Origin of the sequence: Providencia sp. PROV189, assembly GCF_028480065.1 — a bacterium.
GTDB classification, from domain to species: domain Bacteria; phylum Pseudomonadota; class Gammaproteobacteria; order Enterobacterales; family Enterobacteriaceae; genus Providencia; species Providencia stuartii.
The window spans coordinates 1-57,671 of sequence record NZ_JAMPOG010000026.1 but is presented as its reverse complement, the minus strand read 5'-3'; the positions used below and the strand labels follow the sequence as shown (position 1 = coordinate 57,671).

General features: G+C 42.4%; 45 protein-coding genes (1 of these 45 running past the window's edge). 28 read left to right on the top strand and 17 right to left on the bottom strand.

The features are described 5' to 3' along the window. The 7 genes from PR833_RS15625 to PR833_RS15595 form a co-directional block, all read right to left on the bottom strand. A protein-coding gene (locus PR833_RS15625; protein ID WP_272526331.1) for a DNA repair ATPase crosses the window boundary here: on the bottom strand, positions 1–3,118 show its 5' portion. Its footprint begins 1,823 nt before the window's first position; the window shows 3,118 of its 4,941 coding nt (coding positions 1–3,118); its start codon is at positions 3,116–3,118; its stop codon lies off the left edge, out of view. Between the two features lie 165 nt (positions 3,119–3,283). Then, positions 3,284–5,482, bottom strand: a complete 2,199-nt coding sequence (locus PR833_RS15620) for a flotillin family protein (protein WP_004924051.1) — start codon at positions 5,480–5,482, stop codon at positions 3,284–3,286. Between the two features lie 56 nt (positions 5,483–5,538). Beyond that, positions 5,539–6,177, bottom strand: coding sequence for an OB-fold-containig protein (locus PR833_RS15615; protein WP_004924054.1), 639 nt, complete (start codon positions 6,175–6,177; stop codon positions 5,539–5,541). Positions 6,178–7,008: 831 nt separating this feature from the next. Then, a complete protein-coding gene (locus tag PR833_RS15610; RefSeq protein ID WP_004924062.1) occupies positions 7,009–7,611 on the bottom strand; it encodes a hypothetical protein in 603 nt (200 codons plus the stop codon). Between the two features lie 71 nt (positions 7,612–7,682). Then, positions 7,683–8,756 (bottom strand): HBL/NHE enterotoxin family protein, encoded by a 1,074-nt coding sequence (locus PR833_RS15605; RefSeq protein ID WP_014657156.1) that lies wholly within the window; start codon positions 8,754–8,756, stop codon positions 7,683–7,685. A 1,033-nt stretch (positions 8,757–9,789) separates the two neighbouring features. After that, a complete protein-coding gene (gene nagK / locus PR833_RS15600; RefSeq protein ID WP_004924069.1) occupies positions 9,790–10,701 on the bottom strand; it encodes an N-acetylglucosamine kinase in 912 nt (303 codons plus the stop codon). A gap of 238 nt (positions 10,702–10,939) precedes the next feature. Further along, entirely contained in the window at positions 10,940–12,121 is a 1,182-nt protein-coding gene (locus PR833_RS15595; protein WP_150376177.1) for an SGNH/GDSL hydrolase family protein, read from the bottom strand. A 239-nt stretch (positions 12,122–12,360) separates the two neighbouring features. Here PR833_RS15595 and PR833_RS15590 point away from each other — a divergent pair, with 239 nt between their 5' ends. The 3 genes from PR833_RS15590 to asd all read left to right on the top strand — a co-directional run bounded on the left by PR833_RS15590 (position 12,361) and on the right by asd (position 14,200). Continuing rightward, entirely contained in the window at positions 12,361–12,621 is a 261-nt protein-coding gene (locus PR833_RS15590) for a type B 50S ribosomal protein L31 (protein ID WP_014657159.1), read from the top strand. Positions 12,622–12,623: 2 nt separating this feature from the next. Continuing rightward, a complete protein-coding gene (gene ykgO, locus PR833_RS15585) occupies positions 12,624–12,764 on the top strand; it encodes a type B 50S ribosomal protein L36 (protein WP_014657160.1) in 141 nt (46 codons plus the stop codon). Between the two features lie 329 nt (positions 12,765–13,093). Next, positions 13,094–14,200 carry an aspartate-semialdehyde dehydrogenase gene (gene asd, locus PR833_RS15580; protein ID WP_272526330.1) on the top strand — a complete coding sequence of 369 codons (1,107 nt, stop codon included), beginning with the start codon at positions 13,094–13,096 and terminating at the stop codon, positions 14,198–14,200. A gap of 53 nt (positions 14,201–14,253) precedes the next feature. Here asd and PR833_RS15575 read toward each other — a convergent pair whose 3' ends face one another. Then, positions 14,254–16,074: an FUSC family protein gene (locus PR833_RS15575; RefSeq protein ID WP_272526329.1), complete on the bottom strand. Its 1,821-nt coding sequence runs from the start codon at positions 16,072–16,074 to the stop codon at positions 14,254–14,256. A gap of 117 nt (positions 16,075–16,191) precedes the next feature. On the opposite strand from PR833_RS15575, the gene PR833_RS15570 reads away from it, so the two are divergent. Continuing rightward, positions 16,192–16,653 carry a MarR family winged helix-turn-helix transcriptional regulator gene (locus PR833_RS15570; protein ID WP_004924091.1) on the top strand — a complete coding sequence of 154 codons (462 nt, stop codon included), beginning with the start codon at positions 16,192–16,194 and terminating at the stop codon, positions 16,651–16,653. 40 nt (positions 16,654–16,693) lie between these two features. On the opposite strand, the gene PR833_RS15565 is transcribed toward PR833_RS15570, so the two are convergent. The 5 genes from PR833_RS15565 to dnaA all read right to left on the bottom strand — a co-directional run bounded on the left by PR833_RS15565 (position 16,694) and on the right by dnaA (position 24,542). Beyond that, the gene (locus tag PR833_RS15565) at positions 16,694–18,283 is read right to left on the bottom strand and encodes a phosphoethanolamine transferase (RefSeq protein WP_272526328.1); all 1,590 of its coding nucleotides are present in this window, start codon (positions 18,281–18,283) and stop codon (positions 16,694–16,696) included. A 226-nt stretch (positions 18,284–18,509) separates the two neighbouring features. Beyond that, a complete protein-coding gene (gene gyrB / locus PR833_RS15560; RefSeq protein WP_004924097.1) occupies positions 18,510–20,924 on the bottom strand; it encodes a DNA topoisomerase (ATP-hydrolyzing) subunit B in 2,415 nt (804 codons plus the stop codon). Between the two features lie 18 nt (positions 20,925–20,942). Next, a complete protein-coding gene (recF, locus tag PR833_RS15555) occupies positions 20,943–22,037 on the bottom strand; it encodes a DNA replication/repair protein RecF (RefSeq protein WP_004924099.1) in 1,095 nt (364 codons plus the stop codon). Positions 22,038–22,044: 7 nt separating this feature from the next. Next, entirely contained in the window at positions 22,045–23,145 is a 1,101-nt protein-coding gene (gene dnaN / locus PR833_RS15550; protein ID WP_004924103.1) for a DNA polymerase III subunit beta, read from the bottom strand. Between the two features lie 5 nt (positions 23,146–23,150). Then, positions 23,151–24,542, bottom strand: coding sequence for a chromosomal replication initiator protein DnaA (dnaA, locus tag PR833_RS15545; RefSeq protein WP_004924106.1), 1,392 nt, complete (start codon positions 24,540–24,542; stop codon positions 23,151–23,153). A 696-nt stretch (positions 24,543–25,238) separates the two neighbouring features. Between dnaA and rpmH the strand changes: the two genes are divergently transcribed. From rpmH to mnmE, 5 genes are all read left to right on the top strand, one after another. Continuing rightward, positions 25,239–25,382 (top strand): 50S ribosomal protein L34, encoded by a 144-nt coding sequence (rpmH, locus tag PR833_RS15540; protein ID WP_004906236.1) that lies wholly within the window; start codon positions 25,239–25,241, stop codon positions 25,380–25,382. A gap of 21 nt (positions 25,383–25,403) precedes the next feature. Continuing rightward, on the top strand, positions 25,404–25,763 hold the full coding sequence (gene rnpA / locus PR833_RS15535) for a ribonuclease P protein component (RefSeq protein WP_004924110.1): 360 nt from the start codon (positions 25,404–25,406) through the stop codon (positions 25,761–25,763). Beyond that, entirely contained in the window at positions 25,727–25,987 is a 261-nt protein-coding gene (yidD, locus tag PR833_RS15530) for a membrane protein insertion efficiency factor YidD (RefSeq protein WP_014657163.1), read from the top strand. Before rnpA ends, yidD begins: the two co-directional genes overlap by 37 nt. A gap of 2 nt (positions 25,988–25,989) precedes the next feature. Further along, positions 25,990–27,639: a membrane protein insertase YidC gene (yidC, locus tag PR833_RS15525; RefSeq protein ID WP_121875279.1), complete on the top strand. Its 1,650-nt coding sequence runs from the start codon at positions 25,990–25,992 to the stop codon at positions 27,637–27,639. Positions 27,640–27,738: 99 nt separating this feature from the next. Then, complete coding sequence (gene mnmE / locus PR833_RS15520; protein ID WP_004924119.1) at positions 27,739–29,103, top strand: tRNA uridine-5-carboxymethylaminomethyl(34) synthesis GTPase MnmE; 1,365 nt, start codon at positions 27,739–27,741, stop codon at positions 29,101–29,103. 221 nt (positions 29,104–29,324) lie between these two features. Here the strand turns inward: mnmE and PR833_RS15515 are convergent, their stop codons facing one another. Beyond that, the gene (locus tag PR833_RS15515; RefSeq protein ID WP_060560777.1) at positions 29,325–29,648 is read right to left on the bottom strand and encodes a DarT ssDNA thymidine ADP-ribosyltransferase family protein; all 324 of its coding nucleotides are present in this window, start codon (positions 29,646–29,648) and stop codon (positions 29,325–29,327) included. A gap of 232 nt (positions 29,649–29,880) precedes the next feature. Here PR833_RS15515 and PR833_RS15510 point away from each other — a divergent pair, with 232 nt between their 5' ends. Continuing rightward, entirely contained in the window at positions 29,881–30,660 is a 780-nt protein-coding gene (locus tag PR833_RS15510) for a transferase (RefSeq protein WP_121875329.1), read from the top strand. A 102-nt stretch (positions 30,661–30,762) separates the two neighbouring features. On the opposite strand, the gene fdhD is transcribed toward PR833_RS15510, so the two are convergent. Then, a complete protein-coding gene (gene fdhD / locus PR833_RS15505) occupies positions 30,763–31,593 on the bottom strand; it encodes a formate dehydrogenase accessory sulfurtransferase FdhD (RefSeq protein ID WP_014657166.1) in 831 nt (276 codons plus the stop codon). Between the two features lie 181 nt (positions 31,594–31,774). Between fdhD and fdnG the strand changes: the two genes are divergently transcribed. The 14 genes from fdnG to PR833_RS15435 all read left to right on the top strand — a co-directional run bounded on the left by fdnG (position 31,775) and on the right by PR833_RS15435 (position 52,449). Next, positions 31,775–34,822 carry a formate dehydrogenase-N subunit alpha gene (gene fdnG, locus PR833_RS15500; protein WP_080728249.1) on the top strand — a complete coding sequence of 1,016 codons (3,048 nt, stop codon included), beginning with the start codon at positions 31,775–31,777 and terminating at the stop codon, positions 34,820–34,822. An 11-nt stretch (positions 34,823–34,833) separates the two neighbouring features. Beyond that, entirely contained in the window at positions 34,834–35,778 is a 945-nt protein-coding gene (gene fdxH / locus PR833_RS15495; protein WP_014657167.1) for a formate dehydrogenase subunit beta, read from the top strand. Continuing rightward, on the top strand, positions 35,775–36,425 hold the full coding sequence (gene fdoI, locus PR833_RS15490) for a formate dehydrogenase cytochrome b556 subunit (protein WP_053110690.1): 651 nt from the start codon (positions 35,775–35,777) through the stop codon (positions 36,423–36,425). The genes fdxH and fdoI overlap by 4 nt, the downstream gene beginning before the upstream one ends. Before the next feature lie 794 nt (positions 36,426–37,219). Continuing rightward, the gene (gene frc, locus PR833_RS15485; RefSeq protein ID WP_014657168.1) at positions 37,220–38,470 is read left to right on the top strand and encodes a formyl-CoA transferase; all 1,251 of its coding nucleotides are present in this window, start codon (positions 37,220–37,222) and stop codon (positions 38,468–38,470) included. Between the two features lie 71 nt (positions 38,471–38,541). Next, complete coding sequence (gene oxc / locus PR833_RS15480) at positions 38,542–40,245, top strand: oxalyl-CoA decarboxylase (protein WP_004924149.1); 1,704 nt, start codon at positions 38,542–38,544, stop codon at positions 40,243–40,245. A 108-nt stretch (positions 40,246–40,353) separates the two neighbouring features. Beyond that, complete coding sequence (gene yfdV, locus PR833_RS15475) at positions 40,354–41,298, top strand: transporter YfdV (RefSeq protein WP_014657170.1); 945 nt, start codon at positions 40,354–40,356, stop codon at positions 41,296–41,298. A gap of 63 nt (positions 41,299–41,361) precedes the next feature. Then, the gene (frc, locus tag PR833_RS15470; RefSeq protein ID WP_053110689.1) at positions 41,362–42,618 is read left to right on the top strand and encodes a formyl-CoA transferase; all 1,257 of its coding nucleotides are present in this window, start codon (positions 41,362–41,364) and stop codon (positions 42,616–42,618) included. Positions 42,619–42,887: 269 nt separating this feature from the next. Then, positions 42,888–44,621 (top strand): nitrilase-related carbon-nitrogen hydrolase, encoded by a 1,734-nt coding sequence (locus tag PR833_RS15465; RefSeq protein WP_053110688.1) that lies wholly within the window; start codon positions 42,888–42,890, stop codon positions 44,619–44,621. 73 nt (positions 44,622–44,694) lie between these two features. Continuing rightward, on the top strand, positions 44,695–45,414 hold the full coding sequence (locus PR833_RS15460; protein ID WP_040132612.1) for a potassium channel family protein: 720 nt from the start codon (positions 44,695–44,697) through the stop codon (positions 45,412–45,414). A gap of 38 nt (positions 45,415–45,452) precedes the next feature. Continuing rightward, a complete protein-coding gene (locus tag PR833_RS15455) occupies positions 45,453–46,169 on the top strand; it encodes a YoaK family protein (protein ID WP_014657173.1) in 717 nt (238 codons plus the stop codon). Between the two features lie 315 nt (positions 46,170–46,484). After that, the gene (fdhE, locus tag PR833_RS15450; RefSeq protein ID WP_014657174.1) at positions 46,485–47,420 is read left to right on the top strand and encodes a formate dehydrogenase accessory protein FdhE; all 936 of its coding nucleotides are present in this window, start codon (positions 46,485–46,487) and stop codon (positions 47,418–47,420) included. Positions 47,421–47,442: 22 nt separating this feature from the next. Continuing rightward, the gene (selA, locus tag PR833_RS15445) at positions 47,443–48,834 is read left to right on the top strand and encodes an L-seryl-tRNA(Sec) selenium transferase (protein ID WP_272526327.1); all 1,392 of its coding nucleotides are present in this window, start codon (positions 47,443–47,445) and stop codon (positions 48,832–48,834) included. Continuing rightward, positions 48,831–50,699: a selenocysteine-specific translation elongation factor gene (selB, locus tag PR833_RS15440; RefSeq protein ID WP_036942457.1), complete on the top strand. Its 1,869-nt coding sequence runs from the start codon at positions 48,831–48,833 to the stop codon at positions 50,697–50,699. The genes selA and selB overlap by 4 nt, the downstream gene beginning before the upstream one ends. A 91-nt stretch (positions 50,700–50,790) precedes the next feature. Further along, positions 50,791–52,449: an LTA synthase family protein gene (locus PR833_RS15435; protein ID WP_040132611.1), complete on the top strand. Its 1,659-nt coding sequence runs from the start codon at positions 50,791–50,793 to the stop codon at positions 52,447–52,449. 53 nt (positions 52,450–52,502) lie between these two features. On the opposite strand, the gene PR833_RS15430 is transcribed toward PR833_RS15435, so the two are convergent. Together PR833_RS15430 and PR833_RS15425 are read right to left on the bottom strand one after the other, a co-directional pair. Then, positions 52,503–52,931 carry a TOBE domain-containing protein gene (locus PR833_RS15430; protein WP_004924171.1) on the bottom strand — a complete coding sequence of 143 codons (429 nt, stop codon included), beginning with the start codon at positions 52,929–52,931 and terminating at the stop codon, positions 52,503–52,505. 109 nt (positions 52,932–53,040) lie between these two features. After that, a complete protein-coding gene (locus PR833_RS15425; protein WP_272526326.1) occupies positions 53,041–53,781 on the bottom strand; it encodes a GntR family transcriptional regulator in 741 nt (246 codons plus the stop codon). Positions 53,782–53,952: 171 nt separating this feature from the next. Here PR833_RS15425 and PR833_RS15420 point away from each other — a divergent pair, with 171 nt between their 5' ends. The 4 genes from PR833_RS15420 to PR833_RS15405 form a co-directional block, all read left to right on the top strand. Next, positions 53,953–54,963, top strand: coding sequence for an ADP-ribosylglycohydrolase family protein (locus PR833_RS15420; protein WP_014657179.1), 1,011 nt, complete (start codon positions 53,953–53,955; stop codon positions 54,961–54,963). 10 nt (positions 54,964–54,973) lie between these two features. Continuing rightward, positions 54,974–56,383 carry a purine-cytosine permease family protein gene (locus PR833_RS15415; protein ID WP_004924182.1) on the top strand — a complete coding sequence of 470 codons (1,410 nt, stop codon included), beginning with the start codon at positions 54,974–54,976 and terminating at the stop codon, positions 56,381–56,383. A 2-nt stretch (positions 56,384–56,385) separates the two neighbouring features. Then, entirely contained in the window at positions 56,386–57,321 is a 936-nt protein-coding gene (locus tag PR833_RS15410) for a PfkB family carbohydrate kinase (protein ID WP_272526325.1), read from the top strand. Positions 57,322–57,453: 132 nt separating this feature from the next. Beyond that, positions 57,454–57,671: NAD-dependent epimerase/dehydratase family protein (locus tag PR833_RS15405; protein ID WP_196712844.1), on the top strand; the 218-nt coding region annotated here is incomplete at its 3' end.

Here is a 57,671-nt window from a genome sequence, read left to right as displayed (position 1 = left end):
TCATTGCGGTTCTGGCGCGCTCTGGCCATAAAGCCGGATATTCATTATTTTGTACTTGTTCCCAGAAAATCGCAGCAATTGCTCGCGATGTTGGGTTATAACGCAGTAAATCAGCACTCTCTCCGACAGGCAGGAGTTTTTTCAAAATAGCGATGGCATCGTGATCGTGAATACCTTTCTCATAGCCCTCTTTATAACGCGGGGCTGCAAAGTCGCGTACGATTTTCTCTAATTTCTCAGGCACCGATAACGCGGACTTAAGCATATTATAATCAAGGCCATCTTGGCGCTTACTTGCAGCGTAGATAATTGAATATGCAAGGTATTCAGCCCGATAAACATCGTCTGACTCGGATTCAAGTGCCGCTGACCAATAAGGTTGTAACTCAGCTAATTGAGGGTTATCAATAGGCTCTTGGAAATCGGTACCCGTCAGATATAACCAAAGTTGGTTATCTTTCGGCAAGATGGTTAAATCAAGCTCTTGGGTGTTAACACTAAAGCGATGGCGAGGCCCTAATTTAATTATATTACCGCCATCTTCGTAAATATCTGTTTTATCGCGTAGTGTGCGAATAGATTGGTCGCGCGCTGCTTTTAATCTGGCATCAATATCATCCGCTTTGACGTTATCATTGATTTCTCTTAGTTTTTCAATGATTTCACGCGTTTTTGTTGCCAATGGATCAGACGCAAAAAAGGCGTTTAATTCATCTTGAGACTGTAAACGTGCAGTGCGGCGTTGCAAACTATCTAACAGGCGGTCGGCTGCTGTTTGTAAGTTTTGTGAACGGCGTTGGCGTTCATCTAATAAGGCTTGCTTGTGCGACTCAAAGGTTTCTAGCAGCTCTTCGCGTTTGGCGAGAATATCTTCTAGGAACTCATCATGGCTGCTGAATTGGCTTTCTAACTCTTCTAATTGGACTAATAGCCTAGATAGCTGGTCATCGCAGCGTTCAGGATCCGTGGAGAGTGATAGGGCATTTGTAATGCCTTGGCTAAATAGGCGGAATTGTGCGCCAAATTGAGCCACAGTCTCGACAGCACTTTGTGATTTACGTTTTTGTTGTAAACGAGCGCGTGACTGGTTTAATTGGGCATAAATTTGTGAAATTGCATCAATGATGTTGGTTTGTTGAGTCACATCATCAAATTTTAGCGAAGCCATTAGATTCGATAGCATATCCAAGTCGGCAGACATTTTTTCCATGCCATTCATTGGAATATCGAGCTGCGCACTATTTTGAGCACTCTCCATTTGCTCTTCAAACTGAGAAAGTTGCGTTTTAAATGGTTGTAGTGCTTTATCGCTCGCTAGGAAAGTTGCGGTAGTTTGAGAAACATACTGCTGTGCTTGCGTAATTTCTTCTTCCATCTGCGCGAGTTTCGTTAAATCCATATAGCGGAATTCGCGTAAGGAGATCAGGTGACCACGTTGGGCACTGAGTGCATTTAACCCATCAACAAACTGCTGAATATCATTCCAGCTTTCAGGTAATGTTAAAGACATCAGTGTCTTTTGCCGATTAACCGCTTCATTCATCGATTTTGCTGATTGCTGGCGGATACTCTCGACTTTTTCATACTCATCTAAGACCAATTCACTGGTTTGTGTGATCTCTTTGAGTAATTTACCGATACCTAAACATTGCTCGTCATTAAACCAATAATAAATATCAAGTAGGTTTTTCGGTTGTTGGCTCAGTTGTTCATAGCGGGCAACGGAAACCTGATTACCTTCAATTTCTTTAGCAATATGCAGAATTTCTGAGATGCCACGTACAAGATCAGCGTTACCAATGCGACCAAAAAAGCCCCCTCGCGCAGGCTGTTGATCGGCAAATTCTTCTGAATAGAAAGGGGTTTGCCAAACTTGCATCGGGTGAACTCGAGTGGCTTCGTCACCTTCACCTTCAAAGAGAACCATTTTCCCATCTTCAAGCATGGCATAACCATGCCCGATCAGCGGAATCGCCAGTTTTCGCTCAATCAAATTATAATTAAAGAGGGCGATACGACCTTGGTTTGGCGAATAGAAGACATACAGGACATCCTCACCGTTTGGGGAACGGCGCAAGCGACGAAAACGCATGCCATCCATAGGTTGATCAAAGGTTTTATACTCACCATTTTGTAAGTAATATCCACCTGGGAAAATAATGCCGTGGTCTTCGGGAAGCTGTACACATGCCTGACCAATCGCATCAATGCGTTGAGCTGTTTGAGTCAGTGTATTGTAGACGAGATAGCGCCAGTTCTCTTCGCGATAGGGTAATATTTTCAGTAAGATCAGGCTGCCTGTTTGGGCATATTCAATTTGGGCATCATCTAGGGATTGGTTTTTATCTAACACCGCTTCGCGATAAATGCCGAGGCCATCTTCTGTGTTATTTTCGCATTTTATGGTGAGGTCGCCACCAATAGTTTCAACGAAAACAGTATCTAAAATATTGATATGCGGAAAACGACCATTAACCGTGTTTTCACGGGTTGTTTTCACCCATTCAAAGTCATAGGCAGGGGGAAGGGCGATGTCGCGTTCACCGCGGTTGTCGATATAATCGATTTTGCTTTTATCACTGGAGATAGACCAGCGGAAAACCCGCACATCGGTGATACGTTCACCAATTTGAAAGCTAGCTAATAGCTTACCATCACGTTCAACTAACTGTAGTAATTGGGTGTTTTTGTAATAGGTGTAAAGCTCAGTAAAATCTTGGATAAAGCGCGTATCACTGAGGAAGGTGCCGTCATAGGAGACCGCTTCAACATCAAACTCACCTTGGTTATCAATCAGTCGATACAGAGAAAACACATCTTCAATTTGTGTTTCTCTTTTGAGGCCAAGGAAAACGTTATAGCCAAATAGAAGCCATTCACCAACTCGGACAATATCCCTTGCTTGGCAATTATTTTCTGTGCGAATACGAATACGGCCAATAATATCCATTTGGCTTTGACCGAACTCTTGTAAACGACTGTCATTGAGTTGCGCTGCTTTTTGATGAAGCTGTTGCCCTTGTTCTGTAAGGCGTTTGCGTAATATTTCATATGCGCCGCCTTGCGCAACAGCACTATCCAGTATGTTTTGCTCGTGACTCGTATCCTGAATTGACATGCGTCGTTGGTTTCCTTGGCTATAACAAAAGACAAAAGTTGAAGGCATACCCGATATGTATGCCTTTGAACTAGGATGCTCGTTTACCGTTAAATGATTATTCGCTACGGTATGAGTGCCATACCGAGCCAGTAATATAATTTAAACACGTTAGAGCATACCCCATTAGAGCTGATCATCCGTTGGTGCTTCAGGTTTTGCCGAGACGGTTTTAACCTGCGGGTTTGCACCTTTTGCAGCCATAAAGCTGTTAATCAAATCTTGAACCTCAGGGTTTTTCAGTAAAGCTGCAATATCGATTTTCTTATCGTCTTTACGGTTGATCAGCTTTTCGACACTCTCTTTAGCAAAGCTGCTTTTATCCATAAAGCCATCAACGGCTTTACCTAAGCTAAGCGCTTTAGAGAAGGTATTAAAGAAGCTACCGTCACCGCCCACAATTTCGATATTGGTTTTGGTTAATGCAGCAGCCAATACATCGGCTTGCTCACGAGCAATCTCTTTATTTGCGTCAATTGATGCCATAGCTTGCTCAAACTCTTTCTCAAGACGCATACGGAACTCTTCATGAGCACGGGCAGTATCGCTGAGGTGATCCATGGATTTGAATTTATCGGTCAAGCCATCCGCTTCTGCTTTCAGACGTTGACGGATCACTTCGGCTTGTGCTGCACCTAATTGACCTTCCCCTCGAGCTTGGGCAGCCAGTTTCTCTTCAAGCACTTTCGCATCCGCCAAGCCCAGTTTTTCTTTCGCATTGGCTTGTTGCTCTTCACCGCGTGCTTGAGCGGCCAGTTTTTCTTCGAGGACTTTCGCTTCAGCAAAGCCTTGTTGTTGTTCAGCAAGTGCTTTTGCTTCCAACACTTGTGCTTCAGTTAAGCCTTTTTCTTTTAACCCACGCGCTTCTGCTAGGAGTTTCTCAGCGGTGATATTCGCTAGGACTAATCCCTCTTTTTCTTCCGCTTCGGCTGTGGCTTGACGTACTCGTGCTTCTGCGAGGCCGAGTGCAGCATGTTCAGCTTCAATCCCTTCTGCTAAGCGTTTTTTGGCTTCTGCTTGTTTTGCTGAAGCTTCAAGTTCCGCTTGTGCCATGGTGCTGATTTCTTCGGCTCTGTGTTTTGCACTCGCTTCATCGGCTTCGGCTTTCTTCACTTGGCGAACTAAAGACTCTTCCGCTTCTGCTTGAGCGTTGATAACGGTCACTTGTCTTAAGCGATCGGCTTCTGATACTTCACGTACCTCTTTGATACGCTCTTCTTCTTGGGCAACGCTTTTTTCAACGATAACGCGTTCACGGATCACGTTAGAAATATTTTTGCGTTCTTCTTCCAACGCTTTTTCTTTTTCAATACGTTGTAGTTCAACCTCACGTTCGCGGGCTACGATTTCGAGGTCACGAGCACGATTAACGCGTTCCTGTTCAATAGCAACTGCGCGGGTCCGGTTCTGCTGAGCAACTTCAACTTCACGCATGCGATTTTCTTCACGAATTTCAATTTCTTGCTGAGTTTGAATACGTGCTTGCTCTGCTTTTAAGCGCTCTTCTTCTTGTACGCGTAATGTTTCGGCTTGCTCACGAGCACGAATATTTTCAATCTCACGTTTTTGGCGAGCTTCTGCATCCGCTTGTTGGCGTTCAAGGGCTAGGCTTGCTTCACGGGTTTCCACATTTTTCTTTTGAATAGCCAGTTCTTGGTCGCGCTCTTTCTGGTTAGTTTCAATATTATGGATAGCGGTGATTTCAGTGATTTTACGGATACCTTCGGAGTCGAAGATATTATTTGGATCAAGAGCGGCTTTTGGCGTTTGTTCAAGGTAGTCAATGGCCACATCTTCAAGTGCATAACCATTGAGATCTTTACCGATAACATCCACGATACGATCACGGAAGTTCTGCCTATCTTCAAATAGCTTAGAGAGTTCAAACTGCTTACCAACCGTTTTGAGTGCTTCTGAAAACTTAGCGCTAAATAAGGTACTGACGGCTTGATGATCGGATGCGCGGTCGACCCCAATGGCTTTAGCCACTTTGAGTACGTCTTCAGTGGTCTCATTAACACGTAAATAGAAAGCGACAGTAATATCTGCACGTAAGTTGTCTTGGCAAATCAGGCCATCTTTACCGCGGCGGTCAACTTCCAAAGTTAAGAGAGAAATTCTCATAAACTCTTTTTTGTAGATGACGGGATAAACTAAAGCACCAGTAAAGTGAACTTTTGGTTGCGACGACATGTCGTTAACAATCAATGCAGTTCCTTGTGGGACCTTGATATAGAAGGCTTTAAATAGCCCAAAAAAGCCAAGTATGACTATGATGATGCCCCCAATAATGGTTAAAAAGGGCATTAGGTCAGCCAATTCCATATTTTCTCTCCATGGGTTTCGATAATGTCGTCGTTAAAGGTTCAAAATAGTGTTTATTACTGGCGAAATTCATCTTCCGTCACCACATTGTAGCTGTGTGACACGGGGTCATAACTAATGATAACAACGCGGTCACCTCGCTTAATATTTTCAGTAGCAGCGGCACGAATTTGCAGAATTAACCCTGCACCACCATCTTCTAGTATGGCTTCGCCTTTATGTTCGGTGACTTCTCCTGAACGTACGGTGGCGAGTTTACCCATTAATCGCTGGGCTGTTTTTGGCGTATTAGATTTAGCCAATTTCTCACGTAATGGTTTTAAACATAGGGCGGTTAAGTGGATTGAAATAAAGGATATAACGAAGAATACAGTGAAGCCGACAAGGTAGCGTAGTAGTGTAATATCAATAAAACGAATAAACCAATGAACACTAAAGTAACTTAATAACCAGCCAAATAGTGTAAATAAGGTCAGAATAATCGTGACTGGAATACCTGCAAGCCCGAGTTTTGTGAGCCAGCCAGCAAACCCTGTAGCATCAAAGCCGCCACCATCAACGGATGTATCAACATTAAATAAATCAATATCTAATAATCCAAAAGCGGCGCATAACCAATAAAACATAACAATAATAAGTAGGCCGCTAAAAATAATGACGGGGAAGGTCAGACAGTTTTGTAGAAACAAACTCATAAATGTTCTCTCTATAATATTTAGAGTTTCAATTTTGTTATTACCATTACCGTTAACTTAATCATATCAATTTCAATGATTTTCAGTATCGGACTAGTCTTTATTATCTGGCTGATTTTCATGAGTTATTTATGAAATTTTTCTAAGTATCATCAATGACTGATAAAAACGGGCTAGATAGGAGTTATTTTGCCATTAATTGTTAATAAAAGATAATGAATCATAACAGCAATATGTAAGATTATGTTATAACTTATTGAAACCGTAGAATTAAAAAACTCTGAAAAATGCATCAATATAAAAATATTATTTTTTAAATTATCTTTTTCTAGTGATAAACAATAAAATGGTTATTAATAAAAGAAAAAAGTGAGATTAAAGGCGTGCTATAGATTCAAAAACACAGTAAAGCAGCCCATTTCCATGGTCAGCTAGATATTCGTCAATTCACACCAGGCATTGCAATTTTTACCTACAATTTGTGACCTTTAACTTAACTAGCATTATGAAAATAGTTTACAGATACGTACGCGTCATTACGCCATAACTGAGTTAGGTTTGCTTGATATATTTGACATGTTCTATCGGAGTCTATTCGATAAAATAGCAATAAGTGGCTGAATGATGAAAAATTCCTCGTTCAGCCAAAATATCACTAACATCGGCATAGCTCAGAGATATTGAATCATAGCTACGTATACACAAAGGGTGATAGAGGGAGCAAAATACTTCCATTTAAAATCATTCAGTGACATGGTTATTTTCCTAAATAATGAGCAATAACGTCACACCAATGCACTTTTTGCAATAAGCGCCTTTAATCCCTATATCCTAAAGTGACAATCTTAATTCCTTTACTTTTACAAATGAGGCTTCGGTTTGCACCTTAACAACTAACATCGAATTATATTGTTCATAGTTGTATGGTTGTATACTTATGCTAAAGAGATTATTTAGCGCTTTGCAATCCGATAATATTACAAGTAGATATACTTGAAAGTTCATTTCAATATTAAAAAAACCAATTACGTCATTTTTAAATTCATTTAATGCGTTAATTTCCGGATCACCATAGAAAATTTGAGATGTTGACATGACGTCTTCTATAGTACTAACACAGTCTTGCAGGACACTTATTTGTAACGATATATCATTAATGACATTAGATGAATCAAGTTGCATTTTAGAGAATGCTTCACGACAACTAGATATGTCATTCATATTTATAAAATTGGATATTGATTTAAGTTCATTAATCCAATTTTGGATTTGAGCTGATGAAGCCTCAATAACTTTCTCGCATACAAGCATTGAATTATTAATTGCTATGATTATTTTCTGAGCATAAAAGGGCAAGTTCCATTGCGAATTATTATACTTGCTTAATATACCAAGATAATTAAACATTAGGCTTTTATAATTTAAAATGTTCATACCTTCACCTTATGATTGAGTTAATTTTACTTCATGTTATTAACTTCCTATGCTATTTTTAGTGCTGATTTTTAATTAACATTAATTAAATCATAAGTTAACTTTTTAGGGTTGATGACATATTCAACACCACTCATTTGCGATTTAATTGTATCAGTATCTTTTAATACGATTTTAACTTGGTTATTAGCACTAGATAAGAATAATTCTCTAACATTATCCGTATTGATAATTCCCATATTTAGGTCACTAATAAGGTTATCTATATCATTAGAGAGAAACTGCCATGCATTTGACATTTCAAGTGAAGCTTGAGCTGCTTGTGATATACAAGTTGCCAGTTGCGCATTTCCCGTTGAACATGCTTGAGCGACTCTAACCTCATTTTTCAAATTAGCATCTTCAATTAATAACTTCTCTTTCAATCTAAGGTCACCCTGAAGTTTAAGTACCGCACCTATAACACCAGCAAGACCTGTTGCTATTGCCACCGCCCCTCCAATCACCATGCTTACTGCCGCCCCTCCGGTAACGAGGGAACCCACAGCCCCCACAATAATAGAAAAGAACCCTCCAGCAATACCTAAAGCACTAATCGTTATACCGGCTTGATCAGCAGCTATTTGTGTTTGTATATTGAGTATATTATTTCTATTTTGAGACAGCGCACCGTTATCACCTAGTATCGCGGTGTTTAATCTATCAACAACATCATAGAAACTCGCTACACTATTATCTAGCTTATGGCTAAATTGTGATAAGAGTGTGCTAGTTACATTCGCCTCACTTGCATATTTGTTTGATTGATCTCTAATCGCACCTAAAATATTTAGCCAATCAGAAATACTTTTTCCCGCCGGAACTTGGGATGCTATTGAATTATGAATTGTATAGTAAGCACTAATGCTGGAAATATTCCTAATTATCATTGGTTGTATCGTATCAAGATAATATTTTGCATTTTCTTTTGCTGTGCCTAATGCAGAATTGACATCTTGCTGTAAGCTAATTAATGACGGATTATTAGTGAAATTCACTAATGGCTGTTGCATAACGGAACGACAACTACTTTGTACAATCAAATCAAAACTGGATTGTTTTTTGTTTGCACTATTTATAGCTAAAGGAGATTGATTAAAATCCATGATATACCTCATTAATGTAATGCGATGCTTTATTTCATACGATTTAATTAATCATATGAAATAGAGAGATTGTTTAGTAATATCGGAGTTATCTTTTGCCATGATAATCACAGCCACTACATCAATTGATATTTTAAAAATATCTGATAAGTGATATTATGCGTTTAGAGTTTAAAAGACTGGCTTATCTGATAACCGATAAGGTCTGCTAAGGCGACTAACAAATTTAATGACTCCTAGCAATATGTGAACATATAGTTCATGATTTAATTTAATCATGAATCATAATTATTTTTTTGTGATGAAGTTGGCAAAAAATCAATTATAATGTCTTTATTATTATTTTGTCGTATTTATAGTTCAAAACTAGTAAGCGATGGTAAAGTGATTTAATCAATCAACTAATAAAAAATAGGCATGTCGCTAGCCCTATTTCATTGTCTAATAGTTAGACAGCTTACCCTTATATGTTGATGATAGCTCACCAGCTTCGTTAATATGATGGACTGTTTTCACTTAGTTAAATTGCGAATGCTTATGATGTTATTCGATTATTTAAGATAATTTCTGACTGGTTAAAAGGGAGGCTATATTATAATTAACCATATGTTTAATTTATTTTTGAACCTTAAGTTAAATGAGTTTAATCATTAATTGAAGATTTTCTTATTGACACTGTTAAATAAAAATATCAATAAAAACAATATGTAGCATTAATAAGTTGAGCTTTGATAAAAAATAAACACACCGTTTTTAACAGTGACAATAATCATTTGATAAAGAATAGGCTATTGCCATTAATTGGCGTTCAATAAATCTATCTGTCTATTGATAGACTGGGGGTGTTTGTCGAGGGGATGCTAAAAATAGTCATGCCAGATGTGAATTGGCGAATCTCTTTTTGGCCATTAATATGGGGCGTTTTACGGTGTTTTGGTTCCCGATCTCACTATTTAAAAACTGAAACAACGAAAAGAGACACGGTGTATTTAGCGCTGCTTCAGTTTTTTAGTATGAAAAAATTTAAATAGAATTAATCAAGTAAGTTTAAACACGCAGCACCTCTTGCACCACCGGAGTCACCATATCGTGCTTTTTCAATGGCAGGGAGATTCGCGATACCATACAAATACTGAGGCAAAACATCAGGCAGAAGTTGGTAAATACCATCAAATTGCGATAATCCGCCACCAATCACCACTAAATCAGGGTCTAGTATGGTCAATACTTGACCTAAAAACATCCCTAATAAATCGATATAGCGTTCAACATGCTGTTTTGCATTGCGGTCGCCTTGGTAGTAAAGCTGGATAATTTCAATCGCTGATTTTTGTTCACCTGTAAATGAGGTATAGATGCGTTCAAAACCTGGGCCGGACAAATAGGTTTCAAAGCAAGCAGGTTTACCACAACCGCACATGACTTCCGGAACTTGGTTTCCAAGTAAACGAGCGCCCTGTAAGGTCACATTCATATGACCAATTTCGCCAGCAATGCCATTTTTACCGGGAAGGACTTTACCGTGGGTGACAAAGCCGCCACCAACGCCAGTGCCTAATATCAGACCAAGTACCGTTGGGTAATTTTTAAACTCAGGCGCCCAAGCTTCTGAAAGCGCAAAACAGTTAGCATCGTTCTCTACTTTGACTGGGCGTTGTAAGGTATCGGCTAAGTCATAGACCAAAGGCTGATATTTAGCGGCGGGTACATTTGTAGTAAATACCGTTCCTTTCTCGTGGTTGACAATACCGGGTATGCCAACTCCCACCTTTCCTTGACCGTTAAATTGAGTATCAGCTTCTTCAGTAAGATGACGAAAAGCATTAAGGAGAGCTTGATAATCATCTTTTGGTGTTGGTACGCGTTTTTGCCAAATGGGGTTGAGTGATTCATCAAACACAGCAAGTTCAATTTTTGTACCGCCCATATCAAAGCCGTAATACATAGGTATCTCCTTAATGGTGACAATTATCTAATACGCTTAGTATCACTTTGATAAGTCATAAATGGTAGCGTTTGAGGCTGATTATATAAAAGTTTTTAGTCAGATAATGCGGCTTTGCTGCTAGACATTGTTTTTGTTCATGTTAAAGAAAGCGCAGATTTTGCCGTGGCAGTGTAGGGAGGGCAATAAGAGGCTAGTTGTATGGACAAACGAGCCTCCTGTTGTTTTTTTAGACGGTTTAAGGTTCGCTGATTAATATTGATTTGTTCTGTGGATTAAAGTTTTTATAAATAAAATGATGCAATTCCATCGCAATAATATGATGGATTTCTTGGGTTGGATGTACCTCGTCAACAAATACATAGTGAGGGTCGATTTCTAAGGGAGCGTTCCCGAAGATGTACCCATGTGAAAAAGCCTTGTTTACCTCATAAGATCCCGGCTTTCTGGCATTTATGTTATTGACGACATTCATAATGTTATCCATGGTGTTATTGACGTCAAAGAACATGATCCGACAAGGTTGCTGTAAATTCATAAGCTCAACGAGTTGTCTAAGTTTATGATTATGTTCAATAGAAATACGTTGCATTTCCTGCCGGTATTTGGGGTTTTTCTCTGCGACCTTTTTGGCGTAAGGGGTTTGAGAAAGGTCGGGTATCCCCATGACTAAAATTTTCCTAGCGCCTTTTTGCACCATCTTCTCAATTGATTTTTTTTGACTCAAAACGACGAAATTCACGTCTGTTTTATGATAAGTGAGATAATCATTGGCACCGATAAAAACAATGACTAAATCTTTTTCGGTAAAATTTAACCCTTTTATCTGTTTTTCCATATTAGAGAGAAACCTAAATTTAGGGGATGACGTTGAATAAGATGCACAAGGTGCCCCACCTTCCGCCCTATTAATAAGCGTCACTTTCGGGTCGTGAGATATCCCTTTATGGAATGCCACGCTTTGCATGATGCTTGGCATTGTCAGAAATTCGGTCCATACGCTGCCATTAGTAAACTTACCTTTATAGTATTGAGAGGAGCGGGGGATAAGCCCTTTTGACTTGTGATACATCCTCTTTTCTGAGTCAGACAAGCTATCACCAATCACAATGACTCTGTCAAAATAATCAATAATGGGTTTTTTTGGGTCATTTCCCATTGATAAAAGGTTATCTAGGCTTGAAGTATGCACGTTGTGGTGTGGCGGAAAGGCCTCTTGGTACTCCATAGCCAATTGGAACATTTTGCCGGGGATCCTGCTTTCTATTTTCTTTTCACCACTGAGTGTGGCATGTACTTTGGGGGCAGAAGATTTTATCTTATTTTGTATACTCTTAATCGAACCTAGTAGCGTGTCAGTGAAAGAAGGTTTTATCTGTTTAGCGACAGTATGCTGAGAAGTAATTGATTCTACGTTCATTGATTTACTCTATTAGTTGTTTTGATGATTAATAAAACTATCAACTAATAGTTGGTCTAAATATCAAATAAAGATTATAGCTCCCTATAAAATCAGTGCGTTTTATAGCAAAAACATTCATTTCCACAATAAAAACAAATATTTAATAATTTTTTAGTGTTCCTTTTCAATAAAAGGATTGCATCGCTATTTAAAAGTGTATATTGTTATATTATAACATAACAATTAGAGGCGTTATGATGAAATCTGGGATCCATCCTCAATATCGAACCGTCGTGTTTCACGACACCAGTGCTGATGCTTATTTTAAAGTTGGTTCAACGATTAAAACGGAAAAAACAATAGAGTTTGAAGGTGAACGCTTTCCATATGTCACTTTGGATGTCTCTTCACAGTCACACCCGTTTTATACCGGTAAACAAAAAATGATTTCACAAGAAGGGAAAACCGCGCAGTTCCAGAAACGTTTTGCTCGCTTCCTATCAAAAGAGGAGAAATAAACGTGAAAGTCTTGAGTTCATTAAAAACCGCTAAACAGCGCCACCCTGATTGCCAAGTCGTTCGTCGGCGTGGTCGTGTTTATGTGATTTGCAAAACGAATCCACGTTTTAAGGCGGTACAGGGTTGTAGAAAGAAACGTTAAGCTTATCTAGGAACTGTTAGTGATTGATTTTCTTGACTTCAGTTTTCCTGCGCCATCGCGGCAGTCCTGTGTCGCGATGGTTTTTTTTCATTAGCCCCTCTACGTTTAGCCTTTTGCGCGTAGGGTATAAGCGCCAAGATAGGGGGATCATTAGGCACATTTCTAATCTTCTTACTATTAGTGAATAAATTCACTTGCACACTGGTTCATATTTTGTCAGCTTTAATGTACCCAATAAATTTTTTGTTTCTGCTGAGAGCAAAACCTGTTTTCGGATGGAGCAGAGCATTTATTCGGGGGGAGAATTTTAAACAGACAGGGTGAACATAATGAAAAATGTAGGATTTATCGGCTGGCGAGGTATGGTCGGTTCAGTTTTGATGCAGAGAATGGTAGAAGATGGTGATTTTAATGCAATTCATCCTGTATTTTTTACCACCTCGCAACATGGCGCTGAAGCGCCAACTTATGGTGGGCATCGCGGAACGCTGCAAGATGCGAATGACATCGATGCATTAAAAGCGCTAGATATCATTATTAGTTGCCAAGGCGGTGATTATACGAATGATATTTACCCTAAATTACGAGCATCAGGCTGGGAAGGCTATTGGATTGATGCGGCATCAGCCTTACGTATGAAAGATGATGCGATCATCATTCTCGACCCCGTCAACCAACAACATATCCAAGATGGACTGAATAAAGGCATTAAGACCTTCGTTGGTGGTAACTGTACGGTCAGTTTGATGCTAATGTCGCTAGGCGGCTTGTTTACCAATAACCTCGTTGAATGGGCTTCTGTCGCAACATATCAGGCAGCTTCAGGGGCTGGCGCGCGCAATATGCGTGAACTATTAATGCAAATGGGTGCATTACATAATCAAGTGGCTAAAGAGCTACAAGATCCTGCATCGGCCATTTTAGATATTGAGAAAAAAGTGACCGACTTTACTCGTAGCGGCACCATGCCAACCGATGCGTTCGGGGTACCTTTGGCAGGCAGTCTGATCCCATGGATTGATAAAGCGCTAGAAAATGGCCAAAGCCGTGAAGAGTGGAAGGGCCAAGCGGAAACTAACAAAATTTTGGCAACAGGTAGTAATATTATCCCTGTTGATGGTTTATGTGTACGTATTGGTGCATTACGTTGCCATAGCCAAGCATTCACATTAAAACTGAAAAAAGATATCCCGCTCAATGAAGTTGAACAGTTGCTGGCTTCTCACAATGAATGGGTGAAAGTCGTCCCGAATGATCGTGAAATCACCATGCGTGAGCTGACACCTGCTGCGGTGACTGGCACATTGAGTACCCCTGTGGGCCGCCTGCGTAAACTGAATATGGGGCCAGAATATCTGTCTGCCTTCACCGTCGGTGACCAACTGTTGTGGGGTGCTGCCGAGCCACTACGTCGTATGCTAAACATCCTACTATAAGCCATATAGACATATTAATCTGCACCTCACATCCAACGTGGAGGTGCAGTTTTTTATCTTCTTTTCTGCTCCGCCAGTCTGTTCAAATAGTCCTGTAATAGCATTAGCCTCTTTGGATTATCGTGGTTATTACTTAATCGCTGAATGATTCGCTCTAGCTTGTTTGCATCGATTTTGTCGTGTTGTAAGCGAAAAACTAATGCATTTAGGGCGCGTTTTTTTGAGGGTTGATGCATAAATTGTTTATGCAGTATAACTAAAATCAACCAGATACCTTGCCTTACCTCGAAGAAATCAAGTGTAGCAGAGAAAGACTGCTCGCTTTTTTTGGCAAGTATTAACCCATTTAATAAACGATGCATTAGGCGCGTTGTTGATGGTTTATGGCCTTGAATAAGCTGTGCAACCCCTTGCTTAAATTGTTGATCAGCCAGTTGAAGCAGATGTTGGTAACGTTTTTGGGGGGTAGTCGGATAAATCCACATAAAGGCAATCATAGCCACAAGAGGTCCACAGACAATCGCAATCGCATTCCCCACACTGGTTGTAAAAGAAATTGAAAATGGGTAGCTAGGTTGCAGTAAGATCAGTGAAACCATTATGTAATCAAAAGCAATAAATATTAATCGGCTATGAGCAAAAATAATGATGCCGCTAATGATGACAGGGATAATTAACAAGGTCATTTGCCATGATGAGCTTGCAAAAGGCCACAGGCACCAACTGCAAATTAAGGCGGCAATAGCCCCCAAAAATTGCCCCGTGAAAACATTTTTCATGAACTTATCGGGGTAATCAAATGAAGCAAATATGGTTAGCATCACTGAAAGGCCTAAAGTGAGATAAGCCAGTGTCTGCCATTGTGTTAATAGCCAAAGCACCCCAACCACACCAATGGTGATAAATGACCGCGAAAATGCATGCCATGCCGAAATCTTGTCTTGATGTAATTTGAGCTTATCGACTCGGCTTTCACGCTTTATCGAGGTGCCTTTAATTGCGTAATAGAGCGTGACCAAAAGATTTTTTAAGGGGCCATTTGGGCAAAGTGATAATAAGTGTTTCCACTCTCTTTCTGACGGCTCTTGGTCTGGAAAGGGGAATGCGGCAATCGATTTAAATTGCGTTAAATGCAGTAATATTTGGCTTTGGGCAATTAATCGTTGCCGTGCTTGAGTCACCTGTTTTCGATGGTAGCGCCAACCAATACGGTTTGCTTCTAACTGCTCATCATAGCTTGCGATTTGCTGCCAGAGATGATGAATATCATCTGGTTTAATCGCTTCTTTCTTATGTAAGGCTCGATGTAAAATAGTATAAAACTGTTGATTTATCTGGTTTTTTAAAACAGTTATAGGTGCTTGGTCTCGCTTTGGCGTGAATAGATAATTAAAAATCACAGCAGAGAGAACGCCGACCAAGATAGTCCATAGCCTATCCCAAGCCACCAAAAAGATATTGTTTGAGTCATGTACGCTAAGCATGCTTACCATCACGGCAGAATAACCTGCGAGTAACGTACCATAAGCCACAAATCCTTTTTGGAGTTGCCCAATACCGCTACACGCCCCTAGCCATATGGCAAGCCCAAAGATAAACAGTAGCGGGTGGATAAAATGCAGGTAGATGAGTAGTACCCCAGCGAGTACGCCACTGACAGTACCGGCAAAACGCCACCAACTCTTTTCGAGTAAGTTTTCACGCCAAGGCTGAGCAGATGCCCACACAGTCATCGCTGCCCATTGTGGATGGACAAGCTGAAAATATTGAGCAACAAACAGCGCAATAATTGAGGCGCAAGCAGTGATTGTGGCAAAGCGTAAGCGATCTGAATTAAAACCTAAACGCTGCAACAAAGCATTATTTTGTGACATAAAGTATTGAATATGGGTAATATCTGCGTGTGAATAGTAAGATTAGTTGATATTATCAACTAAATGGATAACAGATTATTAACTAATTAGTTGATAAAATCAACTAATGGGGTATTTATGCGGACAGACCAAGCGCGTGTTTTTGGGATAATTAGCCGTGCAGCCCATCGCTATATGAAATGGATGGGGGAGCCTTATGGGATCAATGCGATTGAGTGTTTGATGTTACTTCATATTCAGCAATATGATGAATCGACGCTTGAGCAAATCTCGCGTGCAATGGTGATTGATAAGTCGGTGACAACGCGCGGGATCAGTAAATTCCTTGAGCAAGGATGGGTCGAAAAGAAGAGTAGCTTAATTGACAAGCGTGCTTACCATATCTCGCTAACGGCGGTTGGGGAGCAAATTGTTGAGGAGCTGAATGATAAATTAAATAAGTGGAATGATTACTTGGCGGCAGATTTAACGGAACAAGACGCTGAGCAACTATTTGGTTTTCTTGACAGCCTGGCAAAGAATGCCGTTGATATTTCTATTAAAGATTTCCCTGAACGGTTTACGGATAACCAAGAGTGATGCACTCGCTCCAATGATTTTAGAGCGAGCCATTGCCTGATTATTGTGGTGATGTCTGTTCTGAGGGGAGCGTATTGAGCTCCAATAAGTTCCGATTACCATCAATCATGGTGATCGTTTTCTGTGGCTGATAGCACTCGCGTAGTGGAGATAAACAGGCTTTAGGGGAGCGCTGTTGTATTCCTAACCAATCACTCATTAGCCAATAATTATTCGCGGTAGAATAGGGCTGATTGAGGGCGGTTTCGTTCAATACAGGTTTGGACGCACTCTGGCTGTACCATATAAACAGGGGAATTTCATAGGCCTCTTTGCGTGGGCTATTGACACCATGGTGGTAGTGAATGTTACGGTCACTGTCTAATCGCTGTAAGGCATGATCAGAAAAATACATAACGGTTGCAGCCTTACCATCTAATTTTTGCAAGATCTTATCGATAAATTTATCGGTATAGGCAATCGAACTATCATAACAGTTATCATCCTCTTGCTTGCTAAATTCTTGGTATTGGTCTTCAGGGAAGCGATTACAGGATGGTTCATGACTACCATAGGTATGTAATACAATCAGTTTTTTCTTTTCCCCATTCTGCGGATCATCGCTAATGGCTTGGTCGAAATAGTCTAAAATCTCTTCATCGTAACCGACAAACTCATTCCATTTCTTGTGTTTTGCCATGCTAGCAATGGTGGAGATAACGCTGGTTTTTTTATTGGTTTTACCTTGATTGCTGATCCAATAGGTATCAAAGCCCGCATGGTTAGCTAAGGCAATAATGTTATCAGCATAGTGCTGCTTATCCTGCATCTGTGAAAAGCTAATGTTTGAGAGAGACACTGGCACCGATAGGATGGTGACTGGTGCAGGCGAATAGGCCTGATTAAACAGCAGCATTTGTGGTTTACGGCGGTTTAAATTGGGTGTTGTATCGTATTGATAACCATAAAGGCTTAAGTGGTCTCGGCGTACCGATTCGCCAATGATCAAGACATAAACATCGGTAGCAGTTTCTTTTTTATCGTATTGATATTGAACAGTATAACTGGATATCTTCCGAATGCCTCTATTTTCATATAAATTTCTGATCAGTGCAGACGCGTTATAAAAAGGGGTGTGAGAGAGATATTGTTCCCCTAAAAGTAGATAGCTATCTTGTTTCGCGAATAACGCGGAATAATAGGTTGGGATCAACACAAGATAACCACAAAATAACCCCAAGCTTGCCCAAGTGACTTTGCGATTGAGGTATTTAGCACCTTGACGAATACTCAAAAAATAAACAGCGAAAACAATAATATAAAATAGAACATAGTATTTGTTGTAGGAGAGCATGCCTACAGTTTCACTGCTATTGGTGTTGATAAATGTTTCGGCAATCGACGAGGAAAAGCGGATATCGTGTTTTTGATAAAAGAAAAATGAAACGGAGAGGTTGAGCGCCCATAAAAAGGTAACAAATACCGTGATGATTTTCCCAGCCAGCGTGCGGTAGATCCCCGCACAAAGCAACATAACTAATGTGCCCGTTACGGTGATCGCGAGCTTGGAAAGTAAACTAATATCACCACCCAATAGTGCGGGTATAGCGGAAATCAGCAAAAAGTAAATTAAAGTGATAAATAAACGCATAGTGATAATGATTGGTTATATCTAATTTAAAGATTTAATTGGGTATTATTTTTAATTAAGTTAATTAGGTATGTATTAAGCGTTTATAACATAAAAAAAGAGAGTTTAATCAATATACAAGGGGTAAAAAACTGTAAACTAGCGTTATGTTAAGTCATGGATAAAAGAAAACCCTATGTTTTCACACAGGGTTTTCAAGCTGATAACGGTTTTTTCTCGCCGCAAATTAGATATCAATATTTGCCGCTTTCAGAGCATTCTCTTCGATAAAGGCACGACGAGGTTCAACGGCATCACCCATCAAAGTGGTGAACAGCAAGTCGGTTGCGATAGCATCTTTTACGGTGACGCGCATCATACGACGTGTATCAGGGTTCATAGTGGTTTCCCAAAGTTGCTCAGGGTTCATCTCACCAAGACCTTTATAACGTTGTACCGATAGGCCACGACGTGACTCACGGCTTAACCACGCCAGCGCTTCCTCGAAGTTTTTGATATTCTGGCGGCGTTCACCACGTTCGATATAAGCACCTTCTTCAATTAGGTCGGCAATCATGTCACCTAAATGGGTGATGCGGCGGTATTCGCTACCGTGAACAAAATCAAAGTCGAGATTGTAGTCAGTATCGACGCCATGAGTACGGATACGAATGGTTGGTTCAAATAGCTGACGTTCGCGATTTTCCTTGATGGTATAGCTGTAAGTACTACCAAGCTGCTCATTGTCTTCTAAGCGTTGAACTAAGCCTTTAGTCCACTCTTCGACTTGTTCACTGCTTTTCAGTGCTTCTTCCGTCAAGGTAGAGTGATACACCAAGCTATTCAGTAATGCTTGTGGATAGAGCCGCTCAAGACGACGAATGATCTTGTGTGCAGCATTGTATTCAACAACCAGTTTTTCTAGCTCTTCGCCTTTCATCGCCGGTGCATCAGCACTTAGATGTAGCGCGGCTCCATCAAGTGCAATAGAAATGAGATACTCATCCATCGCATCATCATCTTTGATGTATTGCTCTTGCTTACCTTTTTTCACTTTGTACAGTGGAGGCTGAGCGATATAAACATGACCACGCTCAACAATTTCAGGCATTTGGCGATAGAAGAAGGTCAATAACAGCGTACGGATATGCGAACCATCGACGTCAGCATCCGTCATGATAATAATGCTGTGATAACGCAGTTTATCTGGGTTATATTCATCACGCCCAATACCGCAGCCTAAAGCGGTGATCAACGTAGCGACCTCTTGTGAGGAGAGCATCTTATCGAAACGCGCTTTCTCAACGTTAAGAATTTTACCTTTTAGAGGCAAAATAGCTTGGTTCTTGCGGTTACGGCCTTGTTTTGCAGAGCCGCCCGCGGAGTCCCCTTCCACAAGGTAGAGTTCAGAAAGTGCTGGGTCGCGCTCTTGGCAGTCTGCCAGTTTGCCCGGCAAACCCGCCAGATCTAAGGCGCCTTTACGGCGAGTCATTTCACGTGCTTTACGTGCTGCCTCACGCGCACGCGCTGCATCAATAATTTTACCAACAACAATTTTTGCGTCAGTTGGGTTCTCTAATAGATACTCAACAAACCGTTCATTCATCATGGTTTCAACGGCTGTTTTCACCTCAGAAGAAACGAGTTTTTCTTTTGTTTGTGATGAAAACTTAGGATCAGGCACCTTAACAGAGATAACTGCAATCAAGCCTTCACGGGCATCGTCACCGGTTGCACTGACTTTAGCTTTTTTCTGATAGCCTTCTTTATCCATGTAGTTGTTGAGTGTACGTGTCATTGAGGCACGGAAGCCTGCAAGGTGAGTACCCCCATCACGCTGTGGAATATTATTGGTGTAGCAATAAACGTTTTCTTGGAAGCCATCGTTCCACTGCATGGCGATTTCAACACCAATACCATCTTTCTCAGTTGAGAAGTAGAATACAGATGGGTGAATTGGGGTTTTATTGCGGCTTAAATACTCAACGAACGCTTTAATTCCACCTTCATAGTGGAAATGGTCTTCTTTGCCATCACGTTTATCAATCAGTCTGATTGAGACACCAGAGTTTAAGAATGACAGTTCGCGCAGACGCTTAGCTAAAACGTCGTATTCAAATTCAGTGACGCCTTTGAAGGTGTCTAAGCTTGGCCAAAAACGGACGCGAGTTCCGGTTTGATCGGTTTCACCAACAACAGTTAGTGGGCCTTGTGGCTCACCGTGGCAATAAGTTTGTTCATGAACTTTACCATCACGGCGGATAGTGAGCTCTAATTTTTCGGATAAGGCGTTAACAACAGAAACCCCAACTCCGTGTAGACCGCCGGAGACTTTATAGGAGTTATCGTCAAATTTCCCGCCCGCATGCAGTACCGTCATGATAACTTCTGCTGCTGATACCCCTTCTTCCTCATGGATACCTGTTGGAATACCACGACCATCATCTTGAACAGAGACTGAGTTATCAGCATGGATTGTGATCACGATGTCGTCACAAAAACCGGCGAGGGCTTCGTCGATAGCGTTGTCGACAACCTCGAAGACCATGTGATGAAGACCTGTACCATCGTCGGTATCACCGATATACATGCCTGGGCGCTTACGCACGGCATCCAGCCCTTTTAATACCTTGATACTTGAGGAGTCATATGTATTCGACATCAACGTTTCCCGCTATATTTATTCCTGTGGTTTAACTTCTATTTTGCCATGTTCTACGCTAAACATCTTGCTATTTACATCAATCATGTCTTTAACTTGCTCAGGTGTTATTGCACTAACAAACACTTGAGCTTGCGTAGCCTTAAGCCGAGCAGCCAATAATTGACGGCGTCCCGAATCAAGTTCTGAGGCAAAATCATCCAGTAGATACAGGCATCTTTGCCCGCTCTGTTGGGTGAAAAACTCACCCTGCGCTAACCTTAATGCGCACATTAAAAGTTTCAATTGACCGCGTGAAAGCATATCTTCCACAGGGGTTCCATTCGCCCTGATCCGCAAATCAGCTTTATGTGGCCCAGAGGCGGTATAGGTTAACATTTTATCACGCTCAAATTGGCGTTCTAATAGCTCTGAATAATCGATTTCTTTATCCCAACCGCGTTGAAAAGAGACCGATAATACAAATTCAGGCAAAAATTGTTGGCAGGTTTGCTCAATATTTTCCGCAATACCTGCAATATATTCACTACGCCATTGGCTGATTTGCTCTGCAAGCGGAGCTAATTGCTGATCCCAATGGCGTATTTGTTCATAGCGACTGACCTGCCGTAATGCAGCATTGCGTTGCTTTAATAACCGTTTTAAGTCTGACCAAACGGAAAAAAACAACGGTTCGTTATGAAAACAGCCCCAGTCGATAAATGCACGTCGATACTTAGGGCCACCGTTTAGTAAGGTAAACCCTTCTGGGGTAATTAATTGCATTGGCAGTAATTTTGCCAGTTCTGCAATTTTATGACCGTCTGTGCCATCAATTCTGACTTTACTGTCACCCTCACGGTTTTTACTCAACCCTAACGACAATGCTTTGCGCGATGCATCCAGATGGCCTAATTTCCCATGTAGGATAAATTGAGCCTGTTCGTGGCGGATCACGCGGTTCGCTTGGATACTACGAAAAGCACGACCATGTCCCAAGGTGTATATCGCTTCAAGCACACTGGTTTTGCCGCTCCCATTGGGGCCAATTAAAAAATTGAACCCATTAGCTAAAGCGAGATCGGCATCTTCAATGTTACGAAAATCGCGGATCAATAAACGCGAAAGGATCATAAAACGATTACAAACGCATTGGCATAACAACGTAAACAGCCGCGCTACTTGCGGAGTCTTCAATTTGAACACTCGACACAGCATCGGTTAAAAACAGAGTGACGTTTTCACTCTTCAGGGCATTGAGCACATCAAGGATATAGCTAACGTTAAAGCCTATTTCCATTTCAGTACCCTGATAATTCACATCAACAATCTCTTCCGCTTCTTCTTGCTCTGGGTTGTTTGCCGTAATGCGTAACTGATTTTCACTGAAATATAAGCGAACGCCACGGAATTTTTCATTCGATAAGATGGCCGCGCGTGAAAATGCTTGCTTGAGCAGATCACAACGAGCTTCTAATGTCTTATCCGGGTTTTTCGGCAGAACACGACGATAATCAGGGAACCTGCCATCAACCAGTTTTGAGGTGAAAATAAAATCCCCCACATGGGCACGAATATTATTACTGCCTATCTGCAATTGGACAGGGGTATCACCGCCATCCAAGAGGCGCATTAACTCAATGACCCCTTTGCGTGGCACGATGACCGAATGTGAAGGTAAATCTTGCCCGATATCCATCGCACATACAGCAAGGCGGTGCCCATCGGTTGAAACGGTTCTTAATAACTGGCCTTCGGTTTCAAATAGCATGCCGTTGAGGTAATAACGGACATCTTGATGAGCCATTGAAAACTGAGTGGCTTCGATTAAGCGTTTGAGGATTGACTGTGGAAGCGAAAACTCCACCTCACTTTGCCAATCATCTAAATTCGGGAAATCTGTGGCTGGTAATGTCGATAGTGAAAAACGGCTACGCCCTGAGCGAACAAGCAGCCTGTCATCATCGAGTTCTACACGAATTTCAGAACCTTCAGGAAGCCCACGCCAGATATCAAAAAACTTGCGTGCTGGAACGGTGGTTGCTCCAACGTCATGCTCCTGCGTTAAAGGAACATGGGCCATCATCTCCATTTCTAAGTCGGTTCCGGTTAATAGCAAAGCGCCTTCTTTAACTTGTAAAAGAAGATTACCTAAAATAGGTAGCGTTGGACGCCCACCTAATGGACCACTAACCTGTTGCAACGGTTTTAATAACTGCTCGCGTTCAATAGTAAATTTCATAGCAATTAAGATGATAATGTTCTGATTAAGTTAGAAAAATCCTCTTTGATGTCATGGCTTTCTTCCCGCAATTGTTCAATTTTACGGCAAGCATGCAATACCGTTGTATGATCACGGCCACCAAAGGCATCCCCGATTTCAGGCAAACTATGATTGGTCAGTTCCTTCGCCAACGCCATCGCCATCTGGCGCGGACGGGCGACAGAGCGAGAACGACGTTTAGAAAGTAAATCCGCAACTTTTATTTTGTAATATTCAGCCACAGTTTTCTGAATGTTATCGATAGTTACCAGTTTTTCTTGTAGTGCTAGCAAATCTCGCAGCGCTTCACGCACAAAGTCAATGGTGATAGCGCGGCCAGTAAAGTTTGCATTGGCAATAACACGGTTTAACGCACCTTCCAGTTCACGCACATTGGAGCGTAGGCGTTTAGCGATAAAAAAAGCCACCTCGCCCGGAAGCTGGATCTCATTTTCATCGGCTTTCTTCATCAAAATCGCTACACGGGTTTCTAATTCAGGTGGTTCAATGGCCACCGTTAAACCCCAACCAAAACGCGATTTTAAACGATCTTCAACTCCATTGATCTCTTTAGGGTAGCGATCGGAAGTCAAAATAATTTGTTGGTTGCCTTCCAACAGCGCATTGAAGGTATGGAAAAACTCTTCTTGAGAACGCTCTTTATTCGCAAAAAATTGGATATCATCAATCAGCAGTGCATCAACAGAGCGGTAATAGCGTTTAAACTCTTCAATCGCATTGTTTTGTAAAGCTTTGACCATATCTTGGACAAAACGTTCAGAATGCATATATACGACACGCGCATTGGCTTTGTGCTGCATGATGCTGTTGCCTACAGCATGTAATAAGTGTGTTTTACCTAAGCCCGTTCCCCCATAAAGGAATAATGGGTTGTATGCTCCCCCTGGATTTTCGGCAACTTGCCTCGCAGCAGCACGAGCGAGTTGGTTTGATTTACCTTCAACAAAGTTATCAAAGGTGTGTTTGGGGTTAACATTGGAGCGATAGGCAACATCAGGTTGCGCTTTGGTTGAGTTATCCCAACTTGGCTTCACTGGCGCCGACGGAACGGCGATAGCTGGCGCTTCATGGGTATGGCGAGCCTGAGTATTGGTAGGAGAAACGGTGATGGGTTTGCTCCCCACCTCAAAACGCAGAGCTGGCGCATCAGTACCACAAAAGTCATTCAATAACTCGTTGATGTTATTGATGTACTTATCTCTAACCCAATCAAGGACAAAACGATTCGGGGCATAAAGTGCCAGTGTATTATCGTTTAATTCAGCTTGAAGAGGGCGTATCCACATACTGAATTCTGTGGCAGGTAGTTCATCCTGCAATCGGGCAAGACATTGCTGCCAAAGCGAAAGTGACACGGTGGACCCCCCTAAACAAGATCAATGAAACAAAAGAAGTACGGATTAAACAAAGAATTTTTTACTGGCCGCTTTTTTATGCAAGCGCCAGAGAAGTCAAAGTGATTCATTTTTACTCATCGTATTTTTCCGATCCTCAGATCAGAAACGTGACCAGAGATCATACCGTAAAATTGGCAAGAGATCTTCATTCTTTTACACAGTTTTTATGCTTTTTATCCACAGGTAATTGTGGTAAGACATCGCGATTAGAGGAGAACCCTCTTGTTTGATCTCGATCATTTGCTATTTTTCCACAAAGCTGGGGATAACTTTAGACGATTTATGGAAAATTTTCTCTAAGGATCAAAAAATATTTTTAGATCGGCCGATGATCCTTGCGCTTTGAGGCGGAGTCCGTATAATCTTCCACCCTGTGTACTGCATTGGAGTGATTTTCACGATAGACCATTTCGAGGTAAGTTATGAAAATGGCGCTTCATTCGCTGTTGCAGCATATGTCAGCAAACCTGTCAGCCAGGCTATAAATAAAGTGGTTTGATTGCGTCATTTCATTGACGTGACCCCCTATGTTTTATTACAATCCTGCCTCTTTCTATATTGTTGCGATAGAGGCACAGGTGTAAATCAGTTTCCACTGGTTGCCAACGCGTTTACTGAATCAGTAATAAATTTTAAAGTTAGGTAGAAATCGTTATGAAACGCACTTTTCAACCGTCCGTACTGAAACGCAACCGTTCACACGGTTTCCGTGCTCGTATGGCCACTAAAAATGGTCGTCAGGTTCTGGCTCGCCGTCGTGCTAAAGGCCGCGCTCGTCTGACCGTTTCATCTAAGTAATAAAGCTAGCCCTCTATTCAAGTGGTTACGCTCGCTTTTACCCGGGAGTTACGTTTGTTAACTCCCAGGCACTTCGATAATGTCTTTAAGCAGCCGCAGAGGGCGAGTTCCCCAGAGATAACAATCCTTGGTCGCCTAAACGAGCTGGGGCATCCCCGCATCGGTCTCACCATCGCCAAAAAAAATGTTAAACGAGCTCATGAGCGAAATCGTATTAAGCGATTAGCCCGTGAATATTTTCGTTTGCATCAACATGAGTTGCCTCCCATGGATTTTGTGGTATTGGTAAGAAAAGGGGTTGCTAATCTCGATAATCAACAAATAACGGAAACATTGGGTAAATTATGGCGTCGACACTGTCGCTTGGCTCAAAACTCCTGATTGGGTTGATTAGGGGATACCAATTGGCAATTAGCCCACTGTTAGGGCCTCGTTGCCGTTTCAATCCAACTTGTTCAAATTATGGAATTGAGGCATTGCGCAGGTTTGGAATGTTAAAAGGTAGTTGGTTAACGGCGAAACGCGTATTAAAATGCCACCCTTTACACGCTGGTGGAGACGATCCTGTTCCGCCTAAAAAAAACGATGATAATAGAGAATTATAACGATGGATTCGCAACGCAATCTTCTACTCATCGCTTTGCTATTTGTTTCGTTCTTAGTATGGCAGGCCTGGGAAAGCGATAAAGCTGCTCAGGATCTAAAAACTGTCCAAACGACACAACAAACAGATATGCCAAGCAGTGATTCCCAAGCTGTTACAAGCAGTGGGCAAGGTAAGCTAATCACAGTGAAAACGGATGTGTTAGATTTACGCATCAATACTCGTGGTGGTGATATCGATGAGGCTGACTTGTTAGCCTATCCTGCAACCCTTCATTCGGAAAGTCCCTTCCGTTTACTGGAAACTACACCCGATTTTATCTATCAGGCACAAAGTGGTCTGATTGGCCAACATGGCCCAGATAACCCAGATAATAGCAATGGTCAACGCCCTGTTTATAGTGTGGAATCATCAAGTTTCATTCTTGCGGATGGCCAAGATCAGCTACGTGTTCCGATGACATTCACCGACAAAAACGGTGTGGTTTATCAAAAAACCTATGTGTTGAAACGCGGCCACTACAATGTTGATGTTGAATACAATATTCAGAACCCAACAGCGCAAGCTTTGAACCTTGCCTTCTTTGGTCAGTTAAAACAAACTATTCAACTACCAAAAGAACGTGATACAGGTAGCAGCAACTTCGCATTACATACATACCGTGGTGCAGCCTATTCTTCAGATGAATCTAACTATAAAAAATATAGCTTTAGTGATATCGAAGATAAAAAACTCAATGTCACCACTAAAGGTGGTTGGGTGGCGATGTTGCAACAATACTTTGCAACCGCGTGGGTTCCTGCAAGTAATGAAAATAGCACGTTCTACACCATCGACCTTGGTCAAAAAGAGGCGATTATCGGTTATAAGAGCCAACCATTAACGATTGCTGCTAATGGTGCTGGTACTTATTCATCGACGCTATGGGTAGGCCCTGAAATCCAGTCAGAAATGGCTGAAGTGGCACCTCATTTAGACTTAACGGTTGATTATGGTTGGTTATGGTTTATCTCTCAGCCACTGTTCAAGCTGTTGAAATTTATTCACGGTTTTGTCGGTAACTGGGGTATTGCTATCATCATCATTACCTTTATCGTCCGTGGTATTATGTACCCGCTGACTAAAGCACAGTACACCTCAATGGCGAAAATGCGTTTATTGCAACCAAAACTGGCGGCAATGCGTGAGCGTATTGGTGATGACAAACAGCGTATGAGCCAAGAAATGATGGCGTTGTACAAAGCAGAGAAAGTCAACCCACTAGGTGGTTGTTTACCGCTGCTTATCCAGATGCCAATCTTCCTTGCTCTTTATTACATGTTGATGGGTTCTGTTGAACTACGTCATGCACCATTCTTTGGTTGGATTCAGGACTTGTCAGCACAAGACCCATACTACATCCTGCCAGTGTTGATGGGTGTGACTATGTTTGTTATTCAGAAGATGTCGCCAACAGCCGTGACCGATCCTATGCAGCAGAAGATTATGACCTATATGCCGGTCGTCTTTACTATCTTCTTCCTGTGGTTCCCTTCTGGTCTGGTACTGTACTACATCGTGAGTAACTTGGTGACCATTATCCAGCAGCAGATCATCTACCGCGGTCTGGAAAAACGTGGTCTACATAGCCGCGATAAAAAAGAGAAGAAATAATAGAGGTCTTGGGTAAGCAAGAAGCTTATTTCAGGATATAGTATTAAGGCGGCCATTCATGACCGCCTTAATTTTTTATAGGAATGACAGAGAGACATCATGCAAACCAACGATACGATTGTTGCACAGGCAACACCTCCCGGTCGTGGTGGGGTCGGTATTTTACGTGTATCAGGCCCAAAAGCGGCTGTAGTTGCTCAAACTGTGTTGGGTAAGCTACCAAAACCGCGTTATGCGGATTACCTACCTTTTCGTGACGTCGATGACACCGTACTGGACCAAGGTATTGCCATTTTTTTCCCCGGCCCTAACTCATTTACAGGGGAAGATGTTCTAGAACTGCAAGGCCATGGTGGTCCTGTCATTCTTGATTTATTACTTAGACGTATTTTGACGATTGATGGGGTGCGTATTGCTAACCCAGGTGAGTTCTCTGAACGCGCATTTTTGAATGACAAATTAGATTTAGCACAAGCTGAGGCGATTGCAGATCTGATTGATGCAAGTTCAGAGCAAGCCGCCCGTTCGGCAATGAACTCGTTACAAGGGGCATTTTCAGCACAAATCCATCAAATGGTCGAAGCATTGACGACATTGCGTATTTATGTCGAAGCTGCCATCGATTTCCCTGATGAAGAAATTGATTTTCTTTCTGACGGTAAAATTGAAGCCAAATTGGATGACGTGATAGCGGATTTAGAGCGAGTGCGCTCAGAAGCTCGCCAAGGCAGCTTGTTGCGTGAAGGGATGAAAGTGGTGATTGCGGGTCGTCCTAATGCAGGGAAATCGAGTTTATTGAATGCGTTAGCAGGTCGTGAAGCAGCGATTGTGACTGATATTGCAGGAACCACACGTGATGTTTTGCGTGAGCATATTCATATTGATGGTATGCCATTGCACGTGATTGATACAGCGGGCTTACGTGAAGCGAGTGATGAAGTTGAACGTATTGGTATTGAGCGAGCATGGAAAGAGATTGAACAGGCAGACCGAGTTTTGTTTATGCTTGATAGCACCACCACGGATGCGACAGAGCCTCAAGAAATTTGGCCTGAATTTATGGCACGCCTGCCAGAAACATTGCCTGTTACTGTGATCCGCAATAAAGCGGATAAAACAGGTGAAAAAATTGAGTTTGTTGAAGATGTTCGTTACCCATTAATTCGCCTATCTGCACGTGAAGAGAAAGGGATTGATTTGTTGCGCGATCACCTAAAAGAGACGATGGGTTTTAATAGTAATACCGAAGGTGGTTTTTTGGCTCGTCGCCGTCATCTACAAGCCCTTGATGCAGCGGCAATGCACTTAGCGCAAGGTCATGAGCAATTGGTCGTTGCTCGCTCCGGTGAGCTACTTGCAGAGGAGTTGCGCCTTGCACAGCAAGAGCTGAGCGAGATCACCGGTGAATTTACATCAGATGACCTGTTAGGCCGTATTTTCTCCAGTTTCTGTATCGGCAAGTAAAAATTTGCTTAGCTAAAAGTTGTGGCAGCTTGCTATCTTATCAGCAAGCTGCAGTCAATCTATCGCCGTTAGATCTGTTAACTGGTTATAAAACTGAGACTTCACAGGATATGCATGACGATCGGTGAATACAAAAGGTATCTTTACGGCGGCTAATGAGGTCTGTATTGTCAATAGTCACCCAATTCGGTGACAGATGTTTACTATTTCCTGCATATAAACTATTGGCAAAAAGCCAAAGGGTGCCTTAGGATAATTTTCCAGTTTTCTTTTTGAGCCAACTCTCTTTTAATCGTAATGAGTACAAATTTTTCATTAGGAAAATTTTTTTGCACTCTGCCATCAAAGGGATTGCGTGAAAACCAATGAAACGGAACATAGCTATCTAATTGATGTTTTTTTCTACCTTCGATGATCTCTTTGTCTGCAATATCATGAAATTTCTTAATGTCTACTCTTGGCTTTAAGCCCTCAATCAATATATTTCTTATATTTTTCAAACTAGTAAGATGATATATTAGCTTTTTTGTTTTGATATCATTCATATAGTATTCCTTTGATTATTATAAAAATAATATAATTAGAGTGTTAGTTTAATTATTTCATCTAATTATCAAGAGAATATCGCAATATATGGCAAAGAGCAGTGATAGTGCTAACATCATTAAGAAATACTTATTATTTAGATGATGTCTGCTTAACGTTAATTTTGTCTTAATCCTTCTTGTGATTTTTCTTTTTATAATGTCGAGCTAATTTTAGTCATAGGTTATATTCATGAGCATTAAGCTTCCTACCAATATACACATCTACAATTTTGTACAGCGACCTGACCTTATCGATGAATCCGATGAACTGCTGGATAAATTATGGCCAGAGTTTATGAGCCAAACTGCTGTTTGTGATGAATATTGGCAAGTATTGTATGAAGAGCCGAATGCACAATTTCAGTTTTTAGCTGTCGCGAATGTGGATGGAAAAGGGAAGGTCGTCGGTGTCATTAAAGCGATCTCCTTTCTATGGCCTGATGAAAATCTGACAAAACTGCCTGATTTTGGTTGGGATGATATTTTCAATTTTGCGGTTGAGAATAAACAAGGTGAAGATCGCTATATTTCTGCATTATCAGTGACGATTGAGCCTGAATATCGTGGTTATCAAATTCCAGCACTACTGATTAATGCGTTGAAAAAAGCGGCTGTAGCGTATGGGGCGAAGGCGGTTGTTGTTCCTGTACGGCCCACTTTAAAGCATCGTTATCCTCTACAATCATTTGACGATTATTGTGCATGGAAAAATGCACAAGGGGAGCCTTTTGACCCTTGGATACGCACACATTGGCGATTAGGGGGTAAAATTTTACAGCCTGTATATCGTTCTATGGTGATTGCTGGCACCATTAAACAATGGGAGTCATGGACAGGCATGCGTTTTATGCAGTCTGGCCAATATATTGTACCGCAGGCGTTAGTTCCCGTTAATATCGATACACAAGCTCAATGGGGCGAATATATCGAGCCTAACCTTTGGATGTTGCACTCTCTGGGAAATGAATAAAGGGAGTGCTATGTAAATGTTTACGCATGCCATACTATTTTTAATGTTAGGACGTTGATATTTTTCTTTTTTAATTGTTTATTTGAAATATCAGTCGGTGGCTTAATCTGTAATTCGATTACTGTGGGTAAATACTGTGGCTTTTCCTTGGCGGCAGAAACCGACTAACGTTAAATTTGCTTTTTGCGCGACTTCAATGGCTAATGAGGTCGCAGCAGAAACAGCAAACAAAATCTCAGCGCCACAGCTTGCCGCCTTTTGCACCATCTCATAACTCGCTCGACTAGAAACCAATACGGCACCTTGTTGCCAATCATGACGGTGTTTCATACCTAAAAGTTTATCCAATGCGACATGGCGGCCAACATCTTCACAACCGCCAACCAATTGGCCCTCTGGTGAAATCCACGCGGCAGCATGAGTACATCCAGTGAGTGCTCCGATTTCTTGCACTTTTTTTAGCTCAGATAATGCGTTATCTAAGTGACTTAGTGAGAAAGTTTGGGTGAATGGCAGTGGGGAAATAGGTTTAAAAATTTCGTCGAGTTGTTCCGTGCCGCAAATACCACAGCCTGTCCGGCCGGCGAGGTTGCGCCTGCGCTCTTTCAACCCCATGAAACGGCGGCTGGATAACTCAACATGCACTTCAATACCACGATGGCAGCCTTGAACAATATCAATTCCACGAATTTCTTGCCTTGACTGTATGATCCCTTCCGATAATGAGAACCCAACAGCAAAATCTTCTAAATCTTTTGGGGTCGCCATCATAACGACATGAGATATCCCATTATAAACCAAAGCAACAGGTAATTCTTCGGCTACCCAATCAGTTACAGACTGATCGAGGTTGCCTTTTTGTTGCACACTTGTGTGATTTGCGCCAATCATTTTGATGGATTTTGACAATTTCGTGTTATTTGTTTCATGCATTAGATGAATTCCTAGCATTAATGATACATAATATTGATTATGGGTAAAAAGAATTTACACCATTTATCAGGCAATGAACCTGAATACGATACGGAAGACGTTGAATAAGAACAGTTTACCTGAATAATGCGATTTAAAACATTCACCGGGTAACAAGAGCAATGTAAATGAGGAGATCCCCATGCAAGTCAGCAGAAGACAGTTCTTTAAGATCTGTGCTGGCGGTATGGCGGGTACGACGGCAGCAGCATTGGGTTTTGCACCCTCAACTGCGTTAGCGTCCACACGTCAGTATAAATTACTGCGTGCGAAAGAAACCCGAAATACCTGCACGTACTGCTCTGTCGGTTGTGGGCTATTGATGTATAGCTTAGGCGATGGAGCGAAAAATGCGAAAGAGAGCATTTTTCATATCGAAGGTGACCCGGACCATCCGGTAAACCGCGGCGCACTCTGCCCGAAAGGTGCAGGACTTATCGACTTTATTCATAGTGAAAGTCGACTCAAATACCCTGAAGTACGCGAACCAGGTACGAATGAGTGGAAACGTATCACTTGGAACGAAGCGTTTGACCGCATCGCCAAGTTGATGAAAGAAGACCGTGATGCCAATTTTATTAAACAGAACAAAGATGGTGTAACGGTTAACCGTTGGCTGACAACAGGTATGCTCTGTGCATCAGCCGCCAGTAACGAAACAGGTTTTGTCACCCAAAAATTTAGTCGCGCCCTCGGCATGCTTGCCGTGGATAACCAAGCGCGTGTCTGACACGGACCAACGGTAGCAAGTCTTGCTCCAACATTTGGTCGCGGTGCGATGACCAACCACTGGGTTGATATTAAAAACGCTAACCTTGTTGTTGTTATGGGTGGTAATGCGGCAGAAGCGCATCCAGTCGGTTTCCGCTGGGCGATGGAAGCCAAAATCCATAATAAAGCCAAACTGATTGTTATTGATCCACGCTTTACCCGTACAGCGGCAGTGGCGGATTTCTACACGCCTATACGTTCTGGTACCGATATTGCGTTCTTGTCAGGTGTGATCAAATACCTACTGGATAATAAAAAAATCCAGCAAGAATATGTGGAAGCCTACACTAACGCCAGCCTGATCATCCGTGAAGATTACGGTTTTGATGATGGTTTGTTCACAGGCTATGATCCCGAAAAACGTCAGTATGATAAAACGACGTGGAACTACGAGATGGATGAGAATGGTTTCGCACGACGCGACCCAACGCTCACTCACCCTCGCTGTGTCTTGAACTTACTAAAAGAGCACGTTAGCCGTTATACACCAGAAGTGGTGAATAACATCTGCGGTACCCCAATCGAAGATTTCCTGAAAGTTTGCGAGTACATTGCAGAAACGAGCGCGAAAGATAAGACGGCCTCATTCCTATACGCACTTGGCTGGACACAACATACTATCGGTGCGCAAAACATCCGTACGATGGCGATGATCCAGTTACTGCTAGGTAATATGGGTATGCTAGGTGGCGGTGTTAACGCATTGCGTGGTCACTCGAATATCCAAGGTCTGACCGACTTAGGTTTATTATCTCAAAGCTTACCGGGTTATCTGACTTTACCGTCAGAAAAACAAACTACCCTCGAAAGCTATTTGGCTGCGAATACACCCAAAATGACCCTACCAGGTCAGGTTAACTATTGGGGCAATTACCCGAAATTCTTCGTCAGTATGATGAAGACATTCTATGGTGATAAAGCGCAGAAAGAGAATGATTGGGGCTTTGACTGGTTGCCTAAATGGGATCAGGGCTACGACGTATTGCGTTATTTCGAGATGATGGATAAAGGTGAAGTCAATGGCTATATCTGCCAAGGCTTTAACCCATTAGCCTCATTCCCGAACAAAAACAAAATTATCAAATCGCTATCTAAGCTGAAATTCTTGGTCACCATCGATCCGCTGAACACAGAAACGTCAAACTTCTGGCAAAATCACGGTGAAATGAATGACGTTGACCCGTCTGCAATTCAGACAACGGTCTTCCGTCTGCCATCTTGCTGTTTTGCTGAAGAAAATGGTTCGATTGTTAACTCAGCGCGTTGGCTACAGTGGCACTGGAAAGGTGCAGATGCACCCGGTGAAGCGATTAGCGATGGCGAAATTCTGTCGGGTATCTACCACCGTATACGCCAACTCTATGAAACAGAAGGTGGTGAGTCGCCAGAGCCAGTCTTGAACATGACTTGGAACTACTTTGACCGTGATAATCCAACACCGGAAGAAGTGGCTCAGGAAAGCAATGGTTATGCGCTGGTGGATCTGAAAGATGCCGATGGCAACATCATTGTGAAGAAAGGCGAACTACTGAGTTCGTTCGCTCAATTGCGTGATGATGGTACGACATCAAGTGGCTGTTGGATCTTTGCTGGTAGCTGGACACCGAAAGGTAACCAGATGGCGCGCCGTGATAACTCTGACCCGACTGGCCTAGGTAATACCCTTGGTTGGGCGTGGGCATGGCCATTAAACCGTCGTGTTATCTATAACCGAGCATCTGCTGACCCAATGGGTAAACCATGGGATCCTCGCCGTCAAATTCTTGAGTGGGATGGCAGCAAGTGGATTGGTATGGACGTACCAGACTATAGCAATGCGCCTCCGGGAAGTGGTGTGAATCCGTTTATTATGCAACCGGAAGGGATGGGTCGCCTATTTGCACTAGACAAAATGGCAGAAGGTCCGTTCCCAGAACACTATGAACCGATTGAAACTCCGCTCGATACTAACCCATTACATCCAAATGTGGTCTCGAACCCGGCTGCGCGTGTGTTCAAAGATGACTGGGCGCAAATGGGTAAAGCGACAGAGTTCCCTTATGTTGGAACAACCTATCGCTTAACAGAGCATTTCCACTATTGGACAAAACATGCGTTGTTGAATGCCATTATTCAGCCACAACAATTCATTGAAATTGGTGATCGTTTGGCGAAAGAAAAAGGTATTAAACAAGGTGATATGGTGAAAGTCAGCTCTAAGCGTGGCTATATCAAAGCGAAAGCAGTTGTGACGAAACGTATTCATACGTTGAAAGTCAACGGCAAGGATGTGGATACGATTGGTATTCCTATCCACTGGGGCTTTGAGGGCTTAGCAGTGAAAGGTTTTATTGCAAATACACTGACACCATATGTGGGTGATGCCAACACGCAAACGCCGGAATTTAAATCATTCCTTGTCAATGTGGAAAAGGTGTAAGGAGATAAATTATGTCAATGCAATCACAAGACATTATTCGTCGCTCCGCCACCAATTCCCTGACGCCCCCCGCGCAAGTGAGGGACTTTAAGGAAGAAGTGGCGAAGCTGATTGACGTGACTACCTGTATTGGCTGTAAGGCTTGTCAGGTAGCATGTTCAGAGTGGAACGATATTCGTGACAAAATCGGCACTAACGTTGGGGTATATGATAACCCAACGGATTTGACCGCGAAGTCATGGACCGTTATGCGCTTTTCTGAAGTGGAAGAAAATGGCAAGTTCGAGTGGCTGATCCGTAAAGATGGCTGCATGCACTGCTATGACCCAGGCTGTTTGAAAGCTTGTCCGTCAGAAGGTGCGATCGTTCAGTATAAAAACGGTATTGTTGACTTCCAATCTGAGCACTGTATTGGGTGTGGCTATTGTATTGCGGGGTGTCCGTTCAACATTCCACGCATCAACAAAGAAGATAACCGAGCATACAAATGTACGCTCTGTGTCGACCGCGTTGAAGTTGGACAAGAGCCTGCTTGCGTGAAAACCTGTCCTACAGGCGCTATTCATTTTGGTAGCAAAGAGGATATGACGGCGCTGGCAGGCGACCGTGTGGCTGAACTGAAAACACGTGGTTACAACAACGCGGGTCTTTATGATCCAGAAGGCGTTGGTGGTACACACGTAATGTATGTTTTGCATCACGCTGATAAACCTCAGTTGTATCATGGTTTGCCGGACAACCCGACAATCAGTCCAACAGTCACTTTCTGGAAAGGTATCTGGAAGCCGTTAGCAGCGGTTGGTTTTGCTGCGACCTTTGCGGCGGCCATCTTCCACTATGTGGGTATTGGTCCGAACCGCGTCTCCAAGAAAGAAGAAGAAGAGGCTCTGAAAGATATTCAGGACTCAAAATCTTCTGAGACTTCAAAGTCAGTTGAAGGGGAGGATCAAAAATGATACCGCAGGATAATGAAAAAATTATTCGCCATAAGCCGATTGAGAGGATCAATCACTGGGCGGTTGTGATTTGCTTTTTGTTCACTGCTATCAGTGGATTGGGGTTTTTCTTCCCATCACTGAACTGGTTCATGAACATTTTTGGTACATCACAACTCGCTAGGATCCTGCATCCTTTTGTTGGTACCGCGATGTTCCTGCTGTTCGTCTTTATGTTTTTCCGTTATTTTCACCACAACTTTATCAACAAAGAAGATATTAAGTGGGCGAAAAATATCGGTAAAGTATTGAAAAACGAAGAAGCTGGGGATGTTGGTCAATATAACCTTGGTCAAAAAGGGGTATATTGGGTTGTCTCTATCTGCTTAGTGCTACTGGCTGTAAGTGGCGTGATTATGTGGCGTCCTTACTTTGCAGACTTTTTCTCAATCCCAATTTATCGTGCAGCGATTATCGTGCACTCCATTTCAGCGATAGCTCTGATCATTATGATTATCGTGCACGCTTATGCCGCAATCTGGGTGAAAGGCTCTGTGCGTGCGATGGTGGAAGGTTGGGTAACCCGTGGTTGGGCGAAAAAGCATCACCCGCGTTGGTACCGTGAAATCGTCGAAAAAGAGAAACAGCAGCAACAAGAGAAAAATTAAACCTTTCAATTGTTGAGTTCTGATAATAAACCCACAAACAAGAATATTGTTTGTGGGTTTTTTCATAAAAAGAGGATTAAAAAATGGAACACTTTCTTTTTATATTCATATAAAGTGTGCGCTTTGATTAATTTTAAGAATAAACATAATGAGTGTAATAATTTTTTTCTCTATTATCATAATATAGAAAAATACATAACCGATTCTATTTTAATAAAACAAATATGACGTACCGATAAAGATCATTATTAATCACCTTCTTTTTATGAGTTGTTTTATTCACCTGATTAAGGAGTAGATCAAATAAATAATAATTGAATATTATTCAATAATAATTAACTTATTGTTGAATTTTATTTAATCCAATAAAACAGCAGCGTGGTTAATCAATTGATTTTAAATGTAATTTGTTGTTTGTGAATGTTTATTTAAGAACATCCAATTATGTTATTGATTTTTAGTCAACCAAATAGGACTCTCTAAATAAGATGTAATAATGTCTTATTATAATAATCCATATTGTTTATTTTGGTATATATAGATAGAGGTTTGTTCTATTATTGAAAGAATAGGGTATTAATAACTGTTAATCATTAATAGGAAAGGATAATTGAGCTATTAAAACACATTATTTCTGTCGTCTAGACATTAAGTGAAATATTTATTATAACGGTGTAAATCATTATTTATTAATAAAATCCATCTAAATAAAATCTTTATTTTTTGAAATGACTTTCACCACAGCTAAATAAATATTCAATTCCATTTACGACAGCTAAATAATGAGGTAATTCATGGATCTTCCTTTACAAGGTATCAAAGTACTCGATTTCACCGGTGTACAGTCAGGGCCATCTTGTACCCAAATGTTAGCGTGGTTTGGTGCTGACGTAATTAAAATTGAACGCCCAGGCGTCGGTGATGTGACGCGCAATCAGTTAAGAGATATTCCTGATGTCGATGCGCTTTATTTTACCATGCTCAACAGTAATAAGCGTTCTGTTGAACTGAATACCAAAACGCCGGAAGGCAAAGAGGTCATGGAACGCCTGATTAAGCAAGCGGATGTATTAGTTGAAAACTTCCATCCGGGTGCTATCGACCATATGGGCTTTACTTGGGAACATATTCAAGAGCTAAATCCACGGTTAATCTTTGGCTCTATCAAGGGGTTCAATGAGAACTCCCCTTATGCAGATGTAAAAGCGTATGAAAACGTTGCGCAAGCTGCGGGTGGAGCGGCGTCAACCACAGGTTTTTGGGATGGCCCACCATTAGTCAGTGCAGCAGCATTAGGCGACAGTAATACGGGAATGCACTTATTAATTGGTCTACTAGCCGCCTTGTTACACCGTGAAAAAACCGGAAAAGGGCAACGCGTGACAATGTCGATGCAAGATGCCGTATTAAACCTTTGCCGTGTGAAGTTGCGCGACCAGCAGCGTTTAGAAAAAGTGGGCTATCTTGAAGAGTATCCTCAGTATCCAAACGGTAAATTCGGTGATGCCGTTCCTCGTGGGGGCAACGCTGGTGGCGGTGGCCAGCCGGGTTGGATCTTGAAGTGTAAAGGTTGGGAAACGGATCCAAACGCATACATCTATTTTACTATCCAAGAGCAAGATTGGGAGCAAACTTGTATTGCTATTGGCAAGCCAGAGTGGGCAAAAGACCCTGCCTACAGCACGCCACAAGCGCGCCAACCACATATCTTCGATATTTTTGCTGAAATTGAAAAATTCTTAGCCGATAAAGACAAACATGAAGCCGTTGAATATTTAAGCAAATATGGTGTGCCATGTGCGCCTGTATTGAGCATGCGTGAGATTGCTCGTGACCAATCATTACGCGATAGCGGCAGCATTGTTGAAGTTGAGCAACCAAAACGCGGGACTTATCTCACTGTTGGTTGTCCAATGAAGTTCTCATCATTCACCCCTGAGATTAAGAGTGCGCCACTGTTAGGTGAGCATACCGAGGAAGTGTTAACTGAGTTAGGTTATAGCGCGGAGCAGATCGCCTCAATGCGCACCAATAAAGCCATTTAACGCGAATAAATGAGGGGGGCCGCTGATAAGCCCCCTCCACACTTTCTTTTTACATATTTCATGAGGTGGACATGTCGACTGATCAAACCCAAAACTTGACTGATGGTATGCATATTATTGTTGATGCACTGAAAAAAAATGGCATTGACACAATTTATGGTGTTGTGGGGATCCCTGTGACGGATATGGCTAGGCATGCACAGGCTGAAGGTATTCGTTATATTGGTTTTCGTCATGAGCAATCTGCGGGTAATGCTGCGGCAATCAGCGGCTTTTTAACCCAAAAACCCGGCATCTGTTTAACGGTGTCTGCACCGGGGTTTCTAAATGGTATGGTGGCATTAGCGAATGCGACGACCAATGGCTTTCCAATGATACAAATCAGCGGCTCCAGTGATAGAGCAATTATCGACCTACAACAAGGCGATTATGAAGAGCTGGATCAAATGAATACCGCTAAGCCCTTTGTTAAAGCATCCTACCGAGTCAATAAACCGGAAGACCTTGGTATTGCTCTGGCTCGCGCAATTCGTGCTGCTGTTTCTGGTCGTCCTGGTGGCGTCTATCTTGACTTAACAACCGAAGTATTGGCTGCGGTTATGGACAAAGATGCAGCAGACAAAACAATCTTTACGGTTGAAGACCCTGCTCCACGCCAACTACCTGCGCCTGAATCTGTTGATAAAGCACTTAAATTATTGGCATCGGCAAAGCGTCCGTTGATTATTTTAGGTAAAGGGGCAGCCTATGCCCAAGCGGATGAAAATATTCGTCAATTTATTGAAACAACAGGTATCCCTTACTTGCCTATGTCGATGGCAAAAGGGTTATTGCCAGATAATCACCCACAATCAGCCGCGTCAGCACGTTCCCATGCACTCTCTAATGCCGATGTCGTCGTATTAATGGGGGCACGCCTAAACTGGCTATTAGATCACGGAAAAGGCAAACACTGGTCGCCAGAGACGAAATTTATTCAATTAGATATTGAGCCATCTGAAATCGATAGCAATCGTCCAATAACAGCCCCTGTTGTCGGCGATATCTATTCAAGTGTTGCCGCACTACTTGAAGGGTTAAAAACCACACCAGTGAAGTCACCGAGCGATTGGATGGCTGGGATTGATGAGCATAAGAAAGCAAATAGCGAGAAGATGGCCGCTAAGCTGAATACCGATACATCACCGATGAACTATTTCAATGCATTGCGCGCAATTCGTGATGTGTTAGTCGACCATAAAGACGTTTATGTGGTGAATGAAGGGGCTAACACCCTCGATAATGCACGAAATATCATCGATATGTATGAACCTCGCAAACGTCTCGACTGTGGTACTTGGGGCGTGATGGGGGTTGGTATGGGTTATGCTATTGGTGCAGCGGTCACTAGCGGTAAGCCTGTCGTGGCTATTGAGGGAGATAGTGCGTTTGGTTTTAGTGGTATGGAAATTGAAACTATCTGCCGTTATCAACTGCCAGTCACCATTTTAATCTTTAACAATGGGGGGATTTACCGTGGCGATGGCGTCAATTTACATGGCGATAAGGACCCGTGCCCAACGGTATTAATGGCAGGCGCGCGTTATGACAAGATGATCGAGGCTTTTGGCGGCATCGGTTATAACGCAACGACACCAGATGAAATTCAACAGGCGCTAAAAGCAGGTCTTGAGTCTGGTAAACCGACATTGATTAATGTGGTTATTGACCCAGCAGTAGGAACAGAAAGTGGCCATATTGGTAACTTAAATCCGAAATCTGTTGTGAAAAACTAGCGTTATTTCAATGAAATAAATATTTAAATGGTTTCTGTGCCACTTATTCTTTTAAGTGGCATAGGAACGCTTTTGCCCAAAATAGGTGAAAATCATATGGCTGATTTTATGTTTAAGATATTTATGAGCGATTTATTGCCCATAATTATCATTATGGTTCTGGGATACGCTAGCGGTAAACGCAACGTATTTACCAATGACCAAGCAAAAGCATTTAATAAACTGGTTTTAAACTATGCTTTGCCTGCCGCGTTATTTGTCTCCATTGTACGTGCAAACCGTGAAATGATTTTTGCAGATACTAAGCTAACAATTATTTCGTTTGTCGTGCTATTGGTCTGTTTTTTCTTTTCTTTCTTTAGTTGTAAGTACATTTTTAAACATAGTCGTGGTGAAGCCGCGGTGTGTGCATTGATTGCTGGCTCTCCTACCATTGGCTTCCTTGGTTTTGCGGTTTTGGATCCTATCTATGGGCAAACCGTATCAACCGGTTTAGTTGTGGCGATTATTTCTATTATCGTGAATGCGATTACTATCCCAATTGGCTTATTCTTACTTAACCCTTCCAATGCTGATGGTAAAAAAGGCGGCGGCGGTATGGATGCTCTTATTTCGGCATTCAAAGAGCCTGTTGTCTGGTCACCAGTATTGGCGACAGTTTTGGTATTAATCGGTATTAAAATTCCTGATGTTTGGGACCCGACCTTTGACCTTATTGCCAAAGCTAACTCCGGTGTCGCGGTATTTGCAGCCGGCCTGACACTGGCCGCGAATAAATTCGAATTTGATGGTGAAATTATCTACAACACCTTACTCAAATTAATATTGATGCCGGGCTTATTATTACTAGTTGGTATGACATTTAATATGAGCTCAGAGCAACTACAGATGATGGTATTAGCCGGCGCATTACCGCCTGCCTTCTCTGGAATTATTATCGCGAGCCGTTTTAACCTGTATACCCGTACGGGAACAGCATCCCTCGCAGTAAGTGTACTTGGTTTTATCATCGCTGCACCGTTGTGGATCTACGTTGCGCGTTTGGTTGCATAATAAATAGATGAATGTGAGGCATCAAATAGATGCCTCGTATCCATCATACAATAAGGAGTGATTATGGCTTTTCCACTTCCACTTGAAGGCATTCGTGTTCTTGATTTTACAGGGGTACAGTCTGGCCCATCATGTACTCAGATGTTGGCTTGGTTCGGGGCAGATGTAATAAAAATTGAGCGACCGGGTATTGGGGATGTCACTCGTAACCAGCTTAGAGATATTCCTGATATTGATGCATTGTATTTTACCATGCTCAATAGTAATAAGCGTTCGCTAGAGCTGAACACGAAAACCCCTGAAGGCAAAGAGGTGATGGAAAAGCTGATCCGCCAAGCGGATATTTTGGTTGAAAATTTCCATCCGGGAGCGATTGACCATATGGGGTTTACCTGGGAAGTCATTCAACAGCTAAACCCACGCCTGATTTTTGGCTCCATCAAAGGGTTCAATGAAAACTCCCCTTATGCGAATGTGAAAGCCTACGAAAACGTTGCGCAGGCCGCGGGGGGATCCGCATCAACAACGGGTTTTCCTGATGGCCCACCGGTTGTGAGTTCAGCGGCACTAGGCGATAGCAATACTGGTATGCACCTATTAATTGGTTTATTAGCGGCATTACTGCAACGTGAGAAAACGGGGAAAGGGCAACGTGTCACTATGTCGATGCAAGATGCCGTGCTTAACCTATGCCGCGTTAAATTGCGTGACCAGCAACGCCTCGAAAAACTCGGTTTTTTAGAAGAGTATCCTCAATATCCAAATGGTTCATTTGGTGATGCAGTACCGCGTGGCGGTAATGCCAGCGGTGGAGGGCAACCGGGAACGATGTTGCGATGTAAAGGGAGTGATCATGACCCGAATGCCTATATCTATTTTATCAATCAAGATCACAACTGGGCCAATACCTGTGATGCATTAGGTAAACCTGAGTGGAAAACCGATCCTGCCTTTGCAACCACAGAAGCACGGGTCAGCCATATCCAAGATGTTTGGGATGCTATTGAAGAGATTGCTAAAGACAAAGATAAACATGAGCTAACAGATTACTTTGACCAGTTCGGCGTACCTTGCTCGGCGGTTTTGAGTATGAAAGAGATTATGTATGACCCATCTTTGCGTGACAGTGGCTCTATTGTTGAAGTAGAGCAACCATTGAGAGGCCATTATTTGACGGTGGGTTGCCCAATGAAATTTTCAGCTTTTACGCCTGAAATAAAAAGTGCACCACTTTTAGGTGAACATAATAGCGAAATTTTAAAAGAGTTAGGCTATAGCGAACAACAAATAGCCGAAATGAAAACGAAAAAAGTTATTTAAATTATCCAGCCCAATTAATTTTATTATTTAAATAAATTAATTGGGCTGCGGCTAAATAATAGAGATTAATGATATCGAAATAAGAGTGCTACGCATTAATTAAATAAACGTAATAAATCAATTAAGAAGTTTGTTACCTCATCATTATTGATGAGGCGGCTTCACTCATCCATTTTTTGAATATTCGTTATTTGTTGGTTTAGCCAATAGTTGGGCTGCTTTATATGACTTCTGACAATAACGGTGGTTATTAAATAAGGACGAATAGCATGAACCATTTAACAGTGAAGAAAAGCAGTAAAGTTGCTGCTGTTGATTTTGTTCCCGCTTGGGGCGACTTAGAGGGGAATATTCGCCGTCTCGCGGAAGCAGCGGAAAAAGTGGCGGCACAAGGCGTTGATTATGCGGTATTCCCCGAAACGGCAGTAAGTGGCTATTTATTTTCTGATTCAGCAGAATTAGCACCTTATTTAGATACTATCCCAGGAAAAACAACGGCGGCAATTTTACCCATATTGGCGCGTACAGGGATGTATATGAGTGTTGGTATTGCAGAACGTGATACCGAGACCGGATTAGCTTATAACTCAGCCGTTTTAATGGGGCCGGAAGGGATTATTGGTAAATATCGCAAAATTGGTTTGAACTCTCAAGACCAAAAAGTTTTTGCACCGGGAAATACGGGGGTGAAAACATTTGATACCGCGATTGGGCGTATAGCATTATTAATTTGCTATGATGATACTTATTGGCAATATGCGCGTTTAGCGGCATTAGAAGGTGCCCAAATTTTGGGGTGGCATTCGGTATCGGATCGTATGATGCCTGATGCAACGCCCGCAGAAATGTTAGGTGATCACTCAACCATTGCACATGTTCAGCATATGAGCGCATTTAATGGGATGTGGGTTATTTGTGCTACGCGTAGTGGCATTGAAACAAATCCAATCACACAAGGTCAGCTTTACTATAATGGTGGGTCGAGTATATGGGCGCCTTCAGGCCATAAAGTGGCTCAATCTCCTGTGTTAAGTCCACTTGAATTAGAGCCGGGTTTGAATGGTATTTTCTGTGCGACTATCGACCTTGATGAGGCGGATAAACAGCGAGAAGCGATACTGGCGAAACGTCGCCCTGAATTATATTTTCCTACGCTGGCTTTTCACCGCAGCCCGACCGATATCAATGCGACAACCACTAAAACGCAAACAACATTCATTGCTGCTCAATGGGATAAATCCACCTCTGACTTGGCTTCGGCAACAGTGGGTGAAAATGAGTTGCTGGTACTACCCGAGTTTTCAGCACTGCCGTACACCAATGACCCTAATGTACTGTTGTCTCACGCGCAGAAGCAGGGGGGAACCTTTGAGCAGACGCTCAGTAAAATAGCCGCTGATGGGAAAGGCTATGTTGTTGGGAGTTACCCTGAAATTGATGTCGATAAACTCTATCACACGGTTGTATTAGCGGGTCCTACGGGCGATATTTTAGCACGATACCGTGTTACTCACTTGAATGAGCGTGATAAAGGTTGGGCGAGTGCTGGGAACGTCATGAGTGTTACCGCTACACCGATTGGGCGCATTGCGTTGGCGGCGGCACATGAGTTAGAAGTGCTCGAAGTTGGCGGACTTTATAGCACGTTACGTGCCGACATTATTGCGGCCCCTGCTGGAATGCCGAGTGATTTACGTGTTGAAATCGAAAGCCATCTCTATTCGGTGGAAAATCCACCAACAGGACGAGCCGACTTTATTCCTTATGCAATAGCGACGCTAAACCAACTATGGGTTGTGTGTGGGGGGCGTCAAGAACGAGACTTCACCTCAGCGGCAATTTATGGGCCTGAGCCAGTCGTATTAACACCGACTCTGACCGCAGAGCGTGGTGCATCTGATGTTAGGCTACAAGCGCAAGTACCAGCACCGTTTACGTGGATCAATCAGGAACGCCTGATCAGTGGGCAACAGGCGATTTGGTTCACGCCGCTTGTGTCTTAAACCCTTTACCTATATTCATGTTGTTAGGTAGGTAATCGAATAGGTTACCTACCTATTTGATGATAAAGATAAAATGAACATAACAGCACCTCAAACGCTCTATAGCAAGCAAACCCTGATCAAAACACTGCATTTTCTCGGTGTTGTGGCTTCGCTATTTTTGATTGCAAGTATTTCTCTAGAGACATTTCGGCATGATCCATTTTTGGCGCATTCGATTTATTTCGATATTCAATTTTGGATTTGTATTTATTTTACGATCGATTTTTTCATTTTTTTATTTCTATCGAAAAATAGAAAAAAGTTTATCGCTAAATATTTTATTATTATTTTTCTTTCGATTCCGTATTTGACTATTTTAGATTACACATCGATTCAATTTACGGAAGAACAAATTTATTTAATTCGTTTTATTCCTTTATTTCGTGGCGGAGCCGCTTTTGTGATGCTCATGATGATGGTTGTAAAACGAAACACCACGGCACTCTTTCTCTCTTATATTATTCTACTTTTTTCAACAGTGTATTTTATCAGTTTGATCTTTTTTATTTTTGAACGAGGCAATAACGCTGAAGTTAAAAATTATGGTGATGCGATCTGGTGGGCGGCAATGACGGTAACGACATTGGGCTCGAATATCATTCCTGTGACAACTGCAGGAAAAGTCATTACCACTGTATTGGCAGCGACAGGGATGACGGTATTCCCAATATTTACCGTTTATATTACCTCAGTGATCAGTCGCTTAAGCCAAACCAAAAAAGCAGCCTCAGAAAATCCAGATGCACTGTAATCGCTAAAAATAACAATATATTGATAGGTTTAATCACAATGACAACTTCAACACCCAAAATTCCATTTATGCAATTGCCGACCATCGCGTTTTTATTGGCAATCACATCAGGCATGCTCGACGGCTATGCATTTTTTACGACCAAATCATTTGCTACCTTTCAGTCGGGTAATATCATCATGTTAGGCTATGAGTTTGCTAAGCACGGTATTACGGCGGTAATTCCTTATGTTATTGCAATTTTTTCGTTTGGCGCAGGTGCTATGTTATTGGCGTTATTACGTTATAAATACAATACCGATGAGAAAACATGGACATTTACGCTGCTATCTTTAGAAATCATACTGCTGTTACTGCTCATTGCTTATATTTACTTTTTTAAAGTGGAGGCAAGTGGTTTCCACGCGGTATGGGCGCTATCGTTTATTGCGGGTATGCAAGGTAATGCGTTCCATAAAATTAATGGCATGTTATATGGCAATATTGCTGTGACACTTAACGTACAATTAGGTTTTAGCTCATTAGCAGAATCCGTGGCATTTAAAGGGCAAGAGCGCAAAGAGGCGTTATACAAAAGTTATTGCTACTTTTTAACCTTATTTGGCTTTGCTGGTGGTGCTTTTATGATGGCAATGTTAGCTGACTATGCGAGAGAGTACGCATTATTAATTACCCTAATCCCATTATGTTTGATTTTTACCATGGGGCGACATTTCGCAAAAGAAGACAGTAGCTTACCTATTGATTCAAATTAGTCTGAGTCCGTTTAACAAATATAACGTGATATGGGTGATATTCAGGCGCAGTGAAATCACTCATTATCTTTAATATCATCATTTCCTTCCCCACATCAGCTCATCTAAAGAAACGGTATAAAGATTGCTTCGCTCTGATATAAAAAGCAGGCGATACGCACGATACAAAGGGAACAAGGTGGCTACTGAGCGACTTTTGTTTTATCCTGAGCGATAGATAACAGCAATTTCCGCTGATAAGCATACAATACGATAGATAGCTCTAGGGAAATCCCCTAGAGCTATCATTTTAAAAATTTGAAAGAGAGCAATGCGATGGGTATTCGTATCGTCCCTAAAGAAGAATTAGGGCAAGAAAGACTAAAAGAAAAAGGTATTGGTTTTATCCCGCCTGTCCTATTCCCGAATTTAAAAAATCTGTATCAACGACGCGCAGAAAGATTAAAAGCACTGGGTGTGGATGAACATCCTTTTGCAGATTATCTTAATTTTGCAGCGGAAGTGGCAACGGCACAAAACAATGCGCAGCATGATAATCCTTTAGAAATGGATATGAATGCGGTATTAGAGCGCGCAACGGCGACCAATAATCCGCCTCTTGATGCGAAAACATTCCCACGTACAGCCCATTGGCATAAGTTATTAAATGCGATTATTGCTGAATTATTACCAGTGGTTCCAGAGTCAGTACGCCCTGCATTAGAGAATCTCGATAAGGCGTCTGAAAATGAGCTTGAAGAGATGGCGACTGCGCTACTTAACGAGCAATTTGAGAAGGTTCCCGCTGATAAATCCATGTTTATTTGGGCGGCACTGTCTGTGTATTGGGCACAAATGGCAGCACAAATTCCCGGAAAAGCACGTGCTGAGCATGGTGATCATCGCCACTTCTGCCCCGTTTGTAACAGCATGCCTGTGTCTAGCATTGTACAAATTGGCACAACGCAAGGCCTACGCTATTTGCACTGTAACCTGTGTGAAACAGAATGGCATATGGTACGTGTCAAATGCAGTAACTGTGAACAAACCCGTGATCTTCACTATTGGTCTCTTGATGATGAAAATGCTGCGGTAAAAGCAGAAAGTTGCGGTGACTGCGGTAGTTATCTCAAAATTCTTTATCAAGAAAAAGATGCGAAAGTCGAAGCCGTTGCTGATGATCTGGCGTCTATCATCCTAGATGCTCGGATGGAAGAAGAGGGCTTTGCCCGTAGTAGCCTTAACCCATTTTTATTTCCCGGTGAAAAATAGTCACTAAAAGAGAGTAATCACGATGGCAGACTCCACCGCCGAACTATACCGCCAGCTTCCTGCTGTTGATAAACTCCTCCAACTTGACGAGGTGCAACCCCTCGTCATCGAGTCAGGACACCACTGGGTAACCGAGCAGTTGCGAGAGATGCAACAGCAAGCTCGCGAGTATATCCGACAACATAGTCAGTTGCCCGCTTGGCATCCTGATTGGGTTGCTGAGTTGGTTAGGCGCCATGGTGCTTTACAAGAAAGCGCATTAAAACCCGTATTTAACCTGACGGGAACGGTGCTGCACACCAACCTTGGTCGCGCGGTGATGGCCTCTTCAGCGATTGCTGCCGTTAATAAGGTGATGAGCTCACCTGTGACTTTGGAATACTCTCTTGATGGCGCGACGCGAGGGCATCGTGATCGCGCTTTGGCTGAATTGCTATGCCAACTCACGGGCGCCGAAGATGCTTGCATTGTGAATAATAATGCTGCTGCCGTATTATTGCTTTTGGCGACGGTGGCTCAAGGCAAGCAAGTTATTGTTTCACGTGGCGAATTAGTTGAAATAGGAGGTGCTTTCCGAGTACCGGACGTGATGGCACAAGCAGGTTGCCAATTAGTCGAAGTAGGAACAACCAATCGTACTCACCTGCGTGATTATGCGGGCGCTATTAATGAGCAAACCGCGTTATTGATGAAGGTGCACACCAGCAACTACAGTATTGAAGGGTTTACCGCAGAAGTTGAAGGCGCTGAATTGGCGGAATTAGGTCAACAGCATCAGTTGCCGACCGTAATTGATTTAGGCAGCGGATCAATGATCGATATGACCGCCTATGGACTACCTGCCGAGCCAATGCCGCAAACGTACCTTGCTCAAGGGATTGACCTTGTTTCTATTTCTGGGGATAAGCTACTGGGAGGGCCGCAAGCAGGGATTATTCTCGGGAAGAAAAAGTGGATTGAAGCCATTCAAAAGCACCCGCTTAAGCGTGCCTTACGTGCTGATAAAATGACGTTAGCCGCATTAGAGGCCACATTAAAACTCTATTTAACGCCCGAAAAACTGGTCACGGAGCTTCCAACACTACGCTGGTTAACACGTAGTGCCGATGAAATCAAAGCGCGAGCTGAACGTTTGATCGTTCCATTACAAGCCTTCTATGGCGATAAATTTGTCGTAGAAATGGAGCCTTGTTTATCCCAAATTGGTAGCGGCTCATTACCGATTGATAGGCTACCGAGTTATGCCGTGACGTTTACGCCATTTGATGGGCGGGGCAATACGTTGGCCTTACTGACGGCACGTTGGCGTCACACCGACCAACCAGTAATTGGTCGATTAAAAGATGGCAAATTATGGCTAGATCTCCGTTGCTTAGATGATGAACATGGATTATTGCAGGTATTGTTGTCATGATTTTTGCTACTGCTGGCCATGTTGACCATGGTAAAACATCGCTAATTCAATCAGTCACTGGGGTGAATACGGCGCATTTACCCGAAGAAAAAAAACGGGGTATGACCATCGACCTCGGCTATGCTTATTGGCCTCAACAAGATGGTAGTTCAATCGGTTTTATCGATGTTCCCGGACATGAAAAATTTTTAGGGAATATGTTAGCAGGGGTCGGCGGGATCAACCATGCCTTGCTGGTGGTTGCTTGTGATGATGGGGTCATGGCGCAAACGCGAGAGCACTTAGCGATTTTACGTTTAGCTGGTTGCCAAAATATAACAGCCATTTTGACGAAAGCAGATAAAGTTGATGCAGAGCGAATTGCACACATTTCTTTGCAAGTGAAAAATGAGCTACAGCACCAAGGTTGGCCTGACGCTGCGATATTTGTGACCTCGGCCAACGATGGACGCGGAATTGCAGAATTACAGGCTTACTTACAACAATTGCACCAGCAAAGAGCCGATCACCAAAATCGTCAACAACGTTTTCGTTTAGCGATTGACCGTGTATTCCATGTCAAAGGGGCCGGTATTGTTGTCACAGGCACGGCCTTAGCAGGGCAAGTGCAGCTTGGTGATACTTTATGGTTAACGGGCGCTGACACCACTGTTCGTATTCGGGGGATCCACCGCCAAAATCAGCCAGCAGAGCTAGCTCAAGCGGGTGACCGGGTTGCACTCAATTTAGCAGGAGATATTGATAAAGCGGCTATTACACGTGGTGATTGGCTGCTATCAGAGAAGCCTTTCGCTGCGGCAACAAGAGTGATTGTTGAATTAGAGTGTGATTCAGTGATTAAACATTGGCAGCCGGTCCATTTATACCATGGTGCGAGCCATATTACAGGTCGAGTCTCATTATTAACCGAACTTGGCTCGACGCCCTTACTCGCGGAACTCATTCTCGATACACCGTTGTGGCTTGTGGATAATGACCGCCTCATCATTCGTGATATTAGTGCGCGAGAAACACTGGCGTCAGCAAGAGTGATCCGGCTTACCTCTCCACGTCGAGGTAAGAGATTACCTGAATTCATTGAATGGTTAACTCGCCTCTGTATGACAAATGATGAACTTACCCATCTGAAATTACAGTTGCCTAATGGTGAGTTAGATTTAAAGCGTTATAGTTGGGCTCGTCAATTAACCCCGCCCGCCCTTGAACAGCTATTATCACAGGTTGAACTCGTTCGCGTAGGGGATTTGGCTCTTTCTGCTTTTAAAGCCCAAGTGGCGAAAGAACGGCTCGTTCAAACATTAGAAGATTTCCATGAAGTGCACAGTGACCAAATTGGGGTTGGGAAAGCACGCTTAAAACGCATGGCATTACCGACAGTAAGTGAATCATTAGTTTTTAAATTAATTAATGAGTTGATTGCTGATGAGCGTATTAAACAGACCCGTGGTTGGCTACACATGCCACAACATGGGTTAGTCTTTGATACGGAACAACAACAAATTTGGCAACAAATAGCGCCTTTATTCCCTCGAGCCGAGGCATGGTGGGTCCGTGATCTGGCTAAAGAAATCAATCATGATGAAGACGCTGTCCGACGTGCGATGAAAAAAGCGGCACAAATGGGGCTAGTGACGGCGATTATCCGTGACCGCTACTACAGTAGTGATCAAATAAAGCAATTTGCCGAGCTTATTTTGCGTTACTGTACGCATAAAGGAGAAATAGGCGCCGCTGATTTTCGCAATGAATTAGGGATTGGTCGGAAATTGGCGATTCAAATTCTTGAGTTTTTCGATAGAAGTGGCTTCACTAGACGCAAAGGCGATGGGCACTTTTTACGAGATAAAGGCATTTTTGTTGAATAGATTTATCGTCTAAATTAGTTAAAATAGCCAGTCTGTGGCGGCCTTTATCTGTTGGAGGTCGTCGATACTTACATATTTTGTGGTAAACCCGATGAAGAAAAGAGTATTTTCCGCCGTTTATCTAACACTGATATTCATTGCTTCCCTTTTCCTAGTCTTCGAGAAAACGAGTGTGATTTACCCCGGATTGATCTCGGTAAGTGTTTATGCCGTTATCTTTGGGGTGCTCTATCTTGTCTCAGCTAGATGGTTATTCTCTGCCGTTGTTACCAGTACGCTGTTTATTATTATTAAATTCCTTAACCAACTCAAAGTTCACTATTATAAAGAGCAATTATTTTATTCCGATATTAATATCATGACGGATACGTCAAATATGGGAACCTTGGGGCATTATTGGTTAGCTGGCGTTGCATTGATCGGATTATTGATTTTGTTAATCATTAATGCAGTGCTTAGTTGGCGTCTATTACGCCCAACGAAAACATTTTCTTGGCGATTAATCGGCATATTACTTGGCGTTGGTGGCTATTTTGGCGCGAGCTTTGCGGCCTCCCATTATTACAACCAATGGACGGAGACCTTACCTAAAGGTAGAGGAACCGTTACCAACTTGGTTATGTCGGCGAAAAATTCAAATTACCATTCCCCCCAAATTAAAGGTTCATCTGATTATTTTATACAAAAAGCGGCAACGGTATCATTACCCGCATCTGATATAACAGAAAAACCGGATATCTTATTGTTATTACAAGAGTCCACTGTTAATCCAAGCATCTATAAATTACCAGACGGCACTAAACTACCCGATTTATTTATGTTTCAACAGGATAACGAGTTGATCGCGCATAGCCATATGCGAGTGCAAACTTTCGGGGGAGGAACTTGGTTGTCTGAATTTGCCGCTTTAACAGGGCTAAACAGTGATGACTTTGGCTCGCAAAAAAGTGGTGTCTTTTACTTTATTGTCGACCATCTAAATAACAGCTTGTTTAAAGAGATGAAGGCAAATGGTTATTATACCGTCGTTCTGACGCCATTTAACCGTGGTGCTTACCATTCAGGCCATGCTTATCAAACATTAGGTGTCGATAGAATTATTCAGCCTCAAGAGTTGGGTTACCCAGGAAAATTACAAGATAACTTATGGACGATCAGCACTGAAGATATGCTGAAATATGTCAAAGAAATCTTAGCAAAAGAGACTGATAAACCAGTATTTATTTTCTCGTTAACCATGTATGAGCATGGCCCTTATAAAGAGAGCCATCATGATGATTATGGTTTAAAAGGGAAGGTAAAAAATGCAGACTCCGTTGGTGAATTTAGCCATTATATGGAAAAAATCGTCGCGTCTGATAACGCGATACGCGATTTTGTAGAATTTATGGCGAAGCGCGAACGTCCATTAATGTTTTTATATTTTGGTGACCACCAGCCGGGGATCAGCTTAAATCAATATCAATCTGAATTTTCTAACCCCGCCTTTATCACACAATTTACGTTACGTGATAATTTGAAATCGGGTAATCAGATTAAAACGGGTCCGTTAACCGATATTGCCTTCCTTGGAGGGATAATATTAGAGCGCGCAAATTTACATGTTTCCCCGTTCTATGAAGCGAATATTAAGATGCGCCATTTGTGTGATGGCAAGTTAGATGACTGTGAAGATAAAAAATTATTAGAGAGTTATCACCACTACATCTATCACACATTACAGGCGGCGAATAAAAACGTCGAGGAATAAGGGGTATGGAAAATAGCGGGGCTGTGCTCCGCTATTTTTTATCTCCGCTGCAATCACTGGCGAGTCGCGAGGATCACACTAGAGGCTTTCACTAAGGCGATGATATCGACCCCTTTAGTGAGCGCCATCTCTTTTAGACTTTCATTGGTGATCACGGCGGTTAGCTCAACACCTTTATCGGTGACGAGGAGAACGGTACTGTTGACGGCGCCTTCAATAATATTGCTGATTTTACCGTTGAATTGATTACGGGCTGAAAATTGCAAACCACAGTCCGGTGTGGCAAGTACCACCCAAGGGGCCTTAATAATAGCGACCGCCTCTTTGCCTACCTCTAACCCCAAGGTTTTGCAGCTTTCACAGGTAATGACGGTGGTAAGTTGTTCTCCGTTGCCTAAACTGAGCACCACTTCGTTGTTAACTGCACCTTCTTTAATTTCACTAACTGTACCGATTAATTGGTTACGAGCAGAAACCTGCATGATTTACCCCCTCTCTTTAATAGTAAAAACGACTATTAATTAGAATAAAGGTAAATGTTTAAGTAATCTAAATTATCAATCGTGTTCGTGGATAAGATCACGCCAAGCGTTATGGTGAATTAAACTCCAACTCATAGATATCCCCACGGCAGATGATTTCACTGTACTCAATGATCACGCCACCTTGCAGGGTGCTAGTTTGTTTCACCTGTAATAATGGAGCCCCTACCGTTGTGTTTAACCAATTTGCATACTCTTCATTGCAACTGATCGCTTTCACTTTATGTTGCACATGATTGAAAGTAATACCTTGGCTCCCCCATAGGGCATAGAGAGAGTCGGTCAGTTTTTCCGGTTCAGGAAGATATTGAGCAGGAATATAGTTATTTTCAAAAGAAACAGGCTGACCATTTGCGATACGGATACGCCTTAATTGCGCGATTTGGCTACCAACAGCTAAACCTAGTTTTGCGGCAATATCGGCCGTTGCTTCGGTGAGTGTGCGCAATAACCACTGTGTGGTGACTGTACCACCTGCTTTAATCACTTGAGAGGTAAAACCACTTTCATGTGATAACGAATAACCTAGATATTTTACGACTTGAGTACCAACCCCTTGCTGCCGAACAACGGCTCCCTTTTTTTCAAGAGATTGCATTGCTTTACTGATTGTCACTCGAGAAAGATTTAACTGTTGTGCAAGATAGCGCTCTGCTGGAAGATAATCGCCTGCATCCACAATTTTGTGCTCAATCGCGGATTCAATCGCTTGTTGCAATTGGCGATACAGAGGCATTGTGGAATTCACATCTAGCTGATTCTTAATCCATTCAAGAAAGCGTACTTGCATTGTATTTTTCCATAAAACTTTCAACAAATTAAGTTTATAACAGAGTTCAGGATATGCATAATATCATCGATTGGACTTACATTGGCATTATTTTTTAACTGATTGGACTGGTATTGGACTTAATTGCTGCTAATATAATTAGTGTTGTTAAGGAAAGTACTGGGAGTAAAAATGGGCCTGAAACCCAACATTGAAGCGGCGATACTTGGATGCTTATATGGTCAGGCTACAGGGGATGCCATGGGCATGCCTTCTGAACTATGGCGCCAAGACAAAGTTCAACAATTTTTCGGCTGGATAGATCACTTTTTACCAGGGCCAGACGAAAATATTGCCGCGATTGGGTTTCGTGCTGGTGAAGTGACGGATGACACTCATCAAGCAATTGCGTTAATGGATGCGATTATCGCTTGTAATGGTCAGGTAGAGCCGAAGGTGGTTGCACAAAATATTTTAGCGTGGGCAGACCGCATTAATGCCTTTGATAAAAATATTTTTGGACCAACATCCAAGCAATCTCTATTAGCTATTCAAGCAGGCGTTCCAATTAACGATATTGTGTCAAATGGTGTCACTAATGGTGCGGCAATGCGGATAGCCCCTGTAGGGTGCATTGCTTCAACTGCTGATCGCAATCAATTTATAAAAACCGTTGAAGCGGCTTGTATCCCGACACATAAGTCGGACATTGCGATTGCAGGTGCCTGTGTCATTGCTTGGGCAATTAGCCGAGCTATCGAGCAAACTCCATGGCCTCAAATAAAACAAGAACTTCCACTACTCGCCGATGAGGTGCAACAGTTATATGCCTCAACGTTTAGTCCATCTTTAGGCCAACGAATTTTATTGGCCTTTAAGAAGGCTAGTGAGTTGCAAACATGCTCTCCTCAAACAACACTTAAAGAGCTGTACGATTTTATCGGGGCCGGTATGGACACGATAGAGTCTATTCCCTGCGCTCTGGCCATAGTTGACCTAACAAATGGTGATCCTGTCATGTGTGCGAAATATTGTGCCAACCTGGGGGGAGACACGGACACCATTGGTGCTATGGCCGGAGCGATTTCGGGAGCTTTGTCAGGTATTCAATCTTTTCCTGAAGAATGGATTGCAATGATTAACAATTCTAATAATATAGATTTTTATCCCTACGCAAAAATACTCAGCGCCTTACGTCATTAAGGAGAGTTGAATGAGTGCACTACCTGACGCTGCACAAAAAAATGAAGCATGGAAAATCGAAAATACAGGTATTGATATCGTACCTGAGCATGAGCGAACAGCCACTCCTCTTGAGTTATTTTGGATCTGGTCTGCCGCGAATATCGGGATCCTCGGTATTGTTTATGGCGGAATTATTGTTTCTTTTCGTCTCTCTTTCGTGCAATCGCTGCTCGCGGCGATTATCGGTATAGCCAGCTTCGCATTAGTTGGTTACATCAGTTTATCTGGCCAAAAAGGCCGCACCTCCACACTAACACTCTCGCGAACCATTTTCGGCAAAACAGGGAATATAGCCCCGACATTTTTCAGTTGGGTCACTTTGATGGGATGGGAAGCCATCAACATGATCACTGGGACACTGACATTAAAGGCGCTTTTTCAGGTGCTTGGATTTAGTGATTCAGTGACATTAACCGTTGTCTGTATGGTGTTATTTGGTGGTTTAGCTATCACTATTAGCCTACTCGGGCAAGCAACGGTTGTGGTTATGCAAAGCTGGATCACGCGTATCTTTGGCACCATGACCTTGATTGCTGCGCTGTATATTATTTGGCATACAGATTGGCAGGCAGTGTTATCCATGCCTTCTGGTAGCTGGCTAACGGGCTTTTTACCTGCTGTCTCAATTATTGCGGCAGGAACAGGTATTGGCTGGGGGATTGCAGGAGCAGATTACAGCCGTTATCAAAGCGAACGGTCATCAAAATCATCTATTTTTAATGCCGTCACATTTGGAGCGATGCTACCGCTATTTATTCTGTTATTTACAGGGATTTTGCTGTCGGCACGCTTGCCGGAATTAGCTTCCGCTGAAAACCCGATTGCGTTAATTGGTGCAGAGCTGCCAAGTTGGATGTCTATCCCTTATTTATTAACGGCAACTGCGGGTATTATTACTATTGCGGTACTAAGCCTCTATTCTGCGAGTCTCAACTTACTGACGATTGGCATAAAAATTCGCCAAGTTTATGCGGTCGCAATAGATGCTATTTTAGTCATGGGTGTGGCGATTTATATCCTATTTATTTCAGGCGAATTTATTAATTCATTTATTGCTTTCTTACTATTTTGTGGCGTGTTCTTAGCCTCATGGGAAGCGGTATTTATGTTGGATTATGCCGTATTGCGTAGTCGCCAAGGTTATAAGTTTGAGCAACTGTTTGGTCAGTCGAACGCAGGAATTCGTTGGATACCGCTGCTGTGCTGGCTGTTAGGTGCGCTGGCTGGTTTGTTAGTCAGTGATAATGAGTTTATTAAAGGGCCTTGGGCAACAGGGATTTTTGAAGGCTCTAGTTTATCCATTCTTCTTTCATTTGTATTAAGCTTTTTGCTTTACGGCTTATACTTGATGTTTAGTCATTCAGCGGAGAAAGATTAATCATGCGTACCGTTGCCGTGATAGGGGCTGCTGCTGGTGATTGCGTTTTAAGCGTCGCGAGAATGCCACGTAGTGGTGAAGATATTGCAGCCCACGATCACGGCTGGCAAATCGGTGGCTGTGCATTTAATGTTCTTCGTGCTTTAGCTCGTCTACAACTCCCTATAATTAATGGTATTCGTGTGGGCAATGGCCAATGGGGACAGCGAGTTCGCCAAGCGCTATCAGAGCTTGGTGTGTCACCTTTTTTCGTTAGCGAAACCCAAGATAATGGTTGGTGCTTTGCATTAACAGAGCCTAACGGCGAAAGGACGTTTATTTCTATCGCGGGTTGTGAAGAAGAGTGGAATAGGGAGGAGCTACAAACTCTCGCTTTACCGAACGACAGTATTATCTATGCGAGCGGCTACGAACTAGGCTGCTTGCAAGGGGAAGCGTTACAACAATGGTTGCTGAATGACTGCCCAACACAAACCCTCGTTTTAGATTTAGGACCAAGACTTGCAGCGCTTCCTCAGAATTTCTTACAGCAATTACCCGCCAATAGAACCCTTTTAACGGTCAACCGTGATGAGGCGCGTTTCCTCTGTGGTGAAGGTGACCTTGTAAGGTTGTCAGCGGAGTATGCGTATCGTCGTGGTATTACGCTGATTGTTCGCTTGGATAGCCAAGGTGCTTGGCTATGTCAACCGAATCAACAGCCACTGTTCGTGCCTGCATACCAAGTTGCCGTTGTGGATACGATTGGTGCTGGGGATGCACATGCCGCAGGAGTATTGGCGGGATTATCCCAAGGCTGGTCATTACGCGATTGTGTTGACTTTGGTAACCAAGTTGCTGCCATCGTTGTCAGTAAGCAAGGCCCCGCGGGTGCACCGACATTAAGTGAAATTAATCAATCTGCACTATCACAAGCCATACCAGAAACTTTCGAATAGCTCACTGAGAGCATTATTTTATTTCTTTAGAAATAAAACCATTGTTACATTTACAGGTCTTAACTCTAAATGGATATTGAATGCGGCTTATATTGAGTCGTGAGAATGGTTTAATACTAAAAGATAATTAACATGAAATATTTAGTTACTGGTAGTGCAGGTTTTATCGGTTTTAGACTATGTCAGCGTTTATTAGATAGTGGTCATGAGGTTGTTGGAATCGACAACATGAATGCTTATTACGATCAGGGTCTGAAACAGTCTCGTCTACATATTCTTGAGCAATACCCTCATTTTCGTTTTATTCCACTTGATATTACCGACCGTGAAAAAGTCGTGGTGTTGTGTAC

Bases quoted from the DNA above. Each gene is read 5' to 3' on its own strand.
- PR833_RS15620 (WP_004924051.1), bottom strand. From the start codon at position 5,482: ATGGAATTGGCTGACCTAATGCCCTTTTTAACCATTATTGGGGGCATC.
- PR833_RS15615 (WP_004924054.1), bottom strand. From the start codon at position 6,177: ATGAGTTTGTTTCTACAAAACTGTCTGACCTTCCCCGTCATTATTTTT.
- PR833_RS15610 (WP_004924062.1), bottom strand. From the start codon at position 7,611: ATGAACATTTTAAATTATAAAAGCCTAATGTTTAATTATCTTGGTATA.
- PR833_RS15605 (WP_014657156.1), bottom strand. From the start codon at position 8,756: ATGGATTTTAATCAATCTCCTTTAGCTATAAATAGTGCAAACAAAAAA.
- nagK (WP_004924069.1), bottom strand. From the start codon at position 10,701: ATGTATTACGGCTTTGATATGGGCGGTACAAAAATTGAACTTGCTGTG.
- PR833_RS15595 (WP_150376177.1), bottom strand. From the start codon at position 12,121: ATGAACGTAGAATCAATTACTTCTCAGCATACTGTCGCTAAACAGATA.
- PR833_RS15590 (WP_014657159.1), top strand. From the start codon at position 12,361: ATGAAATCTGGGATCCATCCTCAATATCGAACCGTCGTGTTTCACGAC.
- asd (WP_272526330.1), top strand. From the start codon at position 13,094: ATGAAAAATGTAGGATTTATCGGCTGGCGAGGTATGGTCGGTTCAGTT.
- PR833_RS15575 (WP_272526329.1), bottom strand. From the start codon at position 16,074: ATGTCACAAAATAATGCTTTGTTGCAGCGTTTAGGTTTTAATTCAGAT.
- PR833_RS15570 (WP_004924091.1), top strand. From the start codon at position 16,192: ATGCGGACAGACCAAGCGCGTGTTTTTGGGATAATTAGCCGTGCAGCC.
- PR833_RS15565 (WP_272526328.1), bottom strand. From the start codon at position 18,283: ATGCGTTTATTTATCACTTTAATTTACTTTTTGCTGATTTCCGCTATA.
- gyrB (WP_004924097.1), bottom strand. From the start codon at position 20,924: ATGTCGAATACATATGACTCCTCAAGTATCAAGGTATTAAAAGGGCTG.
- recF (WP_004924099.1), bottom strand. From the start codon at position 22,037: ATGATCCTTTCGCGTTTATTGATCCGCGATTTTCGTAACATTGAAGAT.
- dnaN (WP_004924103.1), bottom strand. From the start codon at position 23,145: ATGAAATTTACTATTGAACGCGAGCAGTTATTAAAACCGTTGCAACAG.
- rpmH (WP_004906236.1), top strand. From the start codon at position 25,239: ATGAAACGCACTTTTCAACCGTCCGTACTGAAACGCAACCGTTCACAC.
- yidD (WP_014657163.1), top strand. From the start codon at position 25,727: ATGGCGTCGACACTGTCGCTTGGCTCAAAACTCCTGATTGGGTTGATT.
- yidC (WP_121875279.1), top strand. From the start codon at position 25,990: ATGGATTCGCAACGCAATCTTCTACTCATCGCTTTGCTATTTGTTTCG.
- mnmE (WP_004924119.1), top strand. From the start codon at position 27,739: ATGCAAACCAACGATACGATTGTTGCACAGGCAACACCTCCCGGTCGT.
- PR833_RS15515 (WP_060560777.1), bottom strand. From the start codon at position 29,648: ATGAATGATATCAAAACAAAAAAGCTAATATATCATCTTACTAGTTTG.
- PR833_RS15510 (WP_121875329.1), top strand. From the start codon at position 29,881: ATGAGCATTAAGCTTCCTACCAATATACACATCTACAATTTTGTACAG.
- fdhD (WP_014657166.1), bottom strand. From the start codon at position 31,593: ATGCATGAAACAAATAACACGAAATTGTCAAAATCCATCAAAATGATT.
- fdxH (WP_014657167.1), top strand. From the start codon at position 34,834: ATGTCAATGCAATCACAAGACATTATTCGTCGCTCCGCCACCAATTCC.
- fdoI (WP_053110690.1), top strand. From the start codon at position 35,775: ATGATACCGCAGGATAATGAAAAAATTATTCGCCATAAGCCGATTGAG.
- frc (WP_014657168.1), top strand. From the start codon at position 37,220: ATGGATCTTCCTTTACAAGGTATCAAAGTACTCGATTTCACCGGTGTA.
- oxc (WP_004924149.1), top strand. From the start codon at position 38,542: ATGTCGACTGATCAAACCCAAAACTTGACTGATGGTATGCATATTATT.
- yfdV (WP_014657170.1), top strand. From the start codon at position 40,354: ATGTTTAAGATATTTATGAGCGATTTATTGCCCATAATTATCATTATG.
- frc (WP_053110689.1), top strand. From the start codon at position 41,362: ATGGCTTTTCCACTTCCACTTGAAGGCATTCGTGTTCTTGATTTTACA.
- PR833_RS15465 (WP_053110688.1), top strand. From the start codon at position 42,888: ATGAACCATTTAACAGTGAAGAAAAGCAGTAAAGTTGCTGCTGTTGAT.
- PR833_RS15460 (WP_040132612.1), top strand. From the start codon at position 44,695: ATGAACATAACAGCACCTCAAACGCTCTATAGCAAGCAAACCCTGATC.
- PR833_RS15455 (WP_014657173.1), top strand. From the start codon at position 45,453: ATGACAACTTCAACACCCAAAATTCCATTTATGCAATTGCCGACCATC.
- fdhE (WP_014657174.1), top strand. From the start codon at position 46,485: ATGGGTATTCGTATCGTCCCTAAAGAAGAATTAGGGCAAGAAAGACTA.
- selA (WP_272526327.1), top strand. From the start codon at position 47,443: ATGGCAGACTCCACCGCCGAACTATACCGCCAGCTTCCTGCTGTTGAT.
- selB (WP_036942457.1), top strand. From the start codon at position 48,831: ATGATTTTTGCTACTGCTGGCCATGTTGACCATGGTAAAACATCGCTA.
- PR833_RS15435 (WP_040132611.1), top strand. From the start codon at position 50,791: ATGAAGAAAAGAGTATTTTCCGCCGTTTATCTAACACTGATATTCATT.
- PR833_RS15430 (WP_004924171.1), bottom strand. From the start codon at position 52,931: ATGCAGGTTTCTGCTCGTAACCAATTAATCGGTACAGTTAGTGAAATT.
- PR833_RS15425 (WP_272526326.1), bottom strand. From the start codon at position 53,781: ATGCAAGTACGCTTTCTTGAATGGATTAAGAATCAGCTAGATGTGAAT.
- PR833_RS15420 (WP_014657179.1), top strand. From the start codon at position 53,953: ATGGGCCTGAAACCCAACATTGAAGCGGCGATACTTGGATGCTTATAT.
- PR833_RS15415 (WP_004924182.1), top strand. From the start codon at position 54,974: ATGAGTGCACTACCTGACGCTGCACAAAAAAATGAAGCATGGAAAATC.
- PR833_RS15410 (WP_272526325.1), top strand. From the start codon at position 56,386: ATGCGTACCGTTGCCGTGATAGGGGCTGCTGCTGGTGATTGCGTTTTA.